Consider the following 53,884-nt stretch of genomic DNA (forward strand, 5'->3'; position numbering starts at 1 on the left):
CACCCACCAGCACCACCCTGTGGGCTGCGAGATCGACTGACCGACAGCTAGAAGAAACTGGCTCTAGAACTGCCTGGACCGGCTATCGGGGACCTGCCAATTGGCTTGGATGTATGCACCAACCCGCGCCGGGTCGGTAGTCCGGCCGTGACGCGGTTGTGCACCAACCACGATGCCGTTGTCGTCTACGCCAACCAACAGAACGCCTCCGTCGCCGTTGGCGAGACAGGCGACAGCCTTCGTGAGCTCCTTGTCGTTGATATCCGAACGCTTGAACTCAGTGGTGAAGTTCTCGCCGTCGGCTATGAGAGCGCGCGTGTCCATAAGAAGATTATGCATAAGTATGACATGGGAGAGCCTGTACCTACTGGAGTCATAACTTTTAAACGCTATGGCGCGCCGTACAGACCGCCCTTCCGAAAGGACGACACCGTGCCGTTAGCTCTACTTCCATCGACAAAGCGCGACCCCGGCCGGTCGCGGTACGACCAAACAGATGCAGGATCTCGACCGGGTTGTCGTCAGCCGCTCCGTACCAGTAAGGAGTCGTCGGATCGAACTGGGCCGTCTCGTCGGGTCCTAGGACGTGCTCGGCGTCGAGCATGATTGTCAGGCAATCGCGAACTGGAAGTGGTGTCTATGAGCGAATCGAACAACCGTGAGGACCTGCGGGTCCTCCTGCTCGGCGGGCGCGGTGCGGTGGGCGCCGTCGTAAGACGCGAGCTCGAGGTGGATGGCCATCTCGTGACCACGACGAGCCGAGCAGCGAGCGCCGATGTTCGGCTCGATCTACGCGAGGATCTCGCGGCACTACGCGACCTCGCCGCTGGACATGACGTCGTCGTCAATGCGTCCGGCGTCGAACGCGCGGAACTCGGCACCGCGATCGGACCAACGCCGCTCGTGGACATCTCGGCGTCTGGCGCCTACCTCGATGCGTTGCGTGCGACCGCGGCCGGACCCATCGTCCTGGGGGCAGGCCTCGCGCCCGGGCTCAGCACGATCCTGACCGCCGCACTCGATTCTCGGCCCGGCGACGACCTCGACGTGCTCGTGATGCTGGGGGCGGGGGAGAAACATGGCCCGGCGGCGGTCGCGTGGACGGTCGGTCTGATCGGCACCGATGTCCACCGCCCGCCCGAAGGCGGGAAAGTCCGCAACCTCGGTGAGACCCGGCGCGCCACCGGACCCGACGGACATGGCAGACGATATCTGCGCGCGGACTTCCCCGACCATGTCCTTCTCGACAACCGGCCGGGTCACATCCGCTCGTATCTCACTCTCAGCTCGGCCCCGATGACCGCGGCGCTCGGCCTGATCGGGCGGGTGCCGGCGTTGCGCGGCACGCTGACGTGGGCGCCTCCCCTTGGTTCCGATGCCTGGCACGTCATCGCCGAGAATCGGCGCACCGGTGAGCGTCGGGAGGCCTCCGGGACGGGGCAGTCCGACGCCACGGGCCGACTGACGGCGCTGGCCGCCATCCGCGCCGCGACGGAACTCCATGGCGCCAAGAGAATAGTGACGATGGCCGACCTGGTCTCACTCGACGACGCGCTCTCGGTGCTGAGGTAGGTCCGCCCCTACGTCGCGGCGTATTCGACGATCGACACCCCGGTGTCGAAGTCGTGACCAGTGACGCGGCGAAACCTCCTGGGCGCGTACCGGCCGGGCGCCATCAGCGGAATTCCGCTCCCGAACATCACCGGCTGACGTTTGAGAACGAACCGGTCGATCTCCTCGGCCAGCTGCGTCGCGAGGTTGCCGCCGCCGCAGAGCCAGATGTCTTTCCCCTCGATCTGTTTGAGTTCGCGTACCACCTCGACCGGGTCGCGGTCGGTGAACGTCACACCGTCCACCGGGTCGCGTCGACGATGGGTGAAGACGTACTGGTCGAGGTGACGATACGGACTCGTCACCTCAGGCAACCCGGCGGCATAGGTACCGGCTCCCATCAGGACGGTGTCGAACATCCCTGTGCTCTGGTCGATCCCGCGTGCGGCGGCGTAGTCGGTCGGGATGGTGTCGGCGAACCGCTCGTTGATGCCGTCCATGTGATCGCCCTCCATCAGAAAGGCGTCGAACTGGCCGTCCGGTCCGGCGATATACCCGTCGAGACTCACGGCCACGTAGTACACGAGTTCACGCATGCTGTTCCCCAATCACTTCAGATGTAGTGGTTGAGAAACTACAACACATGTAGTGGTTGCGCTATCGTTTTCTCATGGCTCGCAACGATGACCGCCGACGGGCGCTGGCCGACGCGGGTCTCGAAGTGCTTGCCGACGCCGGCGCGCGGGGACTCACCCACCGCGCGGTGGACCGGGCGGCCGGCGTGCCCCTCGGTACGACGACGAACTACTTCCGTTCTCGCTCAGCACTTCTCACCGGATTGGTGGAGCGCATCTACGAGCGACTGGCACCGAGCGACGAGTTCATCGCTGAGCGGGCCGGACGCACACCGACGCGGGAGCTCTTCGCCGAGTATCTCCGCAACATCGTCGAGCGTCTGATGGCAAACCGGACTGTCACCATCGCACTGATCGAACTCCGGTTGGAAGGAATTCGACGCCCTGAGGTCGCGGAGATCATCGGCGAATGGCGTCGGACCGGGTTCACCGGGGACGTGGCGTTCAATGAACAAGCCGGCCTGGCGGGGACGGCCCGGGAGATCGCCCTCTTCCACTACGCCGTCGACGGCCTCCTGCTGGACCAGCTGACCGGTCCGCTGCTCCCGGATGTGCCGGTCGACGACATCGTCGACGCGCTGGTCGACGGGTTGCTGCCGGGCTGAGATCACGCCGTCCGACTCCGGCTCCGGGTCGACGATGGCCGGGAATGGCACCCGCTACCGTGAATAGGTGGACCGAGACCTGCTCGACGGACGCTACGAGATCCGGGGAGTTCTCGGACGCGGTGGCATGGCGGTGGTCCACGACGGGTGGGACCGGCGACTCCACCGGTCGGTCGCCATCAAACTACTGCGCTCAGAGCCGGAGACCCCGACGGTCGCACGTGACCGGTTCATCGCAGAGGCGCGGGCGGCCGCCGCGCTCAACCACCCCAACATCGTCGCCGTCCACGATTTCGGCGAGCACGACGGAACGCCGTACATCGTGATGGAACGGCTGAGTGGCACAACGGTCGGCGATCTCATGGCCGGCGGGCCGTTGCCGCCCCACCGCGTCGCCGCGATCCTCGAGGACGTCCTGGCCGCCCTGTACGCCGCCCATTCCGCCGGGGTGCTGCACCGCGACATCAAACCCGCGAACTTGCTGATGTCCGGCGACCGGGTGAAGGTTGCCGATCTCGGCATCGCCAAGACGGCCGGGATGGCGCACACGGCGACGGGAGAAGTGGTCGGAACCATCTGTTACCTCAGTCCCGGTCGCGTGTTGGGCCGGGCGGCGACACCGGCCGACGATCTCTACGCGGCTGCGGTCGTCGCATATGAGGCTCTGACGGGTCGCCGCGCGTACGACCACGACAACCCTGCCGCCGTCGCGCACGCGATCCTGCACGCGCCGCCGCCACTGCTGGCCGACATCCGTCCGGATGTCGCGCCGGCACTGCGCGAGACGATCGACCGGGCCATGCGTCCGGGTGACACCGTGCCGTTTCCGAGTGCTGCGGCGATGAGCGCGGCGCTGGCCGGGCATGGCGACCACATGGGCCCGGACGGGACGAGTCGGCTCACGGCGCCGATGCCGCCACCGTCCCCGCCAACTCGCACCGCCTCGGGGACGGCTTCGCTTCCGGAAGGGCCGAACCGCTCCCGACGTCGAACGTCGATCGCGGTGCTGGGCGGCGCCGCCGCTCTTCTGACCGCCCTTCTCGTCGCCGTCGTCGTCATCGCCACCGGATCCGACGACGACACCCCAGTTCCGGCGACCCCGACCTCCCTGCCGGCCGCCGAGTCCTCGACCACCGAATCACGGCCGACTCCACCGCCGAGCACGATCGACGCGCCCGCGCCGATCCCTCTGCCGACCGGCGCGACGGAGATCGACACCCCCCAGACCGAGGAGGGACCGGCCGGAAGCGGCGGAAACGGGCGGGGCAACAGCGGTGGTGGCAACGGCGGTGGTGGCAAGAGCGAGAACAAGGGGAACGGGAAACCGAAGGACGACAAGAACTGACGTCGCCCATCGACGTCCCTCAGTCGTCCTTGTTCAGGTGCGCATAGCGCCGGCGGAACTTCTCGACCCGGCCGGCGACGTCGGTGATGGTGTTGACCCCGGTGTAGAACGGATGCGAGTCGCTGGTGACATCGACGGTGATGAGCGGGTACTCGTTGCCGTCGGACCAGGTGACGGTCGTCGACGATGTCGCCGTCGATCGGGTGAGGAACTCCTTGCCCGTCGAACCGTCGCGGATGACGACGGGGTGGTAATCGGGGTGGATGCCCTTCTTCATGTGGGTCCTTTCCGGTGAGATGCGGGTCGGTGCGGGTCAGTTGTCCCGGGGATCAGCGTCGACGCCGGGGATTGCGTCCACGGTCGACTCGCCGACGTCGAGGTCATCGCACGGGTCGGCGTGGAACTGCCCGAAGGGATCGTCGAAGGTCGACCAGAACTGTTGTCCGGCAGCGAATTCGACCTCGTTCAGGCAGGCGCCGCGGAGGGCCTCCTCGATCTCCGTGGGGTCGCCCTGGTGGACGAGCGCGACGAGCGAGGTGTGCCGATCGCCGAAGGTCTCGTCCCAGCGCAGTGCACCGAGAGCCCGTCGCTCGTCGGGTACCTGCACGAGTTCGTCGTCGGTCATCGAGGCGAGCCAGGGACCGCCGTGCGCGACGCGGAGTCCGCCGCCGGCCGACTCGAGCCAGAGCGCCTCGTCGGGTTGGGTGGCGATCCAGAGTCGCCCGCGGGCACAGACGACCCCGTCGAGGAGGGCGTCGATCGCCTCGTGAAAGCGACCCGGGTGCAGCGGTCGATCGCTGTGGAACTCGACCCACGTGACCCCGCAGTCGGATTCCAGTGGCGGCTCGCCCGCCAGGAGAGGGTCGTGTGGACCGTCGATGCGTCCGCGACGTGAACGGGGCGGTACCGCGGCGAGCAGTTGTTCGGCGAGGACGGGTGTGATCGGGCGCTGCGGCAACTCGAACATCATCGGGACGTTCGGCGCGAGCCGTTTGAGGACGGCGACGAGTCGCGCGGACGCCCAGGCGTCGCGGACGGTCGGGTCGCATGCCGCGACCACCAGCGCGTCGGCAAAAGCGACCTGACCGACCGCCACCTGAGCGAGGGTGCGGTCGTCGTCGAGTGCGACGTGCCCACCTTCGGTGAGTGAGAGATCGCCGGTCGCCGAGGTCAGCCAATCATCCTCGGCCACACAGGCAACGGTGAGATCGACGCGGACGTCGGCGGCCGCCGGGGCGTCGTCGAACCCCGGCATGTCCGAGACGATGACGTTCTCGATCGACCAGGCGACCTGCTCGGGTTCGAGGACGGGATCGAGTGTGAGGACGATCCGGTTCACCGACGGTCGACGATGCAGCCGCCGCAGCAGAGGGAGCAGGTCTTCGCGCAGGGTGCACGAGATGCAACCGTGGGCCAGTTCCACGATGCAGACGTCATGGTGGCTGCGACCGTCGGGACCCCGCCAGCTGAGGGTCCGGACGACGCGGCCGTCCTCGACCTGTGTCAGGTCGTGGTGGACCTGGACGCTGCCGACGCCGCCGCACTCCAACGCGTCGCCCACCCGGTGGATCGACGACGCGTCGAGCCCGGTGACCAGCACGATCGGGGTCCGTTGCTCGCCCGGGGTGTCCTGCGGGTGGTTCGCGGGTTGATCGTCGAGCACGACTCCACTCCGTTCTATTGAGAATGATTTCCATTTGTGCTCCGACGACGGTACCGTGGCCGCACAGTTAATGCCAATCATTGTCGATAAGAACAGGAGGCAGCATGTCCAAGAGGTGCCAGGTCACCGGTCGGGTACCCGGCTTCGGCAAGCAGGTGTCGCATTCGCACAAACGGACGTCGCGCCGGTGGGACCCGAACATCCAGCGCCGCCGCTACTACGTGCCCAGCGAGGGGCGGTACGTGACGCTGCGCGTGAGCGCCAAGGGGATCTCGACGATCGACAAGCACGGCATCGAGTCGGTGCTGCGCAAGATCCGTGCCCGAGGGGAGAAGGTCTGATGGCGCGCAACGAGATCCGGCCCATCGTCAAACTGCGTTCCACCGCCGGGACCGGATACACCTATGTGACCCGGAAGAACCGCCGCAACGATCCCGACCGGATGGTGCTGCGCAAGTACGACCCCATCGCCCGCGCCCACGTCGACTTCCGAGAGGACCGCTGATGGCCAAGAAGTCCAAGATCGTCCGCAACGAACAGCGCCGCGAGGTCGTCGCGCGGTATGCCGACCTCCGCGCCGAACTGAAGCGCGCGAGCGTTGCAGCCAGTTCGACGCCCGAGGAGCGTTCGGAAGCGCTACGACGCCTACAACGGCTGCCGCGCAACGCAAGTCCGACTCGACTGCGCAACCGGGATGCCGTCGACGGCCGGCCCCGCGGGTACATCGGCAAGGCGGGCCTGTCGCGCGTGCGGTTCCGCGAACTCGCGCACCGCGGCGAACTACCCGGAATCCAGAAGTCCAGCTGGTGATCCGGACCCACGAGAACGAGGAACAGTGATGGCCAACAGAAGACAGCGTCAGCGCGAGGAAGTGCCGGCGAAGCGCAAGCGGAACCTGCTCATCGCACAAGGCGTGCGGGTCGACGGTCGTAATCCCGTGGACTACAAGGATGTCGCATTGCTGCGGCAGTTCCTGTCCGACAAGGGCAGAATCCGCAGCCGACGCCTCACGGGGCTGAGCCCGCAGGAGCAGCGCCAGGTCGCCACGGCGATCCGCAACGCGCGAGAGATGGCGTTGCTGCCGTACGACTCTCGGCACTGAGAACGAGCGCGACGCCTGCCCCCGTGTGGGGCAGGCGTCGCGCTCGGTGGTGAGTGCCCTGCTACTTGGAACCCTGCGGCACGTTCTCGAGGCGATCCAGCAGGGTGCGTGCCAAGGATTCCGACGACGCGGGATTCTGGCCGGTCAGCAGGTTGCCGTCGGTCTCGATGTGGACCGTCCACGGTTCGGCGAGGGTGACCTTGAACCCCGCCTGGGTGAGCCGATCCTGGAGGAGCCAGGGAGCTTTGTCGGCGAGCCCGGCCTGTTCCTCCTCGGCGTTGCTGAAGCCGGTCACCGTGCGGCCGGCGAACGCGTTGACTCCGTCGGAGTTGTTCGCCGCCAACAGGATCGCCGGACCGTGACAGACGATCCCGAGCGGCAGTTGCGCCTCGTCGGCCGCTATCAGCAGAGCTCCGGCGTCCGCGTCGACGGCCAGGTCCTCCATGGGTCCGTGGCCGCCCGGCACGAACACGGCGTCGTAGTCGGCGATGCGAACGTCGGTGAGCGCGATCGGCTTCTGCAGCTCCGGAGCGGTCTCCACGACGTGGCGGATCTCCGCGGCGCGCTCAGGTGTGCCGATGCTCTCGACCGCGAGGCTCGTCTCGTCGACGGGTGGTTTCGCGCCGTTCGGAGTGGCTACGGTCACCTTGTAGCCGGCTGCGCGGAACACTTCCAGCGGCGCGACGGCCTCCTCGGCCCAGAACCCGGTCTTGTGGCTCGAGCCGTCATTCAGCGTCCAGCTGCCGGCGCCGGTCATGATGAAGAGGATGTTGCGTGTCATCTGAACCTCCTGTGTCCAGGTAGACGGTGTCGGTCTCCGACCGCCAACGTAGAGAACAACCGCGGCCTCGGCCACGGCCCAGGTCAGGGCGGGGGAGACGGGTCAGGTCACGTCAGCCCGGTGAGTTCTGCCGATCGCTGCCACAACCCGTCGATCAGCTTCTGGTCATGGGCCTGACGGTTCTCCCGACCATTGGCCTTGTGGCGATCGAAGTACACACCGTTGACCGTCGGGTCGGCGCCGCGCTCGGCCAGGGCGATGAGCGGGGCAGCTCCCTGCTCGGGGGTGATGGTCACCAGGCGCGTCAGCGGAGACCGGTAGGCGAGCCCGACGAACCGTGAGTCGCGGCCGAAGCTCGTCGCCGCCGGACCGGGATGCACTGCGGCGGAATAGATCTTGTCACCGGTCCAGCGATGCGCGATCCCCCGTGTGAACAGGATGTTCATCAGCTTGGCCGTACCGTAGGGCCGCATCGCGAGGGTCCGTCGCTTCTCGAAATCCAGGTCGTCGAGGTCGACCTTTCCGAAGAGGTTGCCGACGCTGGACGTGTTCAGGACGAGCGATTGTGGGGCAGCGGCCAACCGGTCCCGCAGCAGGTGGGTCAGCAGGAACGGTGCGAGATGGTTGATCTGGAAGTTGGGTTCGTGCCCGTCGGACGTGCGGTGCGACGCGTCGAACGTCCCGCCCGCGTTGTTCATGAGTATGTCGATGGTTCCGACGGCGGAGTTGATCTCGGCGGCGAGATCCCGCACCTCCGAGAGCGCGGAGAAGTCGGCGGTGAACTGCCGCGCACCGGTCTCGGCGGCGATCGGCGCCAGCTTCTTCGCCGAGCGTCCGACGAGGACGAGGTCGGTGTCGGGTCCGGCCAGGGAACGCGCGGCGATCGCGCCGATCCCGTCGCTGGCGCCGGTGAGGACGATGGTGCGTTTCTGTCCGGAGGGGGTGTCACTGGCCATCGGTCGTGCCCTCCGATCCGCCGACCGCGTGACCCTCGTCAGTGTGGTCGGCCGGTGGCTGTGCTCCGTCGTAAGACGCCTTGTCTTCCCGGATTCGGTCGGTCTCGCCGATCTCGGTGTCCCCTGCGGTGGGCAGTGCCGAGGCCGGCCCGTCATTCTCGTCTGGGTCGCTCCGCATGTCGGGGTCGGCCTTCACTTCGTCGTCGGTCGTGGTCCAGGTGGGCTTCTCGTTGTCCGGCATCTCTCCACCTTGCCCCAAGACGCGGGATTTCACACCGCCCTTGACTTCAACTGAACTTGAGGTTGTGTGCTCGTCGTCGTGACCACACTCGACCCGGCGAGCCGGCGCATCGGCCTCATCCTCGTCGTCCCGACTCTCATGGTGATGCTCGACGTGACGGTCGTGACCGTCGCGCTCCCGCAACTGACCACCGAATTCGACGCGCCGCTGTCCAGCGTGCAGTGGGTGACCACCGCGTATGCACTGGCCCTTGTCGCGGTCATGCCGCTGTCGGCCTACGCCAGCAACCGCTTCGGCGGCCGACGGGTCTACTGCGCGGCCCTCCTGGTCTTCGTTCTCGGTTCGCTCCTCACCGCCCTGTCCTGGAACATCGGCAGTCTCATCGTCTTTCGTGCACTCCAGGGGCTCGGTGGTGGGATGCTGCAACCCGTCGGCATGGCCATTGCGCTGCAGGCGGTGCCGGAGGCGCTGCGCGGTCGGATGATGGCCATCCTGGGACTGCCCACCCTCGTCGGTCCCGTGCTCGGTCCGGTGCTGGGCGGCGTACTCGTCGACCACGGCAGCTGGCGTGTCGTCTTCGCGGTGAACGTGCCCCTCGGCCTGATCGCGGCGGTCCTGGCGTGGCGGTTCTTCCCCCGAACCGCCACGCGCGGCGTGCCGCGAATCGACCTGCGAGCCGTGGCGGCGCTGTCCCCGGGCGGGGCGTTCCTGGTTCTCGGCCTGGCCCGCGCCGGGGACACCGGGTCGCTGCTCGCGGCATCGATCCTGGTCCCCGTCGGTATCGGACTGGTCCTGCTGGGCTACTTCGTCCGACGATCGCTGCGCAGCCGCACGCCCGTCCTGGATCTCCGGCTGTTGGCGCACGCTCGGCTGCGCGGTGGCGTCGTGGTGATGATCTTCTTCGCCGGGGCGTACTTCGGGTCGATGACGATCCTGCCCATCTACGTCCAGTCGGTCCGGTCCGATTCGGCAACGACCGCGGGCATGCTGTTCGTCGTCCCCGCGCTCCTGAGCGGCGTCACTCTCCAGATCGCCACGCGGGTCGCCGATTCCGTGGACCCGCGACGGGTTGCGATGTGCGGCATCGTGCTGTCGACGACGGCGATGATTCTGATGGCCACGCTGCTCGACGAGTCGACCCCTTACCCGGCCGTCGTCGCGATCCTCGCTCTCATGGGGATCGGTGTCGGCGCGACGATGCTGCCCACCATGACGGCCGCCACCCGCGACCTCGAGGGCGCAGACACCCCGGGCGGCACGACCATCCTCACGACCTCGAACCAGTTCGCCGTCGCGCTGGCGTCGGCCGCGATCACGGCCATCATTGCGGCCCTGATGAATTCGCGCAGTACGGCGGTCGACGGTCGGGGAGTGGCGGGTGCGATGTCATTGAGTCCCGCCGAACGCATCGACGCTGCGCCCGAGTTGGCCTCGGCGATCGCCGACACGTACCTCCTCACGGCCGGTCTCCTCGTGTGTGCCCTCCTCGCGGCCGTGTTCGTGATGCCGGCGCGGGGGACCCTTCGAGACGCTCGCAAGCTCGCTCCTCAGGGAGCAGGGGTGACGTGTTCGCTCCTCAGGGGCCGGATGGGCGGCTCGCCGCTTGTGAGTCCGGCTCAGGCGATGAACAGAATCCACCCGTAGACGAGCAGCCCGAAGACGAAGACCCCGGCGTAGGCCCAGCCGACCCAGATGGCGGCGGTGGCGAAGGGGAGACCCACCTCGCGACGCTGCCGGATCTGGGTGCGCGCACGGTATCCGAGGACCAGTCCCACGATGAAGGTGATCCCGAGGATCGACAACGCCAGGGCCCACAACGCCATCCGACTGACGCGCGGACCGGCACCGGACTGGGGAGCCACGCTGTCCTCCGAACTTTTGGCGGGTTCGACTGCTGAGTAGGCCTGGGTCGCCGGGGAGGCAGGGCCCGAGGTCTCGGTGTCCGGGCGGTCGGCGACAGCGGGTGTGCCGGCCGCGGCGGGACCGTCCACGACGCGCGTGTCGGGAGACGGATCGCCGGACAGACCGACTGCCAGCCCGCCCGCACCCACCACCTGTGTCGCGTGATCGTCCCGGTCGGAATCCCGACCGGCGGAGTCGGGTCGTCCGCCCGGGGCTGCACCCGGCCGGGGCCCGGCGAAGGGTGGACGGGAGCCATCTGTGGGCCTATTGCCTTGTGGCGGAGCGCCTTTCGCGAACGGCACTCCTCCCGGGCCCGGGCGTTGACCGGGTGGGGGTCGGCGTCCGGGCGGACCGGATGGCATCGGCGGTCGCGGACCCGGGCCGGACGAATTGCCGCCTGGGCGCTGCACGGTGGGGTTGGCGCCCGCCACCGGCCCGGCCGGCACGGGCCCGGGGCCGCTCGGCCGCGGACGCGGCGCACCGGGCGGGTGCGGTCCCCCGGAGGGACCAGACGTCCCGAACGAGTCACCGCGCGGCGGGGCCGGTCGCCGGCCCGGCGGGGGCCCGGGTCTGGTGGGTGGTCGACCCCCCGGCGGCGGCGTGAAGCCACCGCGGGGCGCCGGCCGGCCGTCGGAACGGTCGGGAGCGTCGGCTCCCTGCGACGAGGTCGGCGAGCCCGCAGGTCGTGCGGGGGACCGTTCCCACGGCGCCGGGTTGCTCGTCGGTGCGGAGCTCTCGGGCGCCGACCAGGACTCGCGGGTCCGGTCGTCTGCGCCGCCGGACCCCGGCGGCGGGTTCGGGGAGCGCTCGTCGTCTGAGGTCACGAGACCAAATTACCCGTGCGTGGCGAGCGGCCCGGTGTCGCGTCGGCCGCGGCGGGTCACGAAGCCTGCGTCTCGGTGCTCTCGGCGAGCGCCTCGCGGACCTCCTCGATCCGCGGGACGGTCGGGGACACCGGGGCCACCACGCGTCGGGCGCGACGCAGCGAGCCGACGACGACGGCGGCGGTGACGGACGCGGCGACCACACCCAGCGCGGTCAAGAGGTAGTTCTTGGACATGGGCTCAAGAGTGCCAGCCGGTGTGCGCCGCTGCCACCCCGCCCGGTGCATCTGCGCACCTCGGGGCCGTGTTCCGACCAGCGGATCCGGGTGAGTGGTTGGATGGAGGGATGACTACACCGAAAAGCTCCGCAGTCATCCACACCAATCGCGGCGACATCAAGGTCGACCTGTTCCCGAACCACGCACCCAAGACGGTGGAGAACTTCGTCGGGCTGGCCGACGGCAGCAAGGAGTACAGCAAGCCCAACGCGTCCGGCGGCAACTCCGGCCCGTTCTTCGACGGCTCGGTCTTCCACCGCGTCATTTCCGGCTTCATGATCCAGGGCGGCGACCCGACCGGAACCGGCATGGGCGGCCCCGGCTACCAGTTCGGCGACGAGTTCCACCCGGAGCTGCAGTTCGACCGTCCGTACCTGCTCGCGATGGCCAACGCCGGCCCGGGTACCAACGGCTCGCAGTTCTTCATCACCGTCGGCCCGACCCCGCACCTCAACCGTCGCCACACCATCTTCGGTGAGGTCACCGATCCGGCTTCGCAGCAGGTCGTCGACGCGATCGCCACGACGTCGACCGACCGCAGCGACCGTCCGCTCGACGAGGTCGTCATCGAGAAGATCGAGGTCAACTGACCTCTCCGGAACACACCGCCCCGCAGCGGGCGGTGTGTTACCGGCATCCCGACCGTCCCACCGGCCTGTCCTGCAGCCGGTGCGGACGGCCGGCGTGTCCCGAGTGCCTGCGTCCGGCATCGGTCGGCCAGCACTGTCTCGAATGCCTCCGCAACGACGGAGTGCAACGGTCGCCGTCGCTCGGCGGCCCACGCCGCGGTGTCCCCGTGATGGCGCGCACCCGCACGGCCCCGACGCAGCCCTACGCCACGTACGCGCTCATGGCGGTCAACCTGCTGATCTTCGCGCTGTGCGTTCTCCAGGCCGGAGTGGGCGATCCAGGCGGTGCGGCGATCTTCGCCGCCGGCGACCTCCTCAAGAGCGACGTCGCAGCCGGTGAGTACTGGCGTCTCCTCACCGCGGGCTTCCTGCATTTCAGCGTCATGCACGTGGCCGTCAACATGCTGTCGCTCTACATCCTCGGCCGCGATCTCGAACTCGCCCTCGGCATCGGCCGATACCTGGCCGTCTACCTGATCGCACTGCTCGGCGGCAGCGCTGCCGTCATGCTCTTCGAGGACGACCGCGCCCTGACCGCCGGAGCCTCCGGAGCCATCTACGGACTCATGGGCGCGATGCTCGTGATCATCCTCAAGGCCCGCGTGTCCCCGGTCCCGGTTCTGCTCATCATCGGCTTCAACGTGGTGCTGTCGTTCTCCCTGCCCGGCATCTCGGTCCTCGGACATCTCGGCGGGCTCGCCTTCGGAGCGGCCGCCACCGCGGCCGTCGTGTACCTCCCCGACGCTGTGCTGCCCGCGGGTCGTCGGACTCCCCAGGCCGCGAGTCGTGTCGGCTGGATCGCGCTCGCCGCACTGTTCGTCGTGGCGCTGGGGCTCGGCATCGGCGCGGGCGTCGCGTACGACGGGCTCGTCTACATTCGCTGAGCTGCGGCGCGACCTATCCCTCGTCGACGACGAAGCCGGCGTCGCGCAGCGCGTCGACCACGGTCGGCAGGTCGGTCCCGAGGTCCCAGCGGCTGAAGACCACGAGTCGGGTGTCGTCGCGAGGGCCGACGCCGCGGTCGTGCGCGGTCGTGCCGGCTGCGTCGTCGTCGAGAACGTCGATCTCCAACTGTCCGACCCGCCGGCCGACCCGACGGATCGACAGCGTCCGAATCCGTTCGATGCGATCCGGGGGGTACGTCCGTTGGCCTCGCAAGGTCCCGAGGACCAGAGCGGGGTTCGGCCCCGATGTGATGGCCAGTCGGGGACGCACCAGCAGGGTGTAGGCGCCGAGCACGAGAAGAAGAATCCCGGCGACGCCCATCAGGACCATGCCGGCCGGATCGGCAGCGGCGACGACCGCCGCCACCACCAACGCCACGCCGCCGAGGCAGCCGGCCAGACCGGCGCCGACGGGGGTCGCCCACGCGTGTGTGTAAGAGACCTCGGAGTTATCCACAGGAGTTACTCACAGTGGGGATGACTTACACACATGTGATTTCCACAGTGTGGATAACTTACACGCGTGTGTTTCAGCAGCTCAGCGCATTCGACACGCGAACGACCGTCGGCGTCTACCGCCAACGCATCGTCATCAACAGGCCCGCCACCATCAGCGAGAAACCGATCAGGAAGTTCCACGAGTTGAGCTCGGCCATCCAATGCAGGACCTGGCCCTCGCCGCCGTACGCGGTGGGCGTGGCGGCCAGGTAGTAGACGACGAGCCAGGCGAGACCCAGCACCATCAGGCCGAGCATGACGCCTACATAGATGGTGCTCGAAGGGCCGGCCTTGACCTTGACCGGCGTCCGGCTGGCCGGGTTGATGGTGTAATCGGTCTTCTTCCGGACTTTTGACTTCGGCATGACTTCCTCTGTTGTGCGGCACCGCCGGGGCGGTCGTACGCGGGCGGGAGAAGGTGAGCTCGTCCCCGCCACTGGCAAACACTCGAGATCTACGGTATCTCACCAGGTCGCCGACGCCGACCACCCGCTTCGGCGGTAGCCTTTCTCGCGTGAGTCGCATTCTGGTGGTCGACAACTACGACAGCTTCGTCTACAACCTGGTCCAGTACTTGGGCCAGCTGGGCGTCGAGGCCGTCGTGTGGCGCAACGACGACCCGCAACTCTCCCCGGCCGATCCCGACCATCTGCGCGAGGCCGTTGCCGGATTCGACGGCGTCCTGCTCAGCCCCGGTCCCGGCACGCCGCAGCGGGCCGGCGCGACGATGCCGATGGTCCGTGTCGCCGCCGAACGGGAACTGCCGCTGCTGGGTGTGTGCCTGGGACACCAGGCGATCGGTGCGGCGTTCGGCGGCACCGTCGACCGCGCACCGGAACTCCTGCACGGCAAGACCTCACTGGTCTTCCACGACGACGCGGGCGTGCTCGAAGGACTGCCGGATCCGTTCACCGCCACGCGCTATCACTCGCTGACGGTGCTCCCCGAGACGATCCCTGATGAACTCGTCGTCACCGGACGCACCGAGTCGGGCATCGTGATGGCGATGGCCCACCGTGAACTACCCATCCACGGCGTGCAGTTCCACCCGGAGAGCGTCCTGACCCAGGGCGGTCACCGGATGCTCGCCAACTGGCTCAAGACATGTGGGATCGAGATCGACGAGACCCGCGTGGCCGCCCTCGAAGCCGAGATGGCGACCGCGGTCGGCTGACTTCGGTGGCGAGGTCACCGAAGTGGTTTCGACTCGGTTCCTCGCTCCGCTCGGTGCCGGCTCAACCAGCAGAGACGATCAGTTGGGCAGCAGGCTCGCCTGGCCGACGATGATCGTGATCGAACCGCTCTTGCGGGCCTGGGACCCGGGATTCGGCTCCTGGCCGACGACGCGACCGTCGTCGGGGCTGCCGAGCGGCACGTTGCGGGTCTGCCGCGTCAGCGTCGACCGCTCCCAGCCGGCCCGCTCGAGATCGGCCTGGGCCTCGGCAGGCGTCTTGCCCCGGAGGTTCGGGACGGTGAAGAGGTTGCCCCGCGACACGCTGATCTGCACGGTGCTGCCCTGCTCTGTGGTCGACCCGGGACCTGGTGAGGTGCTGATGACCTCACCGGCCGGACGCTCGGAGTCGGCCGCGACCACGACGACCATCATCCCGAGCTCTTCCAGCACGGCTCGTGCTTGGCTCTCGGACATGCCGACGACGTCGCGGACCGTCACCTCGCGCGGGCCGTTGCCCACGTTGACGACGACCGCACCGTTGACCGGGACCTCGGCGCCGACGGCCGGTGCCGTCGAGACCACCTTGTCCTTCATCTCGGTCGTCGAGTCCACGCGGTCGGTTCGCACGTTGGTGAACCCGAGCACCTTGAGCTGATCCAACGCCTCGGCCGGCGTCTTGCCCACGAGATCCGACGGCAATCGAACACGCTGAGGACCCGTCGAGACATAGAGCGCGACCTCGGAGCCCTCGGCCGCCATCACGCCTTCACCCGGGGTCGACCGCGTGGCGAGACCGACACCGACGTCGAGGCTCGGTTCCTCGAGCACACGCACCTCGAAGCCGGCCCGTTCCAACGAGGCCTGCGCGTCGTCGGAGCTGAGTCCGGAGACCGCCGGCACCGACACCTGCGCCGCCGAGCCCGAACCCCACGGCGACCACAGGAAGAGACCTCCGACGAGCACCACGACGGCGAGCAGCGCGCCGGCCATGAGGAGCCGTGAGCGGCGTCGGGGTGTCTCCTCGGTGTCCTCGTCACGCCGGTGGTTTCCGCCGTTGCCGTTCGAGGTGCGGCCCGCGATCGGCCGACGCGGACCGGTCGTCTCCGTCCGGGTGGGCCGGCGCGGTCCGGTGTCGATGAACTCGGTGCGTTCCTCGTCCGAGAGCAGCATCGGCGCCGACGGTTTGCCGCCCGCCAGGACCCGGATCAGGTCTGCCCGCAGGTCGGCGGCCGACTGATACCGGTTGTCCTTGTTCTTGCTCATCGCCTTGAGGACGACGGAATCGAGTTCGCGCGGGATCTCCGGCCGGACGTGCGACGGCCACGGCGGATCCTCGTGCACGTGCTGGTGCGCCACCGCCACCGGCGAGTCACCGGTGAACGGAGGCTCACCGGTGAGGAGCTCGAAGAGCACGCAACCCATGGAGTAGATGTCGCTGCGCGGGTCGACCTTGATGCCGCGGGCCTGTTCGGGCGACAGGTACTGCGCGGTGCCCATCACCGCGGACGTCTGGGTCATCGTCGACGTCGCGTCACTCATCGCCCGCGCGATGCCGAAGTCCATGACCTTGACGGCACCCGACTTGTCGATCATCACGTTCGCCGGCTTCATGTCGCGGTGGACGATCCCGTTGCGGTGCGAGAAGTCCATGGCGGCCGCGACGTCGGCCATCCACGTCATCGCCTGCCGCGGCGAGATGGGGCCGTTGGCGCGCAACACATCTCGCAGGGTGTCGCCGTCGACGTACTCCATCACGATGAACGGCAGCGGGCCGTCCTCGGTCTCGGCCTCGCCGGTGTCGAAGACCTGCACGATCGTGGGGTGGTTCAGCTTCGCCGCGTTCTGGGCCTCGCGGCGGAACCGGAGATAGAACGACGGGTCACGGGCGAGGTCGGCACGCAGCACCTTCACCGCGACGTCGCGGTGCAGCAACAGGTCGCGCGCGTAGTGCACCTCGGACATGCCACCGAAACCCAGCGTTTCGCCGAGTTCGTAGCGGTCGGAGAGGTGGTGTGGTGTCGACATCGGCCTCGGTGGTTCGCCCCTCAGGATCTGTGGTCAGAACGGGTCAATCGGAAACTATCGGCTCAAACGCACGGCTCGTACACAGCACCATCAGCACAGCGGTGAGAACGGTACGCCGGGGAAACACGGGGTGCCGGTGGCGGCACCGGGGTCCGGCGGCGGCTCGGAGGTGTCGGTCTGCTGACGCGGCGTGGTCGTCTCCGTCGTCGTTTCTTCGCTGGACGTCTCTTCGCTGGTGGTCGTACGGGTCGTGCGTCGAGTCGTGGTCGGCTCGTCGGGCTCCTCCGTCGGTTCCACCGCGGTCGTGGTCTCGACGACCGTCGTCGACGGCGGCGGTGGTGTCGCCGCGTCCCCGTTCCCGCTGTTCACCAGATAGAACCCGATGAGCCCGATGGCACCGACGAGAAGGGCGGCCGCGATGCCGGCCAGGACCTTCTGACCGGTGGTCCAGCTGTTGTCCGGCGGCGGTGGCGCCACCGCGGTCCGCGACGTCGGCCGAGGGGTCACCGGCCGCGAGGCCGCACCCGTCGGGGTGGCCCCACGAGCGACTGCGGCGCCGAGCGCGGCGGCTCCCGCTGCGCCTGCCGCGGCACCGGCGATCGCGCCCGGTCGCGGCGGACGACGCCCGGCACGCACGGCGGCGACCGCGTCGGCGAACTCGCCGCCGTTCGCGTAGCGCTGCCGCGGGTCCTTGGCCATCGTGATCTCGATGAGCTCGCGGACCCCGGACGGCAGGTTCGTCGGCAGGGGTGGCGGTGCCTCCCGGATGTGCTTCATCGCGACGGTGATCGCGCCGTCGCCGAGGAACGGACGACGCCCGGTGAGGGCCTCGTAGCCGACGACGCCGAGCGAGTAGACGTCCGACGCCGCGGTCGCCTCGTCGCCGGTGGCCTGCTCGGGAGAGATGTACTGCGCGGTACCCATGACCATCCCGGTCTTGGTGACCGGGGCGGAGTCGACGGCCTTGGCGATGCCGAAGTCGGTGATCTTCACCTGGCCGACGGGGGTGATCAGGATGTTGCCGGGTTTGACGTCGCGGTGGACGAGACCTTGGCTGTGCGCGGCCTGCAGGGCGCGGCCGGTCTGCTCGAGCATGTCGAGCGTGTTGGTCAACGACAGCCGGCCCAGCCGGGAGATGACCGAGTTCAGGGGCTCACCGTCGACGAGTTCCATCACCAGGTACGCGAGCGGGTCGCCGCCGTTGTAATCCGGGGTCTCGCCGTAGTCGAAGACGTTCGCGATCCCGGGGTTGTTCAGCTTCGCGGTGGTCTGGGCCTCCGCGCGGAACCGCGCGATGAACTCCGGATCGCTGGTGTACTCGGCCTTGAGGACCTTCACCGCGACGCGACGATTCAGGCGCGTGTCGAGCGCCTCCCACACCTGGCCCATGCCGCCCGTGGCGATCAGGCGGATGAGTCGATACCGGTCGCCGATGGTGGTGCCGTTCTGCAGGCTCATCGACTGCCACCTCCCACCAGTGAGTTGATCACTTCTCGTCCGATCGGCGCCGCGACGGTCCCTCCGACCGAGTCCGCGCCGAATTGTCCATTCTCCACCACGACGGCCACCGCGATCTGTGCGTTCGACGACGGTCCGAAGGCGATGTACCACGAGAACGGGGTGTCCGTGCTCGATCCGCTCTCCGCCGTGCCGGTCTTCGACGCGATCGACACCGGGCCGCCCGCGCCGGCCGTCGACCGCTCCGACTCGATCATCATCGACGTCAGCTCGGCGGCCTGCTCGGGCGTGATCGGCTTGTTGGCCGTCGTCGGCGGTGTGGTCTGCAGGGTCCGCAGGTCCGCCGCCTGCAACTTGTCGACCAGGTACGGCTGCATGCGCACACCTCCGTTGGCCACCGTCGCGGCGATCATCGCGTTCTGTAGCGGGGTGAGCCGGACGTCACGCTGGCCGATGGACGCCTGCGCGAGGACGTCGAGGGACGGGATCTGCCCGACCGTCGAGTCGACGACGGGCATCGGGATGTCGGGGCCGGGCTGGTCGAGGCCGAACAGGCTCGCGGTCTCGGTGAACTTGGGGATCGCGTCGGACATCTTCTCGGTCACCAGTTCGGCAAAGGCGGTGTTGCACGAGTACTTGAACGCCGTCTCGAGCGACACGGTTCCGCCCGACGACCCGGGGCAGGTCTCGCCGCCGTAGTTCGGGAGGGAGACGTCGGTGCCCGGCAACGGGAAGGTCGGAGCTGCGGTGAGGCGGATGCCCGGGGTGATGTTGTCGCGCAGGGCCGCGGCCGAGGTGACGACCTTGAAGGTCGAGCCGGGCGGGTAGAGCTGGCTGATCGCGCGGTTGAGCATCGGCTGCGCGGTGTCGCCGGGCCGGTTCCACGCCTCCCAGCTGCTCTCGCGGACCTCCTGGTCGTGGCTTGCGAGCCGGTTGGGGTCATAGCTCGGCGTCGAGACCATTGCCAGGATCTTGCCGGTGTTCGGCTGCAGCGCCACGACGGCCCCGCGGCACGGACCGTCGCACGGCCCGTTGAGCATGGCCTGGTACGCGGCCTGCTGCACCTTGGGGTTGATCGTCGTGACGACGTTGCCGCCGCGCGGGTCGCGCCCGGAGAACATGTCCATGAACCGCTGACCGAAGAGCCGGTCGTCGGAGCCGTTGAGAATGCTGTTCTCGTAGTGCTCGATCTGGCTCGCGAGGTACTGGAACGAGTAGAAACCGGTGACCGGGGCGAACGCCTCGGCGCCCTCCCGCGGGTACTGGCGCAGGAACTTCAGGCGGCTCTCGATCGGCACCGACAACGCGATCACCGTGCCGTCGGCGGTCGTGATCAGGCCGCGCTGCCGGGAGTACTCGTCGAGCAGCACCCGATTGTTGCGGGGGTCGGTCTTGAGGGCGTCGGCCTTGAACACCTGCACGTAGGTGGCGTTGGCGAGCAGGGCGATGATCATCACGATCACCGCCATCGACACATTGCGGATCGGCTTGTTCATCGGCGCTTCACCACCTGCGTCGGCAGTGCCTCGACGGGCTTGGCCGCGGGCCGCTTCTTCCCGGGATCGGGTTCCCGCGCGGCGTTCGAGATCCGGATGAGCAACGCGACCAGGATGTAGTTGGCCAGCAGCGACGATCCGCCGTAGGACAGGAACGGCGTCGTGAGACCCGTCAGCGGGATCAACTTGGTGACGCCGCCGACGACGACGAAGATCTGCATCGCGATGGTGAATGCCAGACCGGTCGCCAGGAGTTTGCCGAAGCTGTCGCGGACGGCGATGCCGGTCCGCAGCCCGCGGTGGATGAAGATCATGTACAGCAGCAGGATCGCGGTGAGGCCGGCCAGGCCGAGTTCCTCGCCGATGGTCGAGATGATGAAGTCGGTGTTGGCGAACGGCACGATGTTGGGCCGGCCAGAACCGAGTCCGGTGCCGAACAGTCCGCCCGTGGCCAGACCGAACAGGCTCTGCCCGATCTGGTAGCCCGAGCCGTCGAAGTCCTCGAAGGGGTTCAGCCACACCGAGACCCGGGTCTGCAGGTGCGAGAAGATCGACCACGCGAAGACCGCGCCGATCGCGAAGAGCCCGATGCCCAGCACCAGCCACTCGACGCGCGAGGTGGCCACGTAGAGCATCGTCAGGATGGTCGCGAAGATCAGCAGCGACGTACCCAGGTCTTTCTGGACCACCATGACGGCGATGGCGATGGCCCAGGCAGCCAGCAGCGGACCGAGGTCACGGGCGCGCGGGAGGTCGACACCGAGCACGTGCGGACCGGCGGTGATGAACAGATCACGCTTGGAGACCAGCACCGCGGCCGCGAAGATGATGATCAGGATCTTGGAGAACTCACTGGGCTGGATCGAGAAGAACGGCGTGATGATCCAGTTCTTCGACCCGTTGATCTCCGAGAACGCGCTGGGCAGGATCGCCGGGATGATCAAGAAGACCAGTCCGCCGAGGCCGAGCGTGTAGGCGTACCGCGAGAGTGTCCGGTGGTCGCGGATGAGGATGAGCACCGCGGAAAACGCCACGATGCCCAGCACTGCCCACAGCAACTGCTGATCGGCGTTGCGGGTCGCCTCGGTGGCGTTCGCCGACTCCCCGGTGTTGCCCGTGCCGAGGTCGAGACGATGGATCAGGACCAGGCCGAGACCGTTCAGGACGGCCACGACGGGCAGCATGATCGGATCGGCGTGGGGTGCGTAGCGGCGAACCACCAGATGGGCGACCCCGAACAGTGCGGTGTACGCGGCGACGTACTTGAGGATGTCCCAGGTCAGGTTCTGGCCCTGGGCGGCTTGGACGATGAGCAGCGCCACCGTCACCAGGCCGATGGCGAATCCCAGGAGCAGCAGTTCGGCGTTGCGGCCGGTGCTCGTGGCGGGTTGGCGTGGCGGGGCGTGCGGGGCGGGCGCGGCTTGAGTCATCTCACCTGCTGCCGGCAGCTCGTGACGGCGTCCTGGTCAGGTGCGGGCGTGTCGGCCGGCCCGGCGTTGCCGGTGGACGGTGCCACCGATTCGGTGGCGCCCTGCTGCGGGATGCCCGGTGCCGGCGCCGCGGTCGCGCGGGGCGCCGGCGCGGACGGGTCAGTACTCGGTGTGGACTCCGACGGTGCCGGTGCCGGGGGAGTCGGGGTGGGCGACGACGGCGCGTTGTCACAGCGGAAGGTGAGCTCGTCGGTGACGACGCCCTGGATCTGCTGTTCGCTCCTGTTCCGGATCATCACGTTCTTGACCGACTGGGCGGGCCCGGACACCAGGTCGTCGACATTGAGCGGGAACTCGCAGGTGCTGTCGTAGGAGATGAACGTGTAGGTCGGTTCCTCCTGGTCGAGGTTCTCGACGCAGACCCGCTGGACCGGGTTGCTCATCGACAGGAAGAACACCTTCTCCGGCGAACCCTGGTAGACGAGGACGTCCCCGGTGTCGTCGGCGGCCACGTAGTAGTTGCTGCGCACGATTGCGCGGACGACGAAGATGCCGACGACCAGCGCGGCGATCACGGCCAGCGCGACACCGGCGACGATCCAGCGTCGCCACTTGCTCTTCTGCTTGGCCGGGGGCTCGGCGTCGGTCAGCACCGTCGGGCGTTGCGGCTCGGCAGGCGGCGGGCGCAGTGCGGCGGCACGTCCCGCGGCGGTCGCCGGGTCGGGGGTGTAGATCTCCTCGTTGCCGCCCGCGGCGCCACCGACGATCGGGCGCGAGTCACCGTATTCGGTGTCGACGACGTCGGCGAGGACGACGGTCACGTTGTCGGGGCCGCCGCCACGCAGCGCGAGTTCGATGAGTCGGTCGGCGCACTCCTTGGGGTCAGCGATGGAGCCGAGGGTCTCGGCGATGGTGTCCTCGGTCACGACGTCCGACAGGCCGTCGCTGCAGAGCATGTACCGGTCACCCGCGCGCGCTTCCCGCATGGTGAGGGTCGGCTCGACCTCGGTGCCGGTCAGCGCGCGCATGATCAGCGAACGCTGCGGGTGGGTGTGTGCCTGTTCGGCGGTGATCCGACCTTCGTCGACGAGGGTCTGGACGAACGTGTCGTCGCGGGTGATCTGGGTCAGGGCACCGTCGCGGTACATGTAGCCGCGGGAATCGCCGATGTGGCACAACCCGATTCGGCTACCGGCGAAGAGGATCGCGGTGAGCGTGGTGCCCATGCCGTCGAGTTCGGGTGACTCCTGCACCTGCGCGGCGATCGCCTCGTTGCCGGCGCGGGTGGCGCTGTCGAGCTGGGTGAGCAGGTCGCCGCCGGGCTCGTCGTCGTCGAGCGTGCTCAGCGCGCGGATGACCAGTTGGCTGGCGACTTCGCCGGCCGCGTGGCCGCCCATGCCGTCGGCGAGTGCGAGCAGGCGCGGACCCGCGTAGAAGGAGTCCTCGTTGTTGGACCGAACGAGACCGCGGTCGCTGCGCGCGATGTAGCGCAACACAAGTGTCACGGGCGCAACTCGATCACGGTCTTGCCGATGCGGATCGGCGTGTTCAGCGGCACCTTGACCGCGGTCGTCACCTTGGACCGATCGAGGTAGGTGCCGTTGGTGGAGCCGAGGTCTTCGACGTACCAGTCGTCGCCGCGTCGCGAGAGCCGCGCATGCCGCTCGGAGGCGTAGTCGTCGGTGAGCACGAGCGTCGAGTCGTCCGCGCGTCCGAGCAGGACCGGCTGCTGGCCGAGGCTGATCCGAGTGTTCGCCAGTGCACCGTGGGTCACCACGAGATAGCGGGCCGCGCCGCGGACGCCACCACCGCGGCGTCGTTTCTCCGAGCCGCCCGAGTACCGGGGCATACGCAGACCGCCGGCCGACGCGATGTCGGCGCGCAGGGTGCGGATCACGGCGAAGACGAACAACCAGAGCAACAACAGGAACCCGATGCGGGTCAGTTGCAGCACCAAGCCCTGCATGTCGTGTTCACCTCCAGCGCGTTCCGTCTCGGTCGGGTCGTACCCGCGGCAGCAGTCGTCGGACCGCCGATCGAAAGGAGCGGACCCGACTGCATCTTATGGGCAGATCCGCCGAACCCGGTCATTCGGATATGACAGTTCAGTATCAACCGGCCGGAGTGGTCTCTGGCCGGTGTCGACTGCCGCGCGCCCGCGGTGGGCGTGCGCTCGGCGTATGCGGGTCTACTGGAACCGAACGGTGATGTCGGAGTGTCCGACGCGGATGCGGTCGCCGTCGGCGAGTTCCCAGGTGTTCACCTGGAGGTCGTTGACGGTGGTGCCGTTGGTCGAGTTGAGATCGGTGAGCATGGCGGTCGCGCCGTCCCAGCGGATCTCCACGTGCCGGCGCGAAACGCCGGTGTCGGGAAGACGGAACTGCGCGTCCTGTCCGCGGCCGATCACATTGGATCCCTCGTGCAGCTGGAAGGTGCGGTTGCTGCCGTCCTCGAGCAGCAGCGTGATCGACGACGGGGCGTACCCCGCTGCCGGCCGGCCCGCGCCGTAGCCCTGGTCGTAACCGCCCTGGTAGTCGTACCCGGCGGGCTGCTGGCCATAGGCCGGCTGGCCGTAGCCCTGCTGCTCATAGCCCTGCTGGCCGTAACCCTGGTCGTAGGCGGGCTGCTGGCCGTATCCCTGCTGGTCGTAACCCTGCTGTCCGTAGCCGGGCTGCTGGCCGTAACCCTGGTCGTAGCCTTGCTGGCCGTAACCCTGCTGCTCGTAGCCTTGCTGGCCGTACCCGGGCTGCTGGCCGTACCCGGGCTGCTGGCCATAGGCCTGCTGGTCGTAGCCCTGCTGGCTGTAACCCTGCTGTCCGTAGCCGGGCTGCTGGCCGTAACCCTGGTCGTAGCCTTGCTGGCCGTAGCCCTGCTGGTCGTATCCCTGGTCGTAGCCGGGCTGCTGACCGTACTGGTCGTAGCCCTGCTGGCCGTAACCCTGGTCGCCCTGCTGTCCCGATCCCTGGCCGTACTGGTCGTACGCGGGATCGGCGCCCCTGCGCTGGTCGTATCCGGGATTCTGAGTCATATTGGGGGCTCCTTGGTCGGGGGCGTCGGTAGGTGGGGGAACGGGGGCCGGGCGACCGGCCGGCGGGCCGGGGACCGGCTGCTCCGAACGCGCTCCCACCGGGCGGGGCCGCGCGTCCGGGTTGACCGTGCCGCGTGCGCGGAAGATCCCCGTGTGCAAGGACGGCGATTGCTCGAACTCTACGACGACCTTGCCGTAGGTCTGCCACCCGTTGTCCTTGATGAAGTTTTCCAAATGCTTCGAGAAAGTCTTGCGGTTCAGCTCGTATTCCGCAGCGATGTGCTGATGATCGGTGGGACTGAACAACAAGGTGTAGCTGTTGGCCGCAAGGACCGTACCGTCACCGAGGTTCTCGAGCGACTCCTCGGCTTCCCGTTGCAGCCCGTTCTCGATCTCCTGCGGGGCCACCTGACCACCGAAGACACGGGCAAAACCGTCGTCAACTGCACCTTCGAGCTTGCGTTCCAGTCGTTGCAGGATCCCCACCGAGACCTCCTTCCGCGGCAATAGAGCGTGTCGCCGTGCATCTGGCCTTGTTTGATGATAGCGACATCAACGGCCAACTGTGCCACCAAGGCAACTGGTGCACCGTCTGCAACACCTGTCCCATTGGTGTGTATTCGGCATCTGACGTAACCCGACGTACTGCACAAATGCAACGTCGGAGATCGAGTTTTGTTTCGGAGGTGGCGTGCTGCTATCGTCGTCCAGTCGCCGGACACACCCAGTTCGACGACATGCCCACCGGAACTCCGGTGGCCACGGGCGAGTGGCGGAATGGCAGACGCGCTGGCTTCAGGTGCCAGTGTCCTTCGGGACGTGGGGGTTCAAGTCCCCCTTCGCCCACCATGAGTGAGTTAAAAGGTCAGGTTGCACGCAGCGACCTGACCTTTTTCGTTTCCGGACCCGACGGATGGGTACCGTCCTGCTGTCGCTCGTACCGCTCCCCGGTCGGAGGGCAGAGACTCCGACGGACGATACGGTTCGCAACCATTCGGTCAGGAGGTGCGCAGTGTTCGAGAACCGCGACCGCGACCCCGACGGTCGCGCCCGTCAGGCCCGGCCGCGCGACGAGCTGGGGCGGCCGCTGCCGTACGGCGAGCGGGGCGTCGAACCCGTGTCCGAGGAGCCGTTGCCGCCCGACGAGACGATCGCGCTCGCGTGCCAACTGCTCGACGACGGGCGGCCGTTCTCCGCGCACGAGGTGTTCGAGACCCGCTGGAAGTCGTGTCCGCCGGAAGAGCGTCCGCTGTGGCAGGGGTTGGCCCAGCTCTGCGTCGGACTGACGCACCATCGTCGCGGCAATGCCGTCGGCGCCCGCCGACTTTACGACCGGGCGGCTGCGCGGCTGGAGGAGTACGAGCAGTCTCACGGACTGACGTACGGGATGGATCTCGCGGCGATCCGCGACCGTGCGTTCGCGGAGATCAACTCCGAGCCGGCCTGAACAGGGTCACGCCGTCCGGTAACGCAGCAGCGAGACGCCCAGCTCGAAACTCTTGGTGTCGACGAGCCGCAGTGTCGGGATCTCCAGGCCGTCCGGGAACAGACGCCGTCCCGACCCCTGGACGGTCGGGTAGACGAACAACCGGTATTCGTCGACGAGACCGGCGCTGATCAGGGTGTGGCACAGGCTGATGCTGCCGGTCACGACGATGTCCTTGCCATCGGCGTTCTTCAGCGCGGTGACCTCATCCACGACATCGCCGGACAGCACCGTCGAGTTCTGCCAGTCCGGGTCGGTCATCGTGCTCGACACCACGTATTTGTCGACGGTGTTCAGGTAGTCGGTGATCCCGGTGGCGTCCTCGGTCTGGCGCGGCCAGAAGCTGCGGAAGTCCTCGAAAGTCTGCCTTCCGACGAGCAGACCGTCGGCCTCGGCGTCCTGCCGGTGCGACTCGGCCATGAGGTCCGGCGCCTCGACGGTCGGGTCGAACCAGTCGGTCACCATCTCGATCGAGCCGTCTAGCGTCATGTTCTGGGTGATCGCCAGCGTGCGCATGCTTCTCCCGGGGGTCGTTGACGTTGTCTCCCAGATACCGACCGGCGGGCCGGTCGATAGTCATCGGAACGGCACGCTGTTAGCGCGGCGTCAGCTCGACGATGGCGAGTGGGCGCGTCGTCTTCTTCTGATAGCCGGCGTAGCGACCCTTGTTGACTTCATCGACGAGAACGAAGCGCCGGGCGTAGTCCGGGTCATCGGGGTAGGTCGCCCGCGCGGTGACCTGAATCCGACGACGACCCACCTGGACTTCGACGTTGGGGTGCGCCTTGAGGTTGGCGAGCCACCCCGGTGGTCGCGGCGATCCGCCGTTCGACGCGACCACCAGGTAGGCCTCGCCGTCGCGCGCATAGGTGAGCGCATTGCACCTGGCCTCCCCGGTGCGGCGGCCGATTGTGCGCAGCAGCAGCGTGGGATTGCCCATCAGCAGCCGGTGGCCGACGAGTCCGCCGGAATGCTCGTAGAGCCATTGGTGGGTCTGCAGCGCTCGGATGAACAGCGACGTCATGGGTCCACTATCGCCGCTCTGACCGTCGGCCGAAAGCTCAGCGGACACCCGGTCCCACCCCCACGCTCCCTCTAGTCGACAAACACGCAGGCCCGCTGGCCCGTTCTGCTCCCTGATCCGAAAGAGCCGCGGAACCACTGTCCCGCTCTGCTCCCTGAGGAGCGCCCGGAGCTTGCGGAGGGCGCGTCACGAAGGGTCTGCCACGCATCTCACCAAGACCCTTCGTGACGCTCGCAAGCTCGCTCCTCAGGGTGCGGGGGTCCGCTCGCAAGCTCGCTCCTCAGGGTGCGGGGGTCCGCTCGCAAGCTCGCTCCTCAGGGTGCGGGGGTCCGCTCGCAAGCTCGCTCCTCAGGGTGCGGGGGTCCGCTCGCAAGCTCGCTCCTCAGGGTGCGGGGGTCCGCTCGCAAGCTCGCTCCTCAGGGTGCGGGGGTCCGCTCGCAAGCTCGCTCCTCAGGGCGCGGGGGATACGCTCGCAAGCTCGCTGCTCAGGGGCGGGATGACACGGCTCCGTAAACTTCGGCGGCTCTCAGCTCGGGGAGCAGTGGCGCGCGTCAGCTGTCGCCGCTCGCCACCCGCGCTGCGAAGCCGGAGAGGTGGCTCCGCAATGCCTGAATGCGTTGTTGCCGAACGGTTTCGGGGTCGTCTGTGGAGAAGATGGCCGACGGCTTAGCGCGGACGTTCGCCGAACACTCGAAGTTCGAGCAGATCAACGTCCCGACCGTGTTGCCCTTGCGTCCCGCGGCGCCGGCGAGTTTCGCACTGAAGAAGGCGACCTCGTTGGGCAGGTGCACGTCCTCGCAGAACGAGCACAGGGGCCGGGTTCGCGGCTGGCGGCCACCGAGACGGAGCATGATGCCCACGACGTCGTCGTCGGTCGGGATGACCACGTATCCGACCATCGGTAGTTTCGGGTCGCGCCAGCCGACGAAATCGATTCGCTCCCAGTCGAAGTCGTCGAAGTCGGGTGGAAGGGTCACGCTCTTGCGTTCGCGCAGCGAGGCGTTGACGAACGACGAACGGATCTGGGTTTCGGTCAAGGAATGCATGAGTGGATACACCTCAGGTGTCGGAGGAGGAAAAAGAGTGCACGATTCGACCGGCGCGGTCCACAACTGCGGGGACGCGCGCCGATCGGAGCGGGTTAATCAACCGTCGGCGCGCACGACGCCGACGACCTCCTCACGCCCGGAGGGCGACACACTGACAGACACGAGGACCGATGGTGAACCGCCGAACCTTCGCTGTCAACTCGATTACGGCGACCGCGCGCTCACAAGATCCGTCCCCGCCCGAACCAAACGGCTGAGCGGGAACGGATCTCGTGAGCGACGACTATCAGGCAGCGAGGAGGCCCGCGATCCGCACCACCCGCTGCGCCATGTGTTCGAGCGCGGCCTTCGTCGCGTCGTCGAGCTCGTTCTTGTTCTCCGGACCCGTGACATGGGAGACGCCGTACGGGTTGCCGTCGGCGAACTTCAGTCCGTCCGTGTACCCGGGCGGGACGAGGATGCCGCCGAAGTGCATCAGCGATGTGTAGAGAGCGGTGAGGGTAGTCTCTTGCCCGCCGTGGGCGGTGTTGCTGGAGGTGTAGGCGGCGTAGGCCTTGTCGGCGAGCTTGCCCTCGGCCCACAGTCCCCCGAGAGAGTCGATGTATGTCTGGAACGGCGAAGCAGTGCTGCCGAACCGCGTCGGGCTCCCGAAGATGACGCCGTCTGCCCAGACGATGTCGTCGCCGGTCGCGGCGGGTAGGTCCTTGGTGGCCTCGTAGTTGGCCGACCAGGCCGGGTTCTCGGCGAACGTCTGCGGGTCCCGGGTTTCGGCAATGTGGCGGACTCGGACCTCGGCACCGGCGGATTCAGCGGCATCCGACAGCACCTGTGCCATCGCAGTGCCGTGTCCGGTGGCCGAGTAGTAGATGATCGCCAGCTTGGTCATGTGTACTCCCGTCTCGGTGATTGGCATGTGCCACCGACGGGTACCCACGAGCCGTGAGTCGACACCCACGCGCATACCGGGTACTCGTCGTGGACGGGATTCGTAGCCCCGTCCCGAACGGATAGTTGCGCGATGCTGTTCATCGGCACCTCCGGCTGGCAGTACCGGGACTGGCGCGGTGCCTTCTATCCCGAGAAGCTCCCGCAACGGTTGTGGTTGGACTACTACGCGCAGCGGTTCCCGACCGCCGAGGTCAACAACACCTTCTACCGGTTGCCCGAGCGGAAGGCGTTCGAGCGCTGGGCCGAGACGGTCCCCGCCGACTTCCGGATGGCCGCGGAGATGAGTCGCTATCTGGGGCACATCAAACGGCTCAACGAGCCGGCCGAACCGGTCCAGCGGTTCCTCGATCGGTCGGCCGGGCTCGACGGCCGGCTGGGACCGGTGCTCCTCGGAGTTGCCGCCCACTCTCCGCGCCATCCCCGACGCCCTCGACGAGACGCTCGCGAGGTTTCCGACGTCGGTGCAGGTCGCCGTCGAACCCCGGCGCGAGTCCTGGTGGTGCGACGAGACAAGGACGGTCCTCGAGCGGCACAACGCGGCGCTGTGCTGGGCCGACCGGAAGAACCGAATCCTCAACCCTCTTTGGCGCACAGCCGATTTCGGATACCTGCGCCTTCACGACGGGACGTCTCGACGACCGATGAGCTAGGGAACCCGGGCGATCGACAGTTGGTTACGCCGTCTGTCGGAGTCCTTCGACGATTCGTGTGACGTCTACGTCTACTTCAACAACGACCCGGGATGCGCCGCGATCGACAACGCCGCCATCATGATCCGCCGCGCGCGACGCATGGGCACGACGGTGAAGACCGTCGGAGACTGACCCCATTGGCGGTCCGTCATTCGACGGAATCGGAGCGTCGGCCCGGTGGCGCCGCCCGCCGGTCTCGGTACGGTACGTGCATGTCGATCATCCTGATGCTCGCCGTCCTGCTCGTGCTGCTGGCGGTTCTCGGTGCCGGGATCGTCGGCATCGTCGTACTGGTGTCCCGTAAGTCGAAGAACTCGGCTGTCGACGCCGGACGGAATGGGATGGGTGGCTGGTACCCGGACCCGCAGTATCCGGACGTGGACCGGTACCACGACGGCCACGCCTGGACCGCTCACACGCGGCCCGCATCGGCGCAGACTAGTAGCCGGCCGGCTCACCTCGCGTGACCGGCGTCACCTCATTTAATTGGCATCTAAGGTGCCAATTTGTGTTCTACTTACGACATGCAACTGACGCGCTTCACCGACATCGGCCTCCGGGTCGTGATGCGGCTGGCCGTCTCGGGTCAACATGGCTCTGTTGCAACAGCTCTCACCACCAAGGATCTCGCCCGCGAACTCGCGGTCCCATACACACACGTCGCCAAGGTCGTCGGAAGGCTGTCGGAACTCGGCGTCGTACACGCTCGGCGCGGTCGAACCGGCGGGCTGACGATCACCGAACTCGGCCGCGATGCCCGCGTCGGGTGGCTCGCCCGTTCGCTCGAAGGTGACGGCGAGGTCGTGGAATGCGAAGGCGCACAACCCTGCCCGTTGCGCCACGCCTGCCGGCTCCGGGGGTCCCTCGCCCGAGCGGTCGCCGCATTCTATGAGAGTCTCGACTCCGAGACGGTCGCCGATCTCGCCCGCGAGCCGACGACCGCGGTGTTGCTGTCGCTGTCGTCCCGGCCGCCGCGGGACGGACCGGTATCCGAAGCTGCCGCACCCACAGCGACCTGACGCTGTAACCGCCTGCTGCGGTGGTGGTTTCGACAAGCTCAACCAGCGGGGGCGACGCTCGACCCGTCACACATTCTTCCTGCGCACCAACCCGATGAGCAGATGAACAAAGGAGTTCTCATGCTGTCTGACACCCAACGCGCGACGATCGCCGCCACGCTTCCCGCCGTCGAAGGGTCGCTTGCGGAGATCACCCCGCGCTTCTATCGCGGACTGTTCGCCGCGCATCCCGATCTGCTCGACAATCTCTTCAACCGCACGCACCAGAAGTCGGGTGATCAGCCGCAGGCCCTTGCCGGTTCGATAGCCGCGTTCGCTCGTCTCCAGCTCGAGCCCGACGTCCGTCGCCAGCGTTTCATCCTCGACCGCATCGCACACAAGCACGCCTCACTCGGGGTCACAGCCGATCAGTATGCCGTTGTGCACGAGCATCTTTTCGCTGCGATCGTCGAAGTGCTCGGCGCTGCGGTCACTCCCGACGTCGCGGATGCCTGGGATCAGCTGTACTGGGACATGGCCGACCTGCTCATCGCATCGGAAGCCGAACTGTATGCCGCCGCCGACGTCGGTCCCGGGCAGGTCTGGCGTGAGGTCCGGGTCACCGACCGCGTGCAGGTCTCTCCCGACACGATCGCGCTGACCGTCGATGCAGTCGACGGTGATCTGCCGAGATTCCGACCTGGACAATACATATCGGTGCAGGTCCCCCTGGCCGACGGCGCCCGGCAGATCCGCCAGTACAGCCTCACGGGCTCGCCGGCGGAGTCGCGATGGCGGTTCAGTGTCAAACTCGCCGGCGAGGTGTCGGCGCATTTGCACGAGCACGTCTTCGAAGGTGACCTCCTCGATGTCAGCACGCCCTTCGGTGACCTGGTGCTGCCCGACGACGACGCTCCGCTCCTGCTCGCTTCGGCCGGGATCGGCTGCACACCTGTGATCGGGCTGCTCACCGCCCTGTCGGAGAAGCGCGACACCCGGCCGGTGACCGTCCTCCACGCCGACCGTTCGCGGGATCGTCAGCCGCACCGCGGCATGCTGGCTGCGCTGGTCGACTCGCTCCCGTCGGGCCGGCTGATCCAGTGGTACGAGAGCGCCTCGCCGCACGTCGTCTCGGACGCGATCCGCATCGGACAGATGACCCTCGACAACCTCGACGTCGAGAGGGATGCTCACATCATGCTCTGCGGTCCCACCGGATTCCTGTCGTCGATGCGTGAGGCCTTCGTCGGTCGCGACGTCGACGAGAGCCGGATTCACTACGAGACATTCGGACCGGAACTGCTCCGGACCGGCGCCCGATGAGCACCGCGGGCGCGGTGGTGACCGCGCTGACCTTCTTGTGGCTCGGAATGGTGTTCGCCATCTCGTTCATCGAGGCGCCGCTCAAGTTCCGTGCCCCCGGGGTGACTCTGCCCATCGGTCTCGGCATCGGCCGGTTGGTGTTCCGGGCGCTGAATGCGGCTGAGATCGTCTGGGCGGTCGGCATTCTGATCGCGGTTGTGTGGGGCTCGTGGTCCGGCGCTGCCGTGCCGATCACCGCCGGTGTGGCGATTGCCGCGCTCGCCGTTCAGTTGGTGGCCGTCCGACCGGCACTGACCAAGCGATCCGACGCAGTGCTCGCCGGACACGACGGACCTCGAAGTCACGCCCACCTCGTCTACGTCGGCTTCGAGGTCCTGAAGGTCGTCGCGCTCGTGTGGCTCGGCGCCGCCGTGCTGATCGGTGCTAGCTGATCCCTCCCCAATCCGGAAGAACGACAAGACCATTGATCCCTGAGGTGCGAGGAGCGCAAGCGACCCACCCCCTGCTTCCTGAGGTGCGAGGAGCGCAAGCGACCCACCCCCTGCTCCCTGAGGTGCGAGGAGCGATAGCGACGAGCCACGAAGGGTTTGGCGACGCACCTCACCAGGACCCTTCGTGACGGCCTCCGCAAGCTCCGGCCTCCTCAGGGAGCAGGGGGTGGCGCCTCCGCAAGCTCCGGCCTCCTCAGGGAGCAGAAGTTGGCTCGCTTCGCTCGCACCTCAGAATTGTCGTACCCACGGCATAGCGTGTGCACGACTGACACCGGGACGAGGGGACTTCGATGCCGAGCAGGATCGCTGCATTTCAGAACCACGACGCTGCGACGCTCACCGGTTATCTCGAAGTGTGTGAGGACCAGTGGGAGAACTGGCAGAGTCGAGCAAACGGCGCCCGGTTGGTAGCAGCCGATTCGCGGACCATCCGGTTCTACGACGACGAGGCCGCGTACTGGAGCCACTTCGCGGAGATGCTCCGTTCCGCGATTGCCGAGGTGGAGGCGTCGACTCGACGAGCAAGGCGCCGACGACCGGCGTGACGTACCGGAGCTGACCACGCCGGGGTCCACCCCCGCCAGGCCGCATCCGAAAAATCTTGGCGCAGCGTCGTCTCCGGGTCGTCCATCTGGTAAGTTGGGTCACACCCTCCACGATCGGAAGATGTTGTGACGGAAGCGAATAAGTCGGCCCGGCGACCGGCGTACCAGGTCGTGGCCGATGCGCTCCGGGTGCGCATCCTGGCGGGAGAACTGACCCCCGGTACGCGGTTGCCACCCGACACAGAGTTGCGGGCCGAGTTCGGCGTGGGGCAGAGCACCGTCCGCGAGGCCATCCGGTCGCTCGCCAGCGAGAATCTCGTCCACACGACGCGCGGGGTCACCGGTGGAACGTTTGTCGCCACCCCCGACATCAGCCAACTGAGCGCTCACCTCGAAGCCGGGGTCACGCTGCTGGCGGCGGCCGAGGGCGTGACTGTCGACCAACTGATGGAGGTCCGGCAGCTCACCGAGGTCCCGGCCGCCGGCGTGGCCGCGTACCGCCACACCGACGCACACCTGGAAGAGTTGCGCGCCACCATCTTCGACGCCTCGGGCGAGATCGGTCCGGAGGTGTATGCGAACAACCAGGAGTTCCACCGCGTGCTGCTCCGGGCCGCCGACAACCCGCTGCTCGACCTCATCACCGTTCCGGTCTTCCGTGTGATCGGCAGCCGCTTCAGCCGCGACGCCGCTCCCGAGGACTTCTGGAAGTGCGTCGACGAGGACCACCGCGCCATCCTCGACGCTGTTGAGAAGAGGGACTCCATGACCGCGATGACCCTCATGCGCCGCCACCTCGACCATCTGGGTGACGTCTACAAACAGATGGACCTGCTCAGGCGCCAGGGTTGAGCAGGCTCAGCCGCTCGAGCTCATCAGACACCCACCCGCACCGGCGGGAGTCGTCGATGCCAGTCGGTGTGTGCCTGAAACTGCTCGGCGAGAGCGAACAGGGTTCCCTCGCCGCCCTTGGCCGCGGTGAGCTGGGCCCCGATGGGCATGCCGGACGGGTGCACCCCCACCGGCAGCGCCAGCGTCGGGCCGTCGTGCAACGACCACGGATAGGTGAGCTGCCCCATTCGACGGGCCTGCGCCACAACGGCTTCGCCGCCACCTAGCTGCGGGACGTCTCCGGGCATGGCCGGGGTGAGGACCACATCGACCTCGTCGAACAGCTCGGCCGTCCCGGCACGGAACACATCCCGCAGTCGGCGGGCGCCGGTCACCTGATCGTCGGAGATGTTCAGCCCAAGCCGGATTCGCTCGCGTGTCGCGGGCTGGAATCGACTCGGCTCGTCGCGCAGCCGCTCCGCGTGAATCTTGGCCAGATCCGAATAGATGAGGGTGTACACGACGTCCTGAGCGGTCTCGCTGTGGCGCACCGGGACGTTCTCGACGCGGTGGCCGAGTTCGCGAAGCAGGTCCGCGACACCCGCCACGGCATCGCGTACGGCCGGATCCACGTCGTCGGTGACGAACGGCCACGGCACCGAGATCCGCAGCGGCCCGGTCCGCAACGGTGCCGGGTCGGCGCCGGCGAGCACCGCGTAGGCGTCCCGCAGCTGGGAGGCCGATCGTGCCAGTGGACCGACGGTGTCGAAATCCGCGCTGACCGGGAAGATCCCGGACATGTCGAGCACGCCGACCGAAGGCCGCAGACCGGTGACGCCACAGCACGCGGCGGGCAGGCGGATGGATCCGCCCGTGTCGGTACCGAGCGAGACGTCGACGACTCCCGCCGCCACCGCGACACCGGAACCGCCGCTCGATCCGCCCGGCACACGCGTCGGGTCCCACGGGTTCACCGGCCCGCCCGAGGCCGAATTCTGACTCGTCACACCGACCGCGAACTCGGCGAGGTTCAACGTCGAGGTGATCGTCGCACCCGCACGCTTCAACGCACCGACACAGACTGCATCGGACTCCGCCACCCGGTCGGCGAAGTACTCCGACCCACAGGTGGACGGCACCCCGCCGACCTCGATGTTGTCCTTCACACCGATCCGCACCCCGGACAGCGGGCCGGACTCAACCCCGGGGTCGACGCCGAGCTCCTCGGGCACCCACGAGATGACCGTGTTCAAATGCTCAGCGAGAGAGACGATTTCGGCAGAGGAAGTCCCGCCCGCGCCGGGAGCGGAACGAGCGGGCGGAATGCCACCGACGCCGGAAGGGCCGGCGACAGAATCACCGGCCCTTCCTGTCGAACTGTTCAGGACGCCACCCGCGACGAGCGCAGCTGCTCGGTGGCCGCTGCGTCGACCGTCCAGTCGTCGGTGTTCACGACGACACCGTAGTCCTGGCGTGCCTCCTCGGCGGTGAGGTACTCGTCCCACACGTCGGAGAGGACGGCGAACGGGTCGCGCAGGAACGGATCGCCGAAGCCGCCGCCCGACGGCATCCGGATCTCGAGACGCTCGCCCTCGCGGATGACCTCCTGGGTCACCTTGGAGAACAGCACCTCCTCGTCCGGGGTACCGGGATTGCGGACGAAGGATCCCGACGCGCCGTCGCCGCCGCCGAGAGCGCCGGCGGGCGGGTCGGTCCGGTTGTCGGCTTCCGACCCCAAGAAGGTGTCGGTCTGCATGTACCAGGTCCGCACGCTGCCGATGCCGCCGCGCCACTGCCCGGGAGCCGGTGACTCGTCGCGGAGTTCGTAACGCTCGGCACGCATCGCGTGGTTGAGCTCGAGTTCCTCGATCGGGTTATTACGAGTATTGGCCATCAGGGCGTCGACGGCGTCCATGCCGTCCTTGCCGTTACGGGCGCCGTAGGAACCCTCGTTGATCTCGATGTACACCCAGTACGACTCGCCGTCCTCGGCCAGACCGGAGTAGGCGATCGCGCACAGGGCGGCCGACGAACCGGCGATCGCCCGCTCGGGCAGCACCGGCGCGAGCGCCAGGTTGATCGAGTCGAAGATGCGGTTCACCTGGGAGAAGCGTGCAAAGCACGACGCCGGGAAGTCCGGGTTGAAGATCGTGCCCTCCGGCGCGTAGGCGCGCACCGGACGGAAACAACCGTCGTTCTGCGGGACGAACTCCTCGGTGAGGTGCTCGTCGAGCAGGATCGTGCGGATGGCGCTGACCGCGACCGGCAGCACCGAACCCTCGAACGGCACGTTGAACGCGGTCGGCACCTGGTCGTTCGAGCCGGTGAGGTCGATGAGGACGTCTTCGTCCTCGACCTGCACGCGCACCGCGACCTTCAGCGGCACACCGCGGTTCTTGCCGTCGTCGTCGAGATAACCGATCGGTGCTTCGTAGCTGCCGTTGGGGATCTGACGGATCCGGCTGCGCAGCATCTCTTCCGAGTAGTCCATCCACCGGTCGGCGGCGGACATCACGACGTCGAGGCCGTACTTCTCGAGCAGCTCGACGAACCGCTTCTCGCCGATTCGCGAGCACGCGATGAGGGCCTCGAGGTCGCCACGGTTCTGCTCGGGGGTACGCACGTTGTCCAGGATGTGCTGGATCAGCATGTCGTTGCGGACGCCGCCGTCGTAGATCTTCATCGAGTCCATCAGCTTGCCCTCGGCCCAGACGTCGACGACGTCCATGCACAGGCCGGGGAAGTTGCCGCCGATGTCGGAGACGTGTCCGGTGCAACCCGCGAAACCGATGTGCTCACCCTCCCAGAAGATCGGGATGATCACGCCGTAGTCGGGGGAGTGCGCCGCACCGTGATACGGGTGGTTGTGCAGGATCACGTCACCCGGCTTGTAGGTCCCGGCGAGCTTGCGATTCACGCCACGGATGTAGGCGGGGATCGAACCGCAGTGCATCGGAGTCGAATCCGACTCGCACAGTTCGCGACCGTTGACGTCGAAGATGCCCGCGCCGAGATCCTCGGACTCGCGGATCAGGCTCGAGTACGCCATCCGGTAGAGGACCTGGGCCATCTCCTTGGCCATCGAGTTCAGCGCACCACCGATGACGCGCAGCGTGATCGGGTCGACCTCGACGGTGTTCCATGTCCGGTTCGCCTCGGCGGCAAGCGAAACGCCGTCCGTGGGCATCAGGGCCTTCGCCATGTCAGGCGCTCCTCTCGATGATGATGTGGCCCACGGCGTCGACCGTGGCCTTCTGTCCGATGCCGACGATGGTCGTCGAGTCGAACTGCTGGACGATGGCCGGGCCCTCGAAGGTGTTGCCCGCCTTGAAGAGTGCGCGATCGTAGACGGGGGTGTCGACCCATTCCGGATCAGCCGAATCGTTCTTCCAGAAGAGCGCGCGGGTGGTCTTCTTGATCGCGGCCGAGGCGTCCGCGTCGCCCTTCTCGATCTCGGCGATACGGATGTGCTCGACCGCGCCGACACCGGTCACGCGGATGTTGACCAGCTGGACCGGCTTGTCGTCGAAGCGCTGCGAGTAGGTGCGGCCGTGCACCTCGTGGAAGGTGGCCGCGGTCTGCTCCACCCAGTCGGCGGTGATGTCCCCGGCGGGTGCGGGCACCCGGAGTTCGTAACCCTGTCCGACATAACGGCAGTCGACGCTGCGCTCGAGGGTGATCGCGTCCTCGGCGATGCCGTCGGCCCGAAGCTGGGCCACGGCCTGCTCGGACAGCCGGTCCATCTCACGACGCAGCAGGTCGAGGTCGGGCTCGGCCGACGAGGTCCACACGGTGGTGGGGACCTCATAGCGGACGTCGGTGGTCAGCAGGCCGACCGCCGAGGTGATCCCGGGATGGCCAGGGACGATGACGCGTGGGATGCCCAGGTGCTCGGCGATCTGCCAGGCGTAGAGCGGCCCGGCGCCGCCCTCCGCGACCAGCGAGAACTCACGCGGGTCATAGCCTTTGCGGACCGAGTGCAGCGAGATGGCCTCGGTCATCGAATGGGCGAGGATCTGGAAGATGCCCATGGCGGCATGCTCGAGATCGGCGCCGAGCTTGTCGGCGATGTGGGTCCTGACCGCCTCGGTGGCGAGCTCCGGCTTGACCTCCATGGTTCCCGACAGGAAGCTGTCGGCGCCCAGCCAGCCCATGACCACCATCGCGTCGGTGGATGTGGGCTCGGTGCCGCCGCGGTTGTAGCAGGCCGGTCCGGGCATCGCGCCCGCGCTGCGCGGCCCGACGCGGAACATGCCGCCCTCGTCGATGCTGGCGATCGAGCCGCCGCCGGCGCCGATGGTGTCGACCTCGGCCATCGGGACCATCGCGTGGTAGTCGCCGATGCGGGTGTCGAGCAGGTGCTTCATGCGGAGCTTGCCGTCAGGCGCGACGCCGATGTCGGCGGAGGTGCCGCCGACGTCGAGGGTGATGACGCTCGGATAGCCCGACGCCTTGCCGATGAAGCAGCCGCCGAGCAGACCTGCGACGACGCCGCTGGTCAGGAGCGAGACGGGCACCTCGCTCGCGCTGCGGGAGGTGACCAGTCCGCCGGCGGAGGTCATCAGGTGGACGTCCTCGCCCACCTGGGCGGCCTTCGCCTTGCCGGCCAGGTTCTCGATGTAGCGCGAGGTCTTGGGACCGACGAAGGCGTTGAGAGCCGTTGTGGAGAACCGCTCGTACTCGCGGTACTGGGACGCGACGTCGCTGGAGAGCGAGACGAACACGCCGGGGTACTCCTCGGCGATGATCTCGCGGACGCGACGCTCGTGCGTCGGGTTGCGGTAGGCGTGCAGGAACGCAACCGCGATGGCCTCGACGCCGCGCTCACGGAGCAGCGCGACCTCGCGTCGGACGGCGTCCTCGTCGAGCGGGGTCAACACGTTGCCGGCCGCATCCATCCGCTCGGCCACGGTCCGCCGGTTGCGGCGGGGCACGAGTTGCCACTTCTGCCAGGGCAGATCCTGATAGTTGGAGTAGTTCAGGGGGCGCTTCTTACGCGCGATGTGCAGGAGGTCCCGGAACCCGTCGGTGGTGATCATGCCGACGTCGCTGCCGTTGTGCTCGAGCACGATGTTGGTGGCCACGGTGGTGCCGTGGAAGAACATCTCGATGTCCGCGACGTCGATACCCGCGCGTTCGGCGAGCACCCCGATCCCGTCCATCGTGCCGATCGAGGGATCGTGGTTGGTCGACGGCGTCTTGTGCACCGTGACCGTCCCGTCGTCGTCCCACAGGACCAGGTCGGTGAACGTGCCGCCCACATCCACGCCGATTCGCTTCATCGAAACTCGCTTCCTCTTTTCATGCTGTCACCCGGGGCGGGGCGGTGTGGCCGCCGACGATGACCGGAGTGATCTGAGCCATAGATGCGCTCGGGAGCATCATGCAATACATCCGATGGTTTCGGCAACACTTAGGACGAATCTCAGCGAACGACCAGGAAGTAGGACACCTTGACGGCATAAAAATCAGAGGTTTATGGTGGGCCGCGTCACGGTGTCAGCCCGTTCTGCACGACGCCGCACCCCTCAGGAGGACCATTGACCACCCATCCCGCCACGCTCGGACGCTTCTTCGAGGACTACGTCGTGGGCGACGTCTACCAACACCCGATGGGCCGCACCATCACCGACACCGACAACGCATGGATCACGTGCCTGTCGATGAACACCAACCAGAACCACTTCAATGAGCACCTGGCCGCGACGAACCCCATCACCGACGGCAAGGTCATCGTGAACTCGGGCTTGACCATCGCCCTGGTGCTCGGACTCTCGGTCATCGACATGAGCCAGAACGCGGTGGCCAACCTGCAGTTCACCGACGTCAAGCTGGCCCACCCGGTGTACGTCGGCGACACCATCTACGCCGAGAGCATCTGCACCGACCTGCGTCTGTCGAAGTCGCGCCCCTACGCGGGGATCGTGTCGATGGTCACGCGCGGGGTCAACCAGGACGGTGAGGTCGTCATCTCCTGGAAGCGTTCGGTGATGGTCGCGACCCGCGAGAGCGGCATCGGCCAGAACTACTTCCCCGAGGTCAAGGCGCCGGCGCTCACCGAACTGACCGCCGGCAGCGCTACGGAGGCCGTCCGATGAGGCCGCTCGAGGACGTCCGGATCATCGCGATCGAGCAGTACGGCGCGGGCCCGTTCGGCAGCGTCCACCTCGCCGATCTCGGTGCCGATGTGCTCAAGATCGAAGAACCGAAGTCCGGCGGCGACGTCGGACGCTACGTCCCGCCGTACAACTCCGGCGAGGACTCACTGTTCTTCGAGACCTTCAACCGCAACAAGCGCAGCCTCTCTCTCGACCTCGGAACACCCGGCGGGCGCGGGGTTTTCGAGGATCTGGTGCGGACCAGCGACGCGGTGTACTCGAATCTGCGCGGCGACGTCCCGGCGAAGATGAAGATCACCTACGACGATCTCAAGCATTTGAACCCGGCGATCGTGTGCTGCAGTCTCACCGGCTTCGGCATGACGGGGCCGCGGGCGAAACAGCCCGGCTACGACTACATCCTGCAGGGCCTTGCGGGCTGGATGGACCTCACCGGTGACCCGGACGGACCGCCCACCAAATCCGGTCTGTCCCTTGTGGATTTCTCCGGCGGGTTCGTCGCCGCCCTGAGTCTGCTGGCCGGTCTGCACGCCGCACGACGCGACGGGGTCGGCGGTGACTGCGACGTCTCGCTGTACGACACCGCGGTCTCGATGCTCACCTACCCGGCGGCCTGGCACCTCAACGCCGGATACCGTCCCGGCCGGACCAAGAACTCCGCTCATCCCTCGCTCGTCCCGTTCCAGGCGTTCGAGGCCGCCGACGGCTGGTTCGTCGTCGGCTGCGCCAAGGAGAAGTTCTGGGTTCGTCTCACCGAGGCGATCGGCCTGGCCGAACTACTCGACGACCCGCGGTTCACCGACTTCGCCGCACGCGGTCAGCACAAGGACGAACTTCTCCCGTTGCTGGAGAAGCGGTTTGCCGAGGGCACCGTCGAGCACTGGGTGGAGGTGCTCACCATCGCGGGCGTGCCCACCGGACCGATCAACGACGTCGAACAGGCCCTCACCGAGGAGCACACCCTCGCACGCGGACTCATCGCGACGACCGAACACGAGGTGTGGGGTGAGGTCCGCCAGGTCACGTCACCGGTGCGCTTCGGCGCCGAGCAACCCGAGTATCGTCGGGCACCACATCGCAACGAGAACTTCGACGAGGTGATGAGCCTGTTGGGATACAGCGCGGACGACATCCGGGGTCTCGTCGACGGCGGTGCGTTCGGTGCCGTCGCCCAACAGGCCAAGCCGTGACCGCCCGCCGACTCGCGAGTTGGGCTGCCGGCCTGAGCCTCGACGCCATTCCGGAGAAGACCCGGCGCGCCGCGCTCCGGCACCTCCTCGACGGTCTCGGCAACGGGATCGGTGCCCGACGCCGTGACCAGGGCGGGCCGGGACTGTCCGTGGCGCGCGGCCTCGGCGGTCCGGCGCAGGCACATCCACTCGGGGACGCCGAGGCGATCTCCGCACCCGCGGCGGCCTTCGCGAACGGTGTGCTGATGCACGCGCTCGACTTCGACGACACACACGCCGGCGCTCTCGTGCATCCGACGACCGTTGTGGCGCCCGCGGTTCTCGCAGTCGCCGAAGAGGTCGGCGCCACCGGAGCGCAGGCGGTGACCGCACTGGTCGCCGGGCTCGAGGTCGCGTGTCGCCTGGGTGCGGCGGCTCCGCACGGGTTTCATGCCCGGGGCCTGCACGCGACCGCAGTGGTCGGACCCCTCGCCGGGGCCGTGGCCGCCGGACTCCTCTACGGTGCCGACGCCGACGTGCTCACCGATGCGATCGGTATCGCGGCGTCGTCGTCGGGCGGGTTGCTGGAGTTTCTCGACACCGGCGCGAACACCAAGACCCTTCACCCGGGCAACGCCGGTTTCAGCGGCGTGCTGGCCGCGCGGCTGGCCGTGGCGGGGGCGAGCGGACCGGAGTCGGTGCTCGAGGGGCGACGTGGCCTGTACCGCGCGCTCGCCGACCGCGACATCGACCCGGACACCATCGTCGCTCACCTCGGAACCCGTTGGGAGAGCGCCACTATCGGGATCAAGCCGTACCCGAGCTGCCAGCTCATGCACGCCTCGCTCGACGCCGTGGCCGCCGCCCTCGCGACCGCGCGGGAGGACGGCGTCGACCCAGCGCCGCAACGGATCACGAGTATCTCCGTCGATGTACACCCCGACAGCCTTGACATCGTCTGCGGACCCGGGACCGGGACCCGCGCACCGCGCAGCGTCTACGACGCGAAGTTCGACCTCCCGTGGAGCGTCGCCGCACTGGTCCACGACGGTGCGGTGACCGTCGACACCTACGCCGAACACTCGATCGCGCGATCCGAGGTCGCGACGACCGCCGGTCTCGTCGAGGTCGTCTCTGTACCCGATGACCGCCCGGCCGCCGACGCCGCCGGCCGGGCGGTCATCACCTTCGAGGACTCCACGCGCGTCGTCGGCGAGGTCCCGTGCAGCCGCGGGACGTCGGGACAGCCCATGGACGACGACGCGGTCGCCGAGAAGTTCCGGGGCAACACCGGCGGGGGAGACCACACCGAAGCTCTCGTCGACGCGGTCTTCGGTCTGTGCGACGCACCGTCGGTGGCGCCGCTCACCGAACTCGCGGCCGCCATCGTCGCGGCCGGCTGAACGCTCGCCCCTGCCCGGGATCTCCCGGCCTTTCATCCTCACAGTACGGAGAACACAATGGATTTCAGCTTCACCGAGGAACAGCGCGACTTCCGCGCCGCCCTGCGTCAGCTCGTCGACAAGGAGATCATCCCGGTCGCCAACGAGTGGGAACGCACTGGTCGCTATCCGACCGAGATCGTCGACCGGTTGCGTGAGATGGGTCTGTTCGGGATCACCACACCCGAGGAGTACGGCGGCCTCGAACTCGACATGGTGTCGTTCACGCTCGTGTACGAGGAACTCGCGCGTGGCTGGATGGGCATCGCCGGCATCCTGGGCAGCCACAATCTGTCCTGCTGGATGATCGCGCGCCACGGCACCGACGAGCAGAAGGCACAGTGGCTCCCACGCCTGGCGAGCGGTGAGTGCCGCACCGGCATCGGCCTCACCGAACCGGGGGCCGGGACCGACCTGCAGGGCATCAAGACCACCGCCACCAAGGACGGCGACGACTACGTCATCCGCGGCACCAAGACCTGGATAACAAACGCTCGGCACGCGAATGTGCTTCCGGTGCTGGTGAAGACGGACCCGACCGCCACTCCGGCACACAAGGGCATGAGCATCCTGCTGGTGGACACCACGACTCCCGGCTTCGAGGTCCAGCGTGACATGGGCAAGCTCGGCTACAAGGGCACGGAGTCGTGCGAGATCTTCCTCGACGAGGTGCGCGTCCCGCAGTCGACGCTGCTCGGCGGCGTCGAGGGTCGCGGTATGCAACAGGCCCTGTCGGGCCTCGAGATCGGGCGCCTCAACATCGCCGGACGCAGTGTCGGGATCGCCCAGGCGTCCTACGACGCAGCGTTGAACTACTCGCGGGAACGGACCGCGTTCGGCAAGCCGATCTCGGACTTCCAGGCGATCCAGCTCAAGCTCGCCGACATCGCCACCCAGCTGCAGGCCGCCCGCTTGATGACGTATTGGGCTGCGGCGAAGGCGGATTCGGGCGCTCGCGTCGACGGTGAGGCCGGCATGGCCAAGTACTTCGCGTCCGAGACGGCGATCTCCGCAAGCCTGGAGGCGATGCGGATCCACGGTGGTTACGGCTACTCGACGGAGTTCAACGTCGAGCGCTACTACCGCGACGCCCCGCTCATGTCCATCGGCGAGGGCACCAACGACATCATGCGCACCGTCATCGCCAAGGCCCTGGTCAACGGCACCGTCACCGTCGGATGACGCCGGCGCTGATCTTCCTGTACGTCCCGGGCGACCGGCCGGAGCGGTTCGACAAGGCGGCAGGTTCTGGCGCCGATGCGATTGTCCTTGACCTCGAGGACGCGGTCCCGCTCGCCGGGAAGGACACCGCGCGCATAGCGGTCGGCGAATGGCTGGCGAGCCGAGACCGTGCGGGTGTGCCCGCCTGGGTGCGGGTGAACCCGGGCCCCGAGTTGCTGGACGACCTGACCATGGCGGTCCGGGCCGGCGCCGACGGGGTCTGGCTGCCCAAGGTCGACGACGCGGCGACCCTCGACCGTGTGGACGGTCTGCTGACGGAACTGGAAACCGAGTTCGGCGGCCCGCGAACGCCGGTGTCGCCGCTCATCGAGACCGGTGCCGGCCTGTGCAACGCGGCCGCGATTGCAGCGGGCCCGCGGGTGGCGTTCGTCCAGATCGGCGAGGTCGACCTTGCCGCGGATCTGGGTGTCTCACCAGTGGTCGGCAACGAATTACTCTGGGCACGTTCGCAAGTGGTCGCAGCGTCGGCGGCGGCGAAGATCCGCCCGCCCCTGGCGGCGGCGTCGCCCTCGATCGGTGATGACGCCGCGTTCGAGGTCGAGACCAGGCAGCTGATCGGTCTCGGGTTCTTCGGACGGGCCTGCATCCATCCGCGTCAGATCGCGCCCGCGCGATCCGGCATGGCGCCATCCGAGTCCGAGGTGGCCACGGCTCGGGATGTCCTGTCCGCTTTCGACGCGGCCGGTGGTGGCGCGGCGACCGACAGCGCCGGCCACCTCATCGATGAAGCCGTCGCGCGGATCGCCCGGAGAACTCTCGCCCGGCAGCCAACGTAATATCGGTGACGCCGGGTCGGGGGACTCCGCGGTTCCCGCTCGGCGTGCCGGACCCGACACCTCACGCGACATCGAAACGGAGACAGACATGGTGGACACCATCTTGTGGCAGGCGATTCAGGACAACGAGCTGGCACTGGCGGTCCTGCAGTACGTGTTCTCGGGCGTCAAGTAGGCCACCTGCGGTCATCCGGGGCAGATTCCGGCGAACTCCGGCGGGCCCGGGGGTTGACGCGCAGGGATCACCGACGAACCCCGGGTGAAGGCTCGGTGAAGTCTGCTCGAGGGGACACCCCGTACCGGGCCGTCATCCGCGGTTACTGGGGTGAGCCCGGAACGACAGAGACCAAGACCGTCACGTTCTACAGCTGACCCGACCCATCCGGTACCGAGCCGCCGGTCGCTCTCCCGAGCGGCCGGCGGTGTGCTGTGTCGGGAGTCGACCTTTTGTACACACATTCCCGGTGCGATTTCGGAAAGAGCTGAGCGACGATTTCGGGACGCATTACCGGGATCATTTCGCGAATTGGTCAGCTCGTCCGGCGTCGCCAGAAATGTCCGCTAATGTTTAGCAATGCTCACTGGCGCACGCGGAAATCGATGGCAGATCCGACTCGCCGCGGCAGCACTTGTGCTGGTCGTGGCCGCAGGTCTGTCCATCGTCTCGTCCGGCCCGTCCGCGGCGGCGCCGGTGGTGAACCCTCAGGCCGGAAAGGTCGTCGCGCACGCCGATTTCCAGGTCCGGCGAGACGGTTTCTCGTTCGAGAACTGGGGACCGAATGATGCGCTGCACACCCGCGGCCTGAGCATCGAGGGCATGCGTGCCGTCTTCGGTGACGAGGTCTGCGCCCGCATCGTGCTCGGGGTGTGTTCGCCGACGACGGTGGCCGAACTCGTGCAGCAGGAATTCAACGAGTCGATGTCGGGCGGGCACTGCTTCGGAATGGCCGCACTCGCCGGACTGTATGCCACCAAGCGACTGAACCCGTTCCCGTTGGCGATGCCGTGGCAGTCCGTCTACAGCATCCGCCCGTCGGCACCGCTCGACGAACTCATCGCCCGGATGTTCATCACCCAGGGGTTCCCGCCCACCGACCTGGCGCAGTCCGAGGTCACGGTCACCCAGGCACTGTCCCGTCTGCGGTCGGCGTGGGCGCGCAACGACAACTACGTCTTGGCGATCTACACCGACGAGGAACAGAGCGCCGGACACGCCATCAACCCGATCGCGATCCGCGACCTCGGGCAGGGCAAGCGCGGCATCGTCGTGTACGACAACAACTTCCCCGGTGTCGAGAAGATGATAGTCGCCGACCCCGCCGCGAACAGTTGGTACTACTCGACCGCGACCAATCCGTCGGAGCCGACCCTGCTGTTCCAGGGCTCCCCGCTCAACAAGATGATGCTCGTCCCGTTGGCGCCGATCCTGGCACGTCACCAGGATCCGGAACTGCGCAGTGACGAGACCGTGGTCATCGTCTCGGACAACAACGGTGGCGCGCGCGGCGCAGGCGACGTCGACTGGGACGTGCGGGTCACCGACCCCGCCGGTCGTGCGATCCCGGGCGTCGACAAGAAGATCCTCTTCAACAACGACAACTCCGCGACCTTCACGGTGCCTGCCAACCGCAAGTTCAGGATCATCGTGGACGGGGTGGAAGCGGGTCGTACCGCGGACATCGACGCCACGGTGCTCAGTGCGGGCGGCGTGGTCGCGATGGGCGATCTCGAGGTGCCCGCAGGCGCCGTCGCCGTGATCGACGCCGATCCGGCGCGTCACGGGATGAGGGTGACCTCGTCTGCGCCGTCGACCGCGGAGTTCGAGGTCGCGACCGAGGATTCGCTGCGCTCGTTGTCGACCGAGACGTCGCAGCTGGCAGTCGGCCCGGGATCGGCGGTGTCGGTCGGAACCGCGAGTACCGGTGTCACCGTCCGGTCGGAGGGACGGGCGCAGCGACTGCGTCTGGAGGTTGAACGAAGTGACACCTTCACCGATCGGATCGCCGTCAGCCCGACGTCGATCTCGCTGCCCGCGGGCGCGACGGTCATGGTGCCGGTGAACCTGTGGCCCGGGTTCGGACCGGTCCCGGCGACCGTTCGTAGCGGTCCGTCGATCACCCCTGTGCCCCTGAGCATGCGGTGAGGAATACGTCGGGCGGTGGCCGCCTCGCACTGGCCGTCCTGGCCGCGACTGTGGTGGCGTTGTCCGCGTGTGCGGACGGAACGACGCCCGTCTCGACCTCGAGCAGCAGCGCCACGGCCGCCCCGGTCGAGTATCTCGACGAGGTGACGGTTCAGCGGGTGCGGTACCCGACCCCGGATGACGGTGACACAGACCAGAATTGGGCCGAGCTGTATCTACCCGCGGGTGAGCAGCGGGTCGATTCGATACCGCTCGTGGTCCTCGTCCACGGTGGCGCGTGGCAGAGCGCCCTGGGCGCCGATGTCTTCGAGCCGCTCGCGCGCGACCTCGCCGGCCGCGGGATGGCCGTCTACAACATCGAATACCGCCGTGTCGGCTCGGGCGGCGGATGGCCGACGACGTTCCGAGACGTCGCGAGCGCCCTCGATCACGTCGTCGTCGTGGACCGGCAGTTTCCGCAGATCGACACCGACGACGAGCTGATCGTCGGGCACAGTGCGGGCGCCCAGCTCGCGGTCTGGGGCGGCACCCGGCACAAGCTCGACGACGACGAGGTGGGCGCGCGGCCGCTGTTCCGCCCGACCCGGGTTGTCTCGCTCGCCGGTCCACTCGACATGACCTATGCGGCAACGCATGGCGACGACCGCATCGTGACCGCCCTCGGAGGCACCCCGGCGCAGGTTCCGCAGCGGTACACGATGGTCGATCCCATCCAGAACATCGACCCCGAGACTCCGGTGGTCGCCGTTCACGGAACGGCCGACCGCATGGTCTCGCCCGCGAACTCGGAACGGTACGTCGCCGCTGTCGTGCGCGAAGGCGGGGAGGCCGAGGCCGTTCTCATCCGTGGCGGCAACCACGGATCGGTGGTCACCTCGGACGCACCCGAGTACCCGCGGGTCCTCGACATCATCACCGGGGCGTCGGCGGCCGACGTGCAGGACGTGGCCTGAGCGGGTACTCGACCACCGTGACCGTCGCGACTGCGGGGCCGGCTCAGAAGGCCACGAGACTCGCTGCCGGCGTGTACTTCTCCCGCCTGATCCGGCGCGGGGGCATCCGTCGCCGCTTGAGGGCCCGGACCCCCGCCTCGACCATCGCGGGCGGGCCGCAGAGATATGCCGCGTGGTCGCGGCAGGAGTCGAAGTCCGCCACCATCGCATCACCGACGTAACCTGTGCGGCCAGACCACTGTTGGCGACTGAGACAGGGCGTGTACCGGACGTTTGGGTGCTCGGTCGCGAGTGCGCGCCAGAAGTCGACGTCGTACAGTTCGGCCTCGGTGCGGACGCCGTGGTAGACGTGGATCTCGCGATCGGGGTCGGTTTCCAGCGCGGCTCTTGCGATCGCCTTCAGCGGCGCGAGGCCCGTACCCCCGGCGAGCAGGATGAGTCCGACTCCCGGCTCGTCCTCTCGATGACAGAAGTCACCCCAGGGCCCCGTCATCGACACCGACGATCCGACGGTCAGCGAATCGAAGATCCACCCGTCGGTGGCCAGACCGTCGGGTTGCCGGCGGATGTGGAACTCGAGGGTGCGGGATTCGCTGGGCGGGTTGGCCATCGAGTACGGACGTGTCTGGTCCGTGCCCGGGATCGACAACTCGACGTACTGGCCCGCGGTGAACTCGAACGGGTCGTCGAGCGACACCGTCACGGAGACCGTGTCGTCGGCGACCGTGGTGAGGGAGCTGACGGTTCCGGCGAGATCGCGCAACGCGTGGTGGTGCGCGCCGGACTCGTCCGCGGGTGGTTCGACGACGATGTCGGTGGTGGGCGTCGACTGACACGACAGCACGTATCCCTGGTCCCGCTCGCCGTCGGACAGCACGGTGTCGGGGGTCGGCGGCGCGTCCACCATTCCGCCGGTGACGCGTACCTTGCAGGTACCGCAGGTTCCCTGGTTGCAGGAGTTGGGAATCCACACACCCTGACGTAGCAGGGCATCGAGAACCCGCTGCCCGGATCCGCAGGTCACCGAGGTCGTAGGCGTGTCGATGCGGAAGGTCGTCGGGTCGGACCGGGTCGTCGGGTCGGACATCGTCACACCTCCCAGACCGTATGCAACGACGTCGGGCCACGGAAACCCCAACCCCAGAACTCGACGTCGCTGCTGTCGTCGCGCTCGAGGTTCGGGATCGACTCGAACAGCTCCTCGAGTCCGATTCGGCACACGTGGTTGGCGAAGTAGATGCCGGCACACGCGTGGTTGCCGGCACCGAATGCCAGGTGAGGCAGGGGCGGTCGCGTGATGTCGTACTCCGACGGCGCCTCGTAGACCGAGTGGTCGTGGTTGGCCGATCCGTACGACATCAGGACCACCGAGCCCGCCGGCAGGTCGACGCCGGCGACCTCGGTGTCCGTCGTGCTGATCCGGGCGGTCGCCGACCAGATCGGCGACGTCCACCGCATGCCCTCGGAGATCGCGCGCGGGATGAGACCCGGCTCGTCGACGACTTGCTCGAACTGATCCGGGCGACTGAACAGACCGACGAGTGTCGACGCCATGGCGTGACCCGGCTCCTGCATCGCTCCGAGGAGGTAGACGTACAGCGTCGGATAGATGTAGTCGCGGTCGCGGGTCTGCCCGTCGGGCATCCCGTCGTGCAGCCAGTGCGAGATCGCGCTGTCGTCGGGATTCTCGATCCAGTTGTCGATCAGCGGATCGACGATCGACTGGATCTCCAGCTTCGCGGCGTCGGCCTCGGCGAAGCCGTCCGGGTTGGTGAACTCGCCGTTCTCGTCGACTCCCGCATTGGTGAACGACACCGACAGTTTGTGGAACCATTCACGCAACTTGTCGGAACTCACCGACTGGAGGCCGAGCAGGTCGCCGAGCGCGCGGACGCTGACGGGTTCGCAGTACTGGGCAACGAGCTCGGCGCGCCCCACATCCTCGAAGTCGCTCAGGTATCGGCGGGCGATGGGCCGGACGAGGTCGTCGATCCACCGGTCGACCTCCTGGGGCTGCAGGGCCGGGTCGACCATGGACCGCAGGTCCTCATGGATCGCCCCGTTGACCCCGATCACCGCCGGGTGTCCGAAGGTCCGCCCGCCCGCCTTGGTGATGACCGCCTCGAAGTCGGGGCTGGTGGCAATCGTCCGGCAGATGTCCGCGGTCGTGGCTACATAGGAGCCCAGGATCGGGATGTACGCGAGCGGTGCCTCGACGCGGAGACGCTCGTAGACGGGGTAGGGGTTGCGTTCGAGCTCGGTCATCGTGATGTCGTCGATCCACGACATGGTGCTGGTCATGGGTTCCTCCGCTGTGTTCGTCTCGAGGCCGGGGGTCTGCGCCGGCAGGCTGTCGGCGACCCGGTGCGAGGTGACACTAGGGACCGCCGGACCGGCGGTCGATACGGTTCGCGCGCCGGCGGCACCGATCGCGCGACGATGTGATCGCAGTCTCTGAGGAGGGTGGCGAGTGTGACCGGTCACCGGGTTGAATCGAGACGCGGGACCCTTGCGTGACCGGAGTACGAGGAAGACATCCATGCGGAGCACCACATCCACCAGTGACTGGGAGACGGCGCATCGTGCCGTCGAAGAGGTGTACTTCCCGCATGAGCTGACCGCGCTGTCGTCGCCGGATCAGCTGAATCTGAACCTGCAGACCGTCGAGCTGGGACCGGTCACGATCGGCAAGCTCAACTGGGGGACCGATGTCTCCATCTCCTGCGACTATCCGGGCGCCTACGAGATCAACATCCCGGTCCGCGGCGTCCTGGACTCGCGCGCCGGATCGGTGCAGACGACGTCCGAGGAGGGGACGGCCACGGTCTTCACCGCGGACCGCCCGTCGACGATCACCCGGTGGTCGGCGGACTGCGTCGTGGTCGGGGTGAAGTTCGACGCCGAGTACCTCGAACGTGAGGCCGACCGGGTCCGGGCGTCGGCGCTGCGTTCACAGTTGCGGCTGCCGGATCAGCTGGATCTCGCCGGACCCGACCAACAGGCATGGTTCGGGCTCGTGCGTGCATTGTCGGCTCAGGTGCGCGAACCCGCCGACCTCCTGTCGAACCCGCTGGTCGGACCGCAGCTGGCGAGCGCGATCAGCAGCGCGTTCCTCCTCGCTGTCTCTCCGGAAGAGGCGGGTACCGGTCTGCGCCCGCGGATGGTCAAGCGCGTGCTCGACGCGTTGCACGACGATCCCGGACGCGACTGGCGTCTGGCGGACATGGCCGAACTGAGCGGCTCGAGCCTCCGACGACTGCAGGAGGGCTTCGCCGAACACGTCGGTGCGAGTCCGACCCAGACGCTGCGGGACATCCGACTCGACCGGGCTCACCACGACCTCACCGAACCGGACAACACCGACACGGTGGCCGAAGTTGCTGCGCGATGGGGCTTTTCGAGCCCCAGTCGGCTGGCGGCCGCGTACAAGAAGCGCTACGGCATCCCGCCGTCGGAACACCGTCGGCGGTAGCCCTTTGGGACGTCCGGTCGAATCTGAGTCGGACCTTTGCAGTTCAGGCCCCATCGTGTCGTCGATCGGTTAGTTTCCGCACTGCGTGACCTCCGGACGTACCCATCGAAAGGCGCGGCCATGAAACGTCGCCATGCTCTGCTCGCCATCTTCTTCAGTCTTGCGCTGGCGGTGTCCGGGGGAGGGGTCGCGGCGGCCGCACCGAATCCCCTGAGATCGTTGGACTTCGGATCGCTGGGCGGGCCGGAGGCGGGTGGATGTTCCGCACAGTTGTTGTACAACGACGAACTGTTCGGTCCGAAGATTCTGGCGACCGATGCCCCGGTGGGTCCGCAGTTGAGGGGTTACGACCGGCTCGCGGGTCTGAGTCCGAGCGAGTTCCTGCAGACGTATCGGAAAGGGGACAAGTGGGACTATCCGGACCACGACGGATACACGCTGAACCCCGACGGGTCCGCCAAGAAGTCGGTGACCACCCTCAACCCGAACAAGCGGATAGATCGCTATGGTCCCGCCAATGGTCGCTTCCTGGCCCCCGCGGGCACGCACTACAAGAGGCGGGCGCTTCCGCCGGAGAACCTCGTCGACAAAGACAACCCTCAGTTCTGCAACTATCACGTGTACGTGGTCATGCGCCCGGTGAAGGTGTGGATCGGACGTATCGCCAAGGGCTTCGGTCAGCCGGGCGGCGGCATTCAATATCAGATCGACCAGCAGCTCCTCGATCCCGGGTTGATCGAGGACCATCGCGGATGTTTCAACGAGACAAGCGGTTTCGTCAACACCCAGTGGTTGCTGTGTTCGGGTGTGCTCGAGAGCGTCTTCCCCGGATGACGTCGGGCGCCGACGACCAGCTCGACCCCGAGATGCGCAGCCGGATAGCCGATCTCGCGGCGACGATGTCGGCGGAGCCGTCCGATGTGCCTCGCCTGGGTCACATCCCCGACGACGCGACGCCCTCGTGCGTGCGTGACTCGGACGGTGTGTGGCACTTGATCATCCGCGAACGCGGCACGGTGATGTTCGACCGGCAGTCCAGCGATCCAGAGGAGTTTCTGAGCTGGGTTGCGGTGGCGATCGCCGAAGCGGCGTCGTATCGGCTGCACTCGCCCGGCGCGCCCGACTATCTGCGCCGCATATGGGCAGAACAGTATCGGATGCTGACCGCGGCCGACCCGGAGTGGGCCCGTGCGTGGTTGGAGCGGACCCGGACAAGGTTGGTCGACCAGGGAGCCGACGATCGTGAACTGGCGCAACTGCCGGGCCGGCATCCCGGCTGAGACGAGGTTGGGAATCGGCGTCCACCGGTGTGGGCGGCGTAGCGGTGCAGGTTCGCTATCCCGAACTTGAAGACGATCGTAGGACCACCACGGTTGGTCGAGCTATCCTCATGCTCGTTCGACGATGCGGCACAGCCTGTTTCAGGCCGGTTATGTGGAGTCCACTCGAGTCCGAAGAGGGTCAGGGCGCGGGCCAGTTGTGGATCCGCGGCGTCAATGGGGGAGTGGTCGAGAACGCCGGAGTGGGGCTGATGTCGGGGTCGGCGGCGCGTTCATAGAGCGCCCACATGCGCAGCTGGTCGCCGTGTCGGGAGTCGAACTCGATCCCGTCGACCGCTGCATGGCCGTGGTCGGTGAGGGCGTAAATCCAGCGGGAGATGGCCTGGGTGAGCCCGCGGGGCCGGCCGTCCCGCAACGCGGCGGTGTCGAGGTCATCGAGCCCGTAGCGGATCGCGAGCGGCCGAAACACCGTCCGGAGGGTGGCGAGGCTGTCCGGGTCGGCGGGCACCGCGAACCGTCCGGTCAGGGTGCCGTGACCGATCATCCGTAGATCGCACCACGATCGCGGAACGTGGCCGGGCGGCAGCGCGGGGTAGTCCTGCTCGTCTTCCTCGTCGACGACGATGTCGTCGAGCTCGGCGATCAGTTGTGGGCTGGGTCGGGCGAAGGCGAGGACTTCGAGGTAGCAGGCCAGGGGAGTGTCGGCGCAGTACAAGGTGCGCCACACCCCCGTCGGGGTCGTCCCAGCGGCCGGCGAAGCGGTCGTCGGTGGCGTACTCCCATGGTGTCCACTCCCACGGGCTGGGCGCGTATCCGACTCGATATATGGGCGTGGCAGTCCGGATGCTGGTGGTGATCGGGCCGTGCGGGGTGCTGATCGTCGAAGGCTGTGGTTGGTTCATCCCACCGCGGCGAATTGGCGGGCGGCGGCGAGTACTTGCGGTCCGACGTCGGCGAGCTCGCCGTCGCGCAACAGCAATGCCGGCGCCCGGTCGTCGAGGACCGGGTTGAGGCCCTGGAACCAGGCTTGTGCGACGGCGGGGGTGTCGCGTTCGGTGATCAGGCGGGCGGCGCGGTAGGCGATCCGGAGCCGTTCGACGTCCTCGGGGTTGGCGATGGTGCGGGTGCCGTCAGCCCATTGCCGCACCGCCCGGGTCTCGCTCACCCGACCCAGGTAGGCGACCAGCCGCGCGCCGAGCAGATCTCGCAACGCAGCCACCAGTTCGGGCTGCGACATACGAGCCGCCTCGGCGTAGGCAGCTAGTGTTCTGAGTCATTAATTCGTGTGCAGTAGTGGGCGATGGAGTCGAGGATCTGGTCAGCGGTCTTGACCCAC

57 protein-coding genes, 1 tRNA gene and 1 pseudogene are annotated in these 53,884 nt (G+C 67.6%); 30 read left to right on the forward strand and 29 right to left on the reverse strand.

Translation table 11 applies throughout. The features are described 5' to 3' along the window. Nucleotides 1-63: 63 nt before the first annotated feature. Nucleotides 64-324 carry a helix-turn-helix domain-containing protein gene (locus tag B1818_RS22380; protein ID WP_078114085.1) on the reverse strand — a complete coding sequence of 87 codons (261 nt, stop codon included), beginning with the start codon at nt 322-324 and terminating at the stop codon, nt 64-66. Between the two features lie 315 nt (nt 325-639). On the opposite strand from B1818_RS22380, the gene B1818_RS22390 reads away from it, so the two are divergent. Next, complete coding sequence (locus B1818_RS22390; RefSeq protein ID WP_078114057.1) at nt 640-1,572, forward strand: saccharopine dehydrogenase; 933 nt, start codon at nt 640-642, stop codon at nt 1,570-1,572. Nucleotides 1,573-1,580: 8 nt separating this feature from the next. Here the strand turns inward: B1818_RS22390 and B1818_RS22395 are convergent, their stop codons facing one another. Next, complete coding sequence (locus tag B1818_RS22395; RefSeq protein ID WP_078114058.1) at nt 1,581-2,147, reverse strand: dihydrofolate reductase family protein; 567 nt, start codon at nt 2,145-2,147, stop codon at nt 1,581-1,583. A 74-nt stretch (nt 2,148-2,221) separates the two neighbouring features. On the opposite strand from B1818_RS22395, the gene B1818_RS22400 reads away from it, so the two are divergent. Together B1818_RS22400 and B1818_RS22405 are read left to right on the forward strand one after the other, a co-directional pair. Beyond that, nucleotides 2,222-2,791, forward strand: coding sequence for a TetR/AcrR family transcriptional regulator (locus tag B1818_RS22400; protein WP_078114059.1), 570 nt, complete (start codon nt 2,222-2,224; stop codon nt 2,789-2,791). Nucleotides 2,792-2,858: 67 nt separating this feature from the next. Continuing rightward, the gene (locus tag B1818_RS22405) at nt 2,859-4,136 is read left to right on the forward strand and encodes a serine/threonine-protein kinase (RefSeq protein WP_078114060.1); all 1,278 of its coding nucleotides are present in this window, start codon (nt 2,859-2,861) and stop codon (nt 4,134-4,136) included. Between the two features lie 19 nt (nt 4,137-4,155). Here the strand turns inward: B1818_RS22405 and B1818_RS22410 are convergent, their stop codons facing one another. Next, nucleotides 4,156-4,413 carry a type B 50S ribosomal protein L31 gene (locus tag B1818_RS22410; protein WP_078114061.1) on the reverse strand — a complete coding sequence of 86 codons (258 nt, stop codon included), beginning with the start codon at nt 4,411-4,413 and terminating at the stop codon, nt 4,156-4,158. Between the two features lie 36 nt (nt 4,414-4,449). Continuing rightward, on the reverse strand, nt 4,450-5,799 hold the full coding sequence (locus B1818_RS22415) for a GTP-binding protein (RefSeq protein WP_078114062.1): 1,350 nt from the start codon (nt 5,797-5,799) through the stop codon (nt 4,450-4,452). A gap of 104 nt (nt 5,800-5,903) precedes the next feature. On the opposite strand from B1818_RS22415, the gene rpmB reads away from it, so the two are divergent. The 4 genes from rpmB to rpsR are packed head-to-tail and all read left to right on the forward strand — an operon-like array spanning nt 5,904 to nt 6,901. Continuing rightward, a complete protein-coding gene (rpmB, locus tag B1818_RS22420) occupies nt 5,904-6,140 on the forward strand; it encodes a 50S ribosomal protein L28 (RefSeq protein WP_004020952.1) in 237 nt (78 codons plus the stop codon). Beyond that, nucleotides 6,140-6,304 carry a 50S ribosomal protein L33 gene (rpmG, locus tag B1818_RS22425; RefSeq protein ID WP_058253004.1) on the forward strand — a complete coding sequence of 55 codons (165 nt, stop codon included), beginning with the start codon at nt 6,140-6,142 and terminating at the stop codon, nt 6,302-6,304. The genes rpmB and rpmG overlap by 1 nt, the downstream gene beginning before the upstream one ends. Continuing rightward, nucleotides 6,304-6,609 (forward strand): 30S ribosomal protein S14, encoded by a 306-nt coding sequence (gene rpsN / locus B1818_RS22430; protein WP_058253005.1) that lies wholly within the window; start codon nt 6,304-6,306, stop codon nt 6,607-6,609. The genes rpmG and rpsN overlap by 1 nt, the downstream gene beginning before the upstream one ends. Before the next feature lie 28 nt (nt 6,610-6,637). Further along, nucleotides 6,638-6,901, forward strand: a complete 264-nt coding sequence (rpsR, locus tag B1818_RS22435; protein WP_058253006.1) for a 30S ribosomal protein S18 — start codon at nt 6,638-6,640, stop codon at nt 6,899-6,901. A 61-nt stretch (nt 6,902-6,962) separates the two neighbouring features. Here rpsR and B1818_RS22440 read toward each other — a convergent pair whose 3' ends face one another. From B1818_RS22440 to B1818_RS22450, 3 genes are all read right to left on the reverse strand, one after another. Next, complete coding sequence (locus B1818_RS22440) at nt 6,963-7,682, reverse strand: type 1 glutamine amidotransferase domain-containing protein (protein ID WP_058253007.1); 720 nt, start codon at nt 7,680-7,682, stop codon at nt 6,963-6,965. A gap of 107 nt (nt 7,683-7,789) precedes the next feature. Further along, complete coding sequence (locus tag B1818_RS22445) at nt 7,790-8,638, reverse strand: SDR family NAD(P)-dependent oxidoreductase (RefSeq protein WP_058253008.1); 849 nt, start codon at nt 8,636-8,638, stop codon at nt 7,790-7,792. Next, nucleotides 8,628-8,879, reverse strand: coding sequence for a hypothetical protein (locus tag B1818_RS22450; RefSeq protein ID WP_058253009.1), 252 nt, complete (start codon nt 8,877-8,879; stop codon nt 8,628-8,630). The genes B1818_RS22445 and B1818_RS22450 overlap by 11 nt, the downstream gene beginning before the upstream one ends. Nucleotides 8,880-8,957: 78 nt before the next feature. On the opposite strand from B1818_RS22450, the gene B1818_RS22455 reads away from it, so the two are divergent. Continuing rightward, nucleotides 8,958-10,523: a DHA2 family efflux MFS transporter permease subunit gene (locus B1818_RS22455; protein ID WP_254859851.1), complete on the forward strand. Its 1,566-nt coding sequence runs from the start codon at nt 8,958-8,960 to the stop codon at nt 10,521-10,523. On the opposite strand, the gene B1818_RS24605 is transcribed toward B1818_RS22455, so the two are convergent. Beyond that, nucleotides 10,496-10,930, reverse strand: a complete 435-nt coding sequence (locus B1818_RS24605; RefSeq protein ID WP_254859854.1) for a DUF4190 domain-containing protein — start codon at nt 10,928-10,930, stop codon at nt 10,496-10,498. The genes B1818_RS22455 and B1818_RS24605 overlap by 28 nt on opposite strands. A 731-nt stretch (nt 10,931-11,661) precedes the next feature. Next, nucleotides 11,662-11,841: a hypothetical protein gene (locus tag B1818_RS24255; RefSeq protein WP_171011560.1), complete on the reverse strand. Its 180-nt coding sequence runs from the start codon at nt 11,839-11,841 to the stop codon at nt 11,662-11,664. A 110-nt stretch (nt 11,842-11,951) separates the two neighbouring features. Here B1818_RS24255 and B1818_RS22470 point away from each other — a divergent pair, with 110 nt between their 5' ends. Together B1818_RS22470 and B1818_RS22475 are read left to right on the forward strand one after the other, a co-directional pair. Further along, entirely contained in the window at nt 11,952-12,473 is a 522-nt protein-coding gene (locus B1818_RS22470) for a peptidylprolyl isomerase (protein WP_058253011.1), read from the forward strand. A gap of 209 nt (nt 12,474-12,682) precedes the next feature. Beyond that, the gene (locus B1818_RS22475; RefSeq protein WP_078114087.1) at nt 12,683-13,396 is read left to right on the forward strand and encodes a rhomboid family intramembrane serine protease; all 714 of its coding nucleotides are present in this window, start codon (nt 12,683-12,685) and stop codon (nt 13,394-13,396) included. 13 nt (nt 13,397-13,409) lie between these two features. On the opposite strand, the gene B1818_RS22480 is transcribed toward B1818_RS22475, so the two are convergent. After that, nucleotides 13,410-13,913 carry a PH domain-containing protein gene (locus B1818_RS22480; RefSeq protein ID WP_078114063.1) on the reverse strand — a complete coding sequence of 168 codons (504 nt, stop codon included), beginning with the start codon at nt 13,911-13,913 and terminating at the stop codon, nt 13,410-13,412. Between the two features lie 115 nt (nt 13,914-14,028). Next, the gene (gene crgA / locus B1818_RS22485; protein WP_010843022.1) at nt 14,029-14,319 is read right to left on the reverse strand and encodes a cell division protein CrgA; all 291 of its coding nucleotides are present in this window, start codon (nt 14,317-14,319) and stop codon (nt 14,029-14,031) included. 149 nt (nt 14,320-14,468) lie between these two features. Between crgA and B1818_RS22490 the strand changes: the two genes are divergently transcribed. After that, complete coding sequence (locus B1818_RS22490) at nt 14,469-15,128, forward strand: aminodeoxychorismate/anthranilate synthase component II (RefSeq protein ID WP_078114064.1); 660 nt, start codon at nt 14,469-14,471, stop codon at nt 15,126-15,128. A 78-nt stretch (nt 15,129-15,206) separates the two neighbouring features. Here B1818_RS22490 and pknB read toward each other — a convergent pair whose 3' ends face one another. The 7 genes from pknB to B1818_RS22525 all read right to left on the reverse strand — a co-directional run bounded on the left by pknB (nt 15,207) and on the right by B1818_RS22525 (nt 25,051). Further along, complete coding sequence (pknB, locus tag B1818_RS22495; protein WP_078114065.1) at nt 15,207-17,153, reverse strand: Stk1 family PASTA domain-containing Ser/Thr kinase; 1,947 nt, start codon at nt 17,151-17,153, stop codon at nt 15,207-15,209. A 90-nt stretch (nt 17,154-17,243) separates the two neighbouring features. Beyond that, complete coding sequence (locus tag B1818_RS22500) at nt 17,244-18,611, reverse strand: protein kinase (protein WP_058253015.1); 1,368 nt, start codon at nt 18,609-18,611, stop codon at nt 17,244-17,246. Continuing rightward, nucleotides 18,608-20,107 carry a penicillin-binding protein 2 gene (locus tag B1818_RS22505; RefSeq protein ID WP_065630651.1) on the reverse strand — a complete coding sequence of 500 codons (1,500 nt, stop codon included), beginning with the start codon at nt 20,105-20,107 and terminating at the stop codon, nt 18,608-18,610. The genes B1818_RS22500 and B1818_RS22505 overlap by 4 nt, the downstream gene beginning before the upstream one ends. Then, nucleotides 20,104-21,537, reverse strand: a complete 1,434-nt coding sequence (locus B1818_RS22510; protein WP_078114066.1) for an FtsW/RodA/SpoVE family cell cycle protein — start codon at nt 21,535-21,537, stop codon at nt 20,104-20,106. The genes B1818_RS22505 and B1818_RS22510 overlap by 4 nt, the downstream gene beginning before the upstream one ends. Further along, nucleotides 21,534-23,042, reverse strand: a complete 1,509-nt coding sequence (locus tag B1818_RS22515; RefSeq protein WP_078114067.1) for a PP2C family serine/threonine-protein phosphatase — start codon at nt 23,040-23,042, stop codon at nt 21,534-21,536. The genes B1818_RS22510 and B1818_RS22515 overlap by 4 nt, the downstream gene beginning before the upstream one ends. Further along, entirely contained in the window at nt 23,039-23,503 is a 465-nt protein-coding gene (locus tag B1818_RS22520) for an FHA domain-containing protein (RefSeq protein ID WP_058253019.1), read from the reverse strand. The genes B1818_RS22515 and B1818_RS22520 overlap by 4 nt, the downstream gene beginning before the upstream one ends. A 222-nt stretch (nt 23,504-23,725) precedes the next feature. Beyond that, complete coding sequence (locus B1818_RS22525) at nt 23,726-25,051, reverse strand: DUF3662 and FHA domain-containing protein (protein ID WP_078114068.1); 1,326 nt, start codon at nt 25,049-25,051, stop codon at nt 23,726-23,728. A 277-nt stretch (nt 25,052-25,328) separates the two neighbouring features. On the opposite strand from B1818_RS22525, the gene B1818_RS22530 reads away from it, so the two are divergent. Together B1818_RS22530 and B1818_RS22535 are read left to right on the forward strand one after the other, a co-directional pair. After that, nucleotides 25,329-25,414 (forward strand) — tRNA-Leu (locus B1818_RS22530). 163 nt (nt 25,415-25,577) lie between these two features. After that, the gene (locus tag B1818_RS22535; protein ID WP_078114069.1) at nt 25,578-26,012 is read left to right on the forward strand and encodes a DUF309 domain-containing protein; all 435 of its coding nucleotides are present in this window, start codon (nt 25,578-25,580) and stop codon (nt 26,010-26,012) included. A 6-nt stretch (nt 26,013-26,018) separates the two neighbouring features. Here B1818_RS22535 and B1818_RS22540 read toward each other — a convergent pair whose 3' ends face one another. The 4 genes from B1818_RS22540 to wrbA all read right to left on the reverse strand — a co-directional run bounded on the left by B1818_RS22540 (nt 26,019) and on the right by wrbA (nt 29,010). Continuing rightward, entirely contained in the window at nt 26,019-26,567 is a 549-nt protein-coding gene (locus tag B1818_RS22540) for a dihydrofolate reductase family protein (RefSeq protein WP_078114070.1), read from the reverse strand. A 79-nt stretch (nt 26,568-26,646) separates the two neighbouring features. Next, the gene (locus tag B1818_RS22545; RefSeq protein WP_065630635.1) at nt 26,647-27,075 is read right to left on the reverse strand and encodes a nitroreductase family deazaflavin-dependent oxidoreductase; all 429 of its coding nucleotides are present in this window, start codon (nt 27,073-27,075) and stop codon (nt 26,647-26,649) included. 551 nt (nt 27,076-27,626) lie between these two features. Further along, nucleotides 27,627-28,121 carry an FBP domain-containing protein gene (locus B1818_RS22550; RefSeq protein ID WP_065630688.1) on the reverse strand — a complete coding sequence of 165 codons (495 nt, stop codon included), beginning with the start codon at nt 28,119-28,121 and terminating at the stop codon, nt 27,627-27,629. A gap of 289 nt (nt 28,122-28,410) precedes the next feature. Beyond that, nucleotides 28,411-29,010: an NAD(P)H:quinone oxidoreductase gene (gene wrbA, locus B1818_RS22555; RefSeq protein ID WP_058253059.1), complete on the reverse strand. Its 600-nt coding sequence runs from the start codon at nt 29,008-29,010 to the stop codon at nt 28,411-28,413. Between the two features lie 132 nt (nt 29,011-29,142). Here wrbA and B1818_RS22560 point away from each other — a divergent pair. The 7 genes and pseudogenes from B1818_RS22560 (at nt 29,143) to B1818_RS22590 (ending at nt 33,973) form a co-directional block, all read left to right on the forward strand. Beyond that, nucleotides 29,143-29,896: pseudogene (locus tag B1818_RS22560) on the forward strand (DUF72 domain-containing protein). Between the two features lie 80 nt (nt 29,897-29,976). Continuing rightward, complete coding sequence (locus B1818_RS22565; RefSeq protein WP_058253034.1) at nt 29,977-30,231, forward strand: DUF2510 domain-containing protein; 255 nt, start codon at nt 29,977-29,979, stop codon at nt 30,229-30,231. A 57-nt stretch (nt 30,232-30,288) separates the two neighbouring features. Further along, on the forward strand, nt 30,289-30,783 hold the full coding sequence (locus B1818_RS22570; RefSeq protein ID WP_078114071.1) for an Rrf2 family transcriptional regulator: 495 nt from the start codon (nt 30,289-30,291) through the stop codon (nt 30,781-30,783). 120 nt (nt 30,784-30,903) lie between these two features. Next, a complete protein-coding gene (locus B1818_RS22575; RefSeq protein WP_078114072.1) occupies nt 30,904-32,085 on the forward strand; it encodes a globin domain-containing protein in 1,182 nt (393 codons plus the stop codon). Then, a complete protein-coding gene (locus tag B1818_RS22580) occupies nt 32,082-32,516 on the forward strand; it encodes a hypothetical protein (protein ID WP_078114073.1) in 435 nt (144 codons plus the stop codon). Before B1818_RS22575 ends, B1818_RS22580 begins: the two co-directional genes overlap by 4 nt. A 350-nt stretch (nt 32,517-32,866) precedes the next feature. Then, the gene (locus B1818_RS22585; RefSeq protein ID WP_078114074.1) at nt 32,867-33,121 is read left to right on the forward strand and encodes a hypothetical protein; all 255 of its coding nucleotides are present in this window, start codon (nt 32,867-32,869) and stop codon (nt 33,119-33,121) included. Nucleotides 33,122-33,247: 126 nt separating this feature from the next. Continuing rightward, nucleotides 33,248-33,973, forward strand: a complete 726-nt coding sequence (locus tag B1818_RS22590; protein WP_058253039.1) for a FadR/GntR family transcriptional regulator — start codon at nt 33,248-33,250, stop codon at nt 33,971-33,973. A 23-nt stretch (nt 33,974-33,996) separates the two neighbouring features. Here B1818_RS22590 and B1818_RS22595 read toward each other — a convergent pair whose 3' ends face one another. The 3 genes from B1818_RS22595 to B1818_RS22605 form a co-directional block, all read right to left on the reverse strand. Then, nucleotides 33,997-35,205: an amidase gene (locus B1818_RS22595; protein ID WP_078114075.1), complete on the reverse strand. Its 1,209-nt coding sequence runs from the start codon at nt 35,203-35,205 to the stop codon at nt 33,997-33,999. A 128-nt stretch (nt 35,206-35,333) separates the two neighbouring features. Beyond that, entirely contained in the window at nt 35,334-37,154 is a 1,821-nt protein-coding gene (locus B1818_RS22600) for a hydantoinase B/oxoprolinase family protein (protein ID WP_078114076.1), read from the reverse strand. A 1-nt stretch (nt 37,155) separates the two neighbouring features. Further along, nucleotides 37,156-39,234: a hydantoinase/oxoprolinase family protein gene (locus tag B1818_RS22605; RefSeq protein WP_078114077.1), complete on the reverse strand. Its 2,079-nt coding sequence runs from the start codon at nt 39,232-39,234 to the stop codon at nt 37,156-37,158. A gap of 258 nt (nt 39,235-39,492) precedes the next feature. Here B1818_RS22605 and B1818_RS22610 point away from each other — a divergent pair, with 258 nt between their 5' ends. From B1818_RS22610 to B1818_RS22640, 7 genes are all read left to right on the forward strand, one after another. Next, nucleotides 39,493-40,050 carry a MaoC family dehydratase gene (locus B1818_RS22610; RefSeq protein ID WP_078114078.1) on the forward strand — a complete coding sequence of 186 codons (558 nt, stop codon included), beginning with the start codon at nt 39,493-39,495 and terminating at the stop codon, nt 40,048-40,050. Then, on the forward strand, nt 40,047-41,261 hold the full coding sequence (locus B1818_RS22615) for a CaiB/BaiF CoA-transferase family protein (protein WP_078114079.1): 1,215 nt from the start codon (nt 40,047-40,049) through the stop codon (nt 41,259-41,261). Before B1818_RS22610 ends, B1818_RS22615 begins: the two co-directional genes overlap by 4 nt. Continuing rightward, a complete protein-coding gene (locus B1818_RS22620) occupies nt 41,258-42,643 on the forward strand; it encodes an MmgE/PrpD family protein (protein WP_078114080.1) in 1,386 nt (461 codons plus the stop codon). The genes B1818_RS22615 and B1818_RS22620 overlap by 4 nt, the downstream gene beginning before the upstream one ends. Nucleotides 42,644-42,700: 57 nt before the next feature. Beyond that, nucleotides 42,701-43,864: an acyl-CoA dehydrogenase family protein gene (locus tag B1818_RS22625; protein ID WP_078114081.1), complete on the forward strand. Its 1,164-nt coding sequence runs from the start codon at nt 42,701-42,703 to the stop codon at nt 43,862-43,864. Then, entirely contained in the window at nt 43,861-44,700 is an 840-nt protein-coding gene (locus B1818_RS22630) for a CoA ester lyase (protein WP_078114082.1), read from the forward strand. Before B1818_RS22625 ends, B1818_RS22630 begins: the two co-directional genes overlap by 4 nt. A gap of 574 nt (nt 44,701-45,274) precedes the next feature. Beyond that, a complete protein-coding gene (locus B1818_RS22635) occupies nt 45,275-46,843 on the forward strand; it encodes a hypothetical protein (protein WP_078114083.1) in 1,569 nt (522 codons plus the stop codon). A 50-nt stretch (nt 46,844-46,893) separates the two neighbouring features. Further along, nucleotides 46,894-47,796: a S9 family peptidase gene (locus tag B1818_RS22640; protein ID WP_078114088.1), complete on the forward strand. Its 903-nt coding sequence runs from the start codon at nt 46,894-46,896 to the stop codon at nt 47,794-47,796. Nucleotides 47,797-47,839: 43 nt separating this feature from the next. On the opposite strand, the gene B1818_RS22645 is transcribed toward B1818_RS22640, so the two are convergent. Both B1818_RS22645 and B1818_RS22650 read right to left on the reverse strand, forming a co-directional pair. Then, nucleotides 47,840-48,883, reverse strand: coding sequence for a 2Fe-2S iron-sulfur cluster-binding protein (locus tag B1818_RS22645; RefSeq protein WP_078114084.1), 1,044 nt, complete (start codon nt 48,881-48,883; stop codon nt 47,840-47,842). Between the two features lie 2 nt (nt 48,884-48,885). Beyond that, entirely contained in the window at nt 48,886-50,097 is a 1,212-nt protein-coding gene (locus tag B1818_RS22650) for a cytochrome P450 (RefSeq protein WP_058253063.1), read from the reverse strand. A 238-nt stretch (nt 50,098-50,335) separates the two neighbouring features. Here B1818_RS22650 and B1818_RS22655 point away from each other — a divergent pair, with 238 nt between their 5' ends. From B1818_RS22655 to B1818_RS22665, 3 genes are all read left to right on the forward strand, one after another. Continuing rightward, nucleotides 50,336-51,268 carry an AraC family transcriptional regulator gene (locus B1818_RS22655; RefSeq protein ID WP_058253049.1) on the forward strand — a complete coding sequence of 311 codons (933 nt, stop codon included), beginning with the start codon at nt 50,336-50,338 and terminating at the stop codon, nt 51,266-51,268. A gap of 120 nt (nt 51,269-51,388) precedes the next feature. Next, complete coding sequence (locus B1818_RS22660; RefSeq protein WP_058253050.1) at nt 51,389-52,102, forward strand: TNT domain-containing protein; 714 nt, start codon at nt 51,389-51,391, stop codon at nt 52,100-52,102. Beyond that, on the forward strand, nt 52,099-52,548 hold the full coding sequence (locus B1818_RS22665) for an Imm63 family immunity protein (RefSeq protein WP_058253051.1): 450 nt from the start codon (nt 52,099-52,101) through the stop codon (nt 52,546-52,548). The genes B1818_RS22660 and B1818_RS22665 overlap by 4 nt, the downstream gene beginning before the upstream one ends. A gap of 181 nt (nt 52,549-52,729) precedes the next feature. Here the strand turns inward: B1818_RS22665 and B1818_RS22670 are convergent, their stop codons facing one another. Both B1818_RS22670 and B1818_RS22675 read right to left on the reverse strand, forming a co-directional pair. Then, entirely contained in the window at nt 52,730-53,275 is a 546-nt protein-coding gene (locus tag B1818_RS22670) for an RES domain-containing protein (protein ID WP_223258854.1), read from the reverse strand. Between the two features lie 171 nt (nt 53,276-53,446). Then, nucleotides 53,447-53,785 carry a hypothetical protein gene (locus tag B1818_RS22675; protein ID WP_033204248.1) on the reverse strand — a complete coding sequence of 113 codons (339 nt, stop codon included), beginning with the start codon at nt 53,783-53,785 and terminating at the stop codon, nt 53,447-53,449. Nucleotides 53,786-53,884: the final 99 nt, after the last annotated feature.

Origin of the sequence: Gordonia sp. IITR100 (assembly GCF_002009645.1) — a bacterium.
In the GTDB taxonomy this organism is placed as follows: domain Bacteria; phylum Actinomycetota; class Actinomycetes; order Mycobacteriales; family Mycobacteriaceae; genus Gordonia; species Gordonia hongkongensis.

Excerpts from the sequence above, each read along its gene's own strand:
- crgA (WP_010843022.1), bottom strand. The coding sequence starts at position 14,319 with ATGCCGAAGTCAAAAGTCCGGAAGAAGACCGATTACACCATCAACCCG.
- B1818_RS22380 (WP_078114085.1), bottom strand. The coding sequence starts at position 324 with ATGGACACGCGCGCTCTCATAGCCGACGGCGAGAACTTCACCACTGAG.
- B1818_RS22500 (WP_058253015.1), bottom strand. The coding sequence starts at position 18,611 with ATGAGCCTGCAGAACGGCACCACCATCGGCGACCGGTATCGACTCATC.
- B1818_RS22650 (WP_058253063.1), bottom strand. The coding sequence starts at position 50,097 with ATGACCAGCACCATGTCGTGGATCGACGACATCACGATGACCGAGCTC.
- B1818_RS22630 (WP_078114082.1), top strand. The coding sequence starts at position 43,861 with ATGACGCCGGCGCTGATCTTCCTGTACGTCCCGGGCGACCGGCCGGAG.
- B1818_RS22395 (WP_078114058.1), bottom strand. The coding sequence starts at position 2,147 with ATGCGTGAACTCGTGTACTACGTGGCCGTGAGTCTCGACGGGTATATC.
- B1818_RS22445 (WP_058253008.1), bottom strand. The coding sequence starts at position 8,638 with ATGGCCAGTGACACCCCCTCCGGACAGAAACGCACCATCGTCCTCACC.
- B1818_RS22540 (WP_078114070.1), bottom strand. The coding sequence starts at position 26,567 with ATGCGCACGCTGGCGATCACCCAGAACATGACGCTAGACGGCTCGATC.
- B1818_RS24255 (WP_171011560.1), bottom strand. The coding sequence starts at position 11,841 with ATGTCCAAGAACTACCTCTTGACCGCGCTGGGTGTGGTCGCCGCGTCC.
- B1818_RS22440 (WP_058253007.1), bottom strand. The coding sequence starts at position 7,682 with ATGACACGCAACATCCTCTTCATCATGACCGGCGCCGGCAGCTGGACG.
- rpsN (WP_058253005.1), top strand. The coding sequence starts at position 6,304 with ATGGCCAAGAAGTCCAAGATCGTCCGCAACGAACAGCGCCGCGAGGTC.
- B1818_RS22565 (WP_058253034.1), top strand. The coding sequence starts at position 29,977 with ATGTCGATCATCCTGATGCTCGCCGTCCTGCTCGTGCTGCTGGCGGTT.
- B1818_RS22410 (WP_078114061.1), bottom strand. The coding sequence starts at position 4,413 with ATGAAGAAGGGCATCCACCCCGATTACCACCCCGTCGTCATCCGCGAC.
- B1818_RS22575 (WP_078114072.1), top strand. The coding sequence starts at position 30,904 with ATGCTGTCTGACACCCAACGCGCGACGATCGCCGCCACGCTTCCCGCC.
- B1818_RS22550 (WP_065630688.1), bottom strand. The coding sequence starts at position 28,121 with ATGCATTCCTTGACCGAAACCCAGATCCGTTCGTCGTTCGTCAACGCC.
- B1818_RS22625 (WP_078114081.1), top strand. The coding sequence starts at position 42,701 with ATGGATTTCAGCTTCACCGAGGAACAGCGCGACTTCCGCGCCGCCCTG.
- B1818_RS22470 (WP_058253011.1), top strand. The coding sequence starts at position 11,952 with ATGACTACACCGAAAAGCTCCGCAGTCATCCACACCAATCGCGGCGAC.
- B1818_RS22665 (WP_058253051.1), top strand. The coding sequence starts at position 52,099 with ATGACGTCGGGCGCCGACGACCAGCTCGACCCCGAGATGCGCAGCCGG.
- B1818_RS22520 (WP_058253019.1), bottom strand. The coding sequence starts at position 23,503 with ATGCAGGGCTTGGTGCTGCAACTGACCCGCATCGGGTTCCTGTTGTTG.
- B1818_RS22675 (WP_033204248.1), bottom strand. The coding sequence starts at position 53,785 with ATGTCGCAGCCCGAACTGGTGGCTGCGTTGCGAGATCTGCTCGGCGCG.
- B1818_RS22585 (WP_078114074.1), top strand. The coding sequence starts at position 32,867 with ATGCCGAGCAGGATCGCTGCATTTCAGAACCACGACGCTGCGACGCTC.
- B1818_RS22615 (WP_078114079.1), top strand. The coding sequence starts at position 40,047 with ATGAGGCCGCTCGAGGACGTCCGGATCATCGCGATCGAGCAGTACGGC.
- B1818_RS22660 (WP_058253050.1), top strand. The coding sequence starts at position 51,389 with ATGAAACGTCGCCATGCTCTGCTCGCCATCTTCTTCAGTCTTGCGCTG.
- B1818_RS22600 (WP_078114076.1), bottom strand. The coding sequence starts at position 37,154 with ATGGCGAAGGCCCTGATGCCCACGGACGGCGTTTCGCTTGCCGCCGAG.
- pknB (WP_078114065.1), bottom strand. The coding sequence starts at position 17,153 with ATGTCGACACCACACCACCTCTCCGACCGCTACGAACTCGGCGAAACG.
- rpmB (WP_004020952.1), top strand. The coding sequence starts at position 5,904 with ATGTCCAAGAGGTGCCAGGTCACCGGTCGGGTACCCGGCTTCGGCAAG.
- B1818_RS22570 (WP_078114071.1), top strand. The coding sequence starts at position 30,289 with ATGCAACTGACGCGCTTCACCGACATCGGCCTCCGGGTCGTGATGCGG.
- B1818_RS22390 (WP_078114057.1), top strand. The coding sequence starts at position 640 with ATGAGCGAATCGAACAACCGTGAGGACCTGCGGGTCCTCCTGCTCGGC.
- B1818_RS22510 (WP_078114066.1), bottom strand. The coding sequence starts at position 21,537 with ATGACTCAAGCCGCGCCCGCCCCGCACGCCCCGCCACGCCAACCCGCC.
- B1818_RS22605 (WP_078114077.1), bottom strand. The coding sequence starts at position 39,234 with ATGAAGCGAATCGGCGTGGATGTGGGCGGCACGTTCACCGACCTGGTC.
- B1818_RS22545 (WP_065630635.1), bottom strand. The coding sequence starts at position 27,075 with ATGACGTCGCTGTTCATCCGAGCGCTGCAGACCCACCAATGGCTCTAC.
- rpsR (WP_058253006.1), top strand. The coding sequence starts at position 6,638 with ATGGCCAACAGAAGACAGCGTCAGCGCGAGGAAGTGCCGGCGAAGCGC.
- B1818_RS22655 (WP_058253049.1), top strand. The coding sequence starts at position 50,336 with ATGCGGAGCACCACATCCACCAGTGACTGGGAGACGGCGCATCGTGCC.
- B1818_RS22400 (WP_078114059.1), top strand. The coding sequence starts at position 2,222 with ATGGCTCGCAACGATGACCGCCGACGGGCGCTGGCCGACGCGGGTCTC.
- B1818_RS22635 (WP_078114083.1), top strand. The coding sequence starts at position 45,275 with ATGCTCACTGGCGCACGCGGAAATCGATGGCAGATCCGACTCGCCGCG.
- B1818_RS22580 (WP_078114073.1), top strand. The coding sequence starts at position 32,082 with ATGAGCACCGCGGGCGCGGTGGTGACCGCGCTGACCTTCTTGTGGCTC.
- B1818_RS22450 (WP_058253009.1), bottom strand. The coding sequence starts at position 8,879 with ATGCCGGACAACGAGAAGCCCACCTGGACCACGACCGACGACGAAGTG.
- wrbA (WP_058253059.1), bottom strand. The coding sequence starts at position 29,010 with ATGACCAAGCTGGCGATCATCTACTACTCGGCCACCGGACACGGCACT.
- B1818_RS22475 (WP_078114087.1), top strand. The coding sequence starts at position 12,683 with ATGGCGCGCACCCGCACGGCCCCGACGCAGCCCTACGCCACGTACGCG.
- B1818_RS22505 (WP_065630651.1), bottom strand. The coding sequence starts at position 20,107 with ATGAACAAGCCGATCCGCAATGTGTCGATGGCGGTGATCGTGATGATC.
- rpmG (WP_058253004.1), top strand. The coding sequence starts at position 6,140 with ATGGCGCGCAACGAGATCCGGCCCATCGTCAAACTGCGTTCCACCGCC.
- B1818_RS22645 (WP_078114084.1), bottom strand. The coding sequence starts at position 48,883 with ATGTCCGACCCGACGACCCGGTCCGACCCGACGACCTTCCGCATCGAC.